Here is a 49,388-nt window from a genome sequence, read left to right on the forward strand (position 1 = left end):
TTTAATGTTACCAGAATTTTACCATAATCTTTTTACACGCCGAGGAAGCCCCATTATTTTTAATCGTAAAACGGGTAAAGTGTATATCAATGAAAGCTATTTTTTTAATTTTAAAGTGTTACGCAATCCGTTAACCTTTTTGCATCCCAATAAAAAACGCATAAAAGAATATGACTGGGCCCATTTACAAGGGGTGGTGGTGCATAACTTTTCACGCTACTCACTCAATACCACTATTTTAATGGTATGCAAGCCCCATAGCCATAAAACAATCGACCATATATTATTAGATCCATTACGTGTCGGCATAGGTAGTTATCTGGTTTGGGGTTGGGTTAATAATTTTATGTGCGCGAACAAATTAGCTGGCCTAAACGACGGCAAATACAAATGGGAACAAGAAACCCAATTTAAAGACCAAATTATTAAAGGACAAGGTTGGCCCGAATGGATGGTAGAAGCATTTAATGCTACATCATTAGAAGAGCTCGCCGAAATTAAACAACGGCACAATATAACGCAATAGCCCAAAAGCCGTTGCAGTTTGGCAAGCATGGGCAAAGTGGTATAGCAATCTAATTTTACCGGTATTGAAAAAATTGAAGTAAAAAAAAACGATTCTAACCAGCCAGGTAGTGATCTAACGCTGATAACCTGGGTAGCGGGCACCTTTGCTTATGATCTAATAAATAACTATCAAATCAATATCTGCCCTAATGCACAAGATGATGGCGAAATTCCGCTCATCATTAACCGAAGCAGGAAGAATAAATAAAAGGAGAATAAAATGCCATCAAAATACCGTCCACAAATTTTTGGTTGGTTTGGTGATCTAGATAAAGGCCCACGTTTAGTGCCCCTGCATGATCGTCGCTTAAGCTATGCCAATAATAACTACTGTGCCTTTATTCGTAAGATTCCTTCTGATCAGATTCTTTATTTGTGTTTATCTATATCATTAATTTTAATGTTTATGGTCTTAGTCTTTTTTAGTTTTGATTTTTTTTCAATATTACTAAAAAAATCTGAATTAAAGATTTTTTTTATAGTATTATTTGGCATGTTATTAAGTTCATTTGTTATCTATTCATATGCACTTCCAGAGTTCTATCAAAACGCTTTTTCCCATCGTGGTAGCCCCATTATATTTAACCGTAAAACGGGTAAAGTCTATGTTAACGAAAGTGACTTTTTTAACTTTAAAATATTACGCCATCCTGCAGTATTTTTACAACCGAAAAAACGCCGAATAAAAGAGTATGATTGGGATGATTTGCATGGTGTTATTATCCATAATATGTCGCGTAATGCTTTAAGCTCGACTGTGTTAATGGTGTGCCAACCCGGTACGCATCAAGTGATTGATCATATCATGCTAGATCCTGCCCGAGCAGGCGCTGGTAGTACATTTGTTTGGGGATGGATTAATAGTTTTATGGTGTATTATAAATCAGCCAATATTGATGATGGTGAATATAAGTCAGATCAAGAGGAGGAATTTAAAGCACATAGGATTGACGGCCAAGGCTGGCCCGAATGGATGGTAGAAGCGTTTAATGCTACATCATTAGAAGAGCTCGCTGAAATTAAACAACGGCATCATGTCAAACAATAAGTTTTAATAGCTTAGGCGGGGGCGGGTAATTTGATAAGTATGATAGCAACCGTAATGTAATAACAAGGCTGCCAGAGCCTGATTATAACAAAATTGACGAGCCAGACGAATTTACCTTAACCACATCGGCGAATTATCTTACTGATAAAACCACAACCAATAGCGATAAGCCAATTCAAAATGGGCTGACTATATCCGAAATTAACGCCAAGTTAACATTAAATATGTTGATTTCTAAAATCGTAGCAAGAGCCTTTGCAACGATCAATATTTTTGAAGTCTTAGGTGAGTTAAAAAGTGCTTTTGGTATGTGGGATATGGAGCACAAAGGTTATTTTTTAGCTAGATTGTTTGGTTTTTTATTTTTAGGTATTGGTACTGCTCTGCTATTAGTTAGAAATGAAATGCTATAGGTGCTTGGGTGTTGTTTTATTTCTATTGAGTTTATACTTAATAAAAGTGGCAAAAAATACGATAATTTTACTCTTATCGATCACTGGTTTGGTATGTTCGCACTTTTTAGCACCAAAAGTATGGGCATACCATTTTTAAATAAAAATTTTTTTGCGCCGGTTAAGGCTTAAAGCAGATAAATTATTCCAACTATGCCTATTTATAATTCCATTTAGAACCGTGTTCATCTATTCCCCCTACACATTTGGTTTACTAGGTAATATTGACTCATGCTAATTATGAATATCTTCATTAATTTTTATCACTTATAAGCTATATGCGATAAAAAAAGCGGAATAATTAGCATTTATGTAATCGTGCCGATGTTGTATATAAAATGATAATTTTTAATGTGATATCAATCACACTATTAGTGTTTAGCTTTTGAACAATCGTTTTTATTCGCTATATTAAAATTGCTTATTAAAAAGCATTGGATTGTTACCGATCTATAGCGGGCAAAACCTAAAGGGCAGTAATGGCTACCCTTTAGGTTTTTTTTGTTTTAAATCTAAAAGATTTTATTTATTCTTTAAAATAATGAGTAGAGAAAAATGAAATATTCAATAAAAACAGTATGTAAAGTAAAACCAAAACGAATTGTTTTAATGACGATGCTTTGTTTATGTTATTTACCAAATGCTATTGCTGCTACTCAAGATGAATTAGAAGCAAGAATTGCATTATTAGAACAAAAATTATTAGCACTTAGTCAAGAGTCTAATGATTTGAAAAAGCAAGTGATTGAGTCGAATAAACAGCTCGCTCAATTAAATAATCATCTTCAAAAACAACAAATTGTTATAAATAATCAGAAAAAATCGCTTAAAAATAGCCAAAAGGCAGTACTTACAAAGCAACAGCCACCTAGTAACCCAACACAAATAAGTAATAATCAAATTGTGCTAGTTAATACACCAAAAGCAGACACCGTGCTAGGTGAAAATCCACCAGAAAAGAGATCATTTACTTTAGCTGAATTTAAAGACTATATTAAAGATGAAATTGGTTTTTCTTATAATGGTTATTTTCGTGGTGGCTGGTCAACTTCAAGTAATGGTAAACCTAAGAATTATGCTGAAGGAGCATTAGGTCGATTTGGTAATGAATATGGCGGTTGGTATGATCTTGTCTTTAAGCAAAAAATCTATGATCAAGATGGAAGACGTGTTGATACTATTGTTATGATTGATGGAAACGTAGCGACAAATAAAGCTGCGGGGTTATTTAATACTCAAGATGACAATCTTATGCAATTTTCAGATATTTATTTAGAAACAAAAGGATTTGTACCAAGTTTTCCTGATGCAAAATTATGGGTTGGTAAGCACTCATTACCTTATAATGAAATTCAAATGCTTGATTGGAAAACCCAAAAAACACCCGCTGGTGGGGGGATTGGTGTTGAAAATCTTAAAGTCGGTATCGGCGCTTTTGATGTCGCTTTAGTAAGAGCAGATGTAAATGTAAAGAGCAAAAAAGGAGTAGCTAAAATAGATAGCAATGGCAATGAAATTATTCAACATAAAAAAGAAGAAGTTGATTTAAACGAACTAGAAATCCGCTATCGTGATATTCCATTATGGAAAGATGCAACGCTTGGGGTGAATGCTCGTTATTCAGCTCCAAATAAATCTAAAATCCAAGATAATGTATCTGTAAAAAATGCTTGGCTTGGTAGTTTTGTTTTGCGTCAAAATAAATTTTTTGGTGGATTTAATCAGTTTACATTGCAGACAGCAACCAATTCTGTTGCTTCACAGTTAGCAAATATTAATACGAATAATCCAGAATTTGCCAGTAATTCAGATAATGACTATATTGGTACGCATACAGGAGGTAAAGCTTATCGCTTTGTATCAGAAGGGGAAGCTTATCTAAGTAATGATATTATTGTGGCTCATGCTTTGGCGTTAACTTCAGGTAATGATGTTTACTCTTACGATCTTAACCGCCCACATACCGATTTTACAAGCTTTAAATCAGCTATAAGACCAGCTTATATCTGGGATACTTATAATCAAAGTGGTGTTGAGCTTGGTTATTTTCGACAAAAGAACAAAGTCAAAAATAAAACTTATGTTGAAGAAGGATACAAAACCACGCTTTATCATTCGTTCAAAGTTGGAAAAAGTATTTTATCTTCACGGCCCGATATCCGTTTTTATGTTTCTTATATAGAGGCATTACAAAATGATATCAGTAAGTTTGATTTTAATGGTAAAGATCATCAAATTAGTTTTGGTGTACAAACCGAAGTCTGGTTTTAATTGTAATTTTATAGATATGATATAAAACTTATCATCTGAACTTTATTATAGGTTTAGCTCAATACCGCTTATTTATATAGTTCAGATGAAAAGTTAACGGTTTACTGGTGTAGACCTACTGTAGACCTACGTTATTTTTAGCTAAAGCTGGTATATAAACATGAAATTTTGCAAGTGATGTTCGCGTGTGGCGATTTTTTTATGAAGAACCATAATGGGTTATTGGGGTTTTGTGAGGCAAGAATTCTTTAATCCAGTAGTCACTAAACGCCATGAGCTTTTGTGTTCGCTGAAAAATAAGCAATATCACTGAAAATCGATTAACTTAATATGGTTTTTCACCTAAATTGATTAAAGTATTTTGGCATATACAATATGCCTCTTTTATCTAAAATAAAGTGACTGGTTTAATACAGTTTAGCAATACAATCTTTGCTAATAATAGTATGCTATTATCGGTTTTAAAAAGTTTTTTTATTGCAAAGATTGGTAGTTAGCCTTTACTATTTTGGTAACTTTCAAGCCCTGACGTGCATAAAATTACCTAAACTTTCTTCTGGGCACAGAGTAGATGGCATATTGGCGTTTATACAACAATTAGGTTCAGTTGGGCTCAACTTGTCAATTGTTTGTGGTTGTGAGTTTTGTAATCGTTTACCAAAATAATATAGCTCTGCTAAGGTGCAGTACGAAAATAGACATCTATATTGCGATTGTTGAGGCGGTGATTCATATGGCTATGTGTCTTAAAGGGTATCTTTAATTCCTTATTTGGCGGTTAACAAAGCACAAAATACAACCAATTCCATTTCTGGGGATATTAACTTTATTTTAAGATTGATAACCACTTACAAATAAAATGATTATGCGAATTACCATTTATTTATGTTATTATGTAAATATTTATAGGTTATTGTTGTAAATATGATGAAAAAACATAATGTTATCACAATGCTTTCGCTTTTTGCGATTGCTTTTAATAGTTACGCTATAGACAAATATGTGACAGATGATGTTGATATTTATTTGCGGCGAGGCCCTGGTTCGCAGTATGCGTTTTCTAATGCAGTTAAAGCTGGAGAAAAGGTCATTGAACTAGAAAAAAGTGTAGATGGTAAATACAGTCGTATTCAACTTAATAATGGTAGTGTTGCTTGGATAGAAACGGCTAAACTAAACGAACAAGCTAGCTATAAAGAACGCTTTCCTGAGTTAGAAGCAAAATTTGCAGAATATAAAGATAAAGCCGATAACGCCGATGCGAACCAACAGAAATTGGTCAATGAATACATCCAAAAGTTGCAATCAGCGGAAAAAACAATTGAAACACTTCAAAGTAAAAATGAAGTTTTAGAACAACAGCTCAAAGAGCAGGGGACGCGAATTGAATCAATGCTGAATCAAGTGGATGATAAACGCCTTGATCTTATTGTAACTTGGTTCACCTATGGTGGTCTTGTAGCTGGTGGTGGCCTTATTTTAGGGCTTATATTACCAAGGATTATACCTAGTCGACGCAAAAAAGATCGTTGGATGCGATAGATGAGTGCAATCTATCTTGTTGGAGGTAGTGTGCGCGATAGTTTGTTGCATCTGCCTGTTGTTGATCATGACTGGGTTGTTGTCGGTGCTACGCCAGAGGAGCTTTTGGCATTAGGATATCAACAAGTCGGTAAAGATTTCCCGGTATTTTTGCACCCCAAAACAAAAGAAGAATACGCATTGGCTCGGACTGAGCGAAAATCCGGTAAAGGTTATACTGGATTTATTTGTGATTTTAGTAAAGAAATTACATTAGAACAAGATCTGATGCGCCGAGATTTAACCATTAACGCCATTGCCATGGATGAAAATGGCAATATTATCGATCCTTATCATGGTGTTGATGATATTAAACATAAAATCTTACGTCATGTCTCACCTGCTTTTCGAGAAGATCCGCTACGTATATTACGGGTTGCACGTTTTGCAGCGCGTTTTCATCAATTAGGCTTTACTGTTGCGCCACAAACCTTAGATTTAATGAAACAAATGGTATCAGCTGGTGAGGTGAGTTGTTTAACGCCAGAACGAGTATGGAAGGAAACAGAAAAAGCATTGTCAACTTCAAATCCTCAAATCTATTTTCAAGTACTTGAGCAATGTGGGGCGCTTACGTTGTTGTTTCCGTTATTATGCCTATCAGCTGATATTCTTGATGCGCTAAAGAAATCAACCCTACTAACTGACGATTTAACTATACGTTTTGCTGTATTGTGTGGGCTTTTGCCTAGTAAGTCTGTAGTTGAATCATTGTGCGCAAAAATCAAAGCCCCTAACAACTATACTAAAATTGCGATTATGACTCGCCAATATCGTGGCGATGTTGAAAGAGCGCAGACGCTCACTGCTGAGCAAATTGTTTCTTTGTTAAATAACATTGATGTATGGCGCAACCCTTCGCACCTTAATCAATTAATCATCGCAAGCCAAGCTTTTGCTAAAACAGCATCGTTTACACAAGCAAATTATTTAAAAGAAGCTTATAGCATCGCCAATGGTGTTAACGTGCAACACATTATTGCTGATGGTTATACTGGAAAACAAATCCATTGCGAGTTACAAAAAAGGCGGATTGAAGCGTTAATAAACTGGATTTGATTGTATCTTAATCAATTGCAACTTTTTTTCAAAATATCTTAAAAAAAGGGTTGACGATTTGCCGTAACACAAGCATAATGCGCCTCGCAATGTTGGTTACGACGTTGCGAATGAATGGCTACGTAGCTCAGCTGGTTAGAGCACATCACTCATAATGATGGGGTCACAGGTTCGAATCCCGTCGTAGCCACCATTAAGATTAGGTAATACTTTTACCGGAAGTATCCAGTGCGGGTGTGGCGAAATTGGTAGACGCACCAGATTTAGGTTCTGGCGCCGCAAGGTGTGTGAGTTCAAGTCTCTCCACCCGCACCATTTAATCTTAATGTTTATCCTTTAATTGGGGTATAGCCAAGCGGTAAGGCAGCGGGTTTTGATCCCGCCACGCCCAGGTTCGAATCCTGGTACCCCAGCCATTCCAGTATGCATATTTAAGATATCTTACTCTATAATCTGTTTTATATCCAGCATGCTGATTCCATTAATGCTATTGCATATAGATGGAACTGGTAGGTATGCTAGATTTATTCTAGTTCTCACTAACGTACATTGTGTACGATGTTTGTTTTCTATAGTGGGGTATAGCCAAGCGGTAAGGCAGCGGGTTTTGATCCCGCCACGCCCAGGTTCGAATCCTGGTACCCCAGCCATGCTTTGATCATTTTGATTGCAAAAGTGTATCTTTCGATTGAAATTCCTAATTGCTATCTATTTGTCTTTGCTAAATGAGATTGGCAGGATGTTATCTGTATGCTTAATTTGGGATATCTGACCGATTTTAGTTAAAAATTGATATTAATAATTAAGCAATTACCATGAAAGCTAATGTTTTAGATTAACGTTTTTGATGTGAAGCCCACATGAGCAAAAAACATTGCTCATGTAGAACTTATTTTAGAAAACTGTGACTTTATTTATATAGGCTTACAAACACCGTTTGCGCTGTGTTTGCAGGATTGGTTGATACTTCTTTTACGTAATAAAAATGGGCGCCATTAGCAATAGCATGTTTTTGTGCAGCCGAGCTAATTTCTGCAGTATTGTTAAATACACCATGGAAGCTAATTGTACTAAATGGGGTCATATGTTTAAACGCTTCACTACTGATTTCGTAAGCATCTTGACCTTGTATCGCATTTGTAGCGATATAATCTCTAATTGGTGCATCTTGTTTGTATAAATAAACTTCGATATCCTCTGCTTGACTGCTGCTGGCATTAGCCGACGAAATTGAATCGATATAAAACGCATAAGCATTTTTCTCAGCGGCTAATTTACTTGCTGCTTGGGTGATTTCGGATGTGTTATTGTAATTACCTTTAAATTTAACAATTTCAAATGGTAAATAGTAAAGTGCCTTTGAACGATTATAAGAAACTACACCATTATAGGTGGTTTCATCTTTTTGCACGGCAATAGGTGCATTAGATTGATAAATATTGGCATAAACAATAGCGCGATCTGATGAAGTGCCATTAGCTGGACTTTCGATGGCAGTAATGTGGTAATATTTAGCTCCCGCTTCGTCGGCTGCGCGTGAAATATCATTAGCTGCGTTATCGGCTTGTAAGTAACTGCCAGTCACTGAAATTTCTTTTAATGGCACTAGATGCCTACTTTCTTTGTCTGTCAAAGGTTCAGCAGCGTAAAGACTCGCAACGGGTAAAGATAATAGTACGGCTAAAGCAATAGAAGTTTTGGTAAAACGTTTCATGATTGAATCCTTCGTTTTGAATTATTAAAATAGAAAATCACTTTGTTAACGCTTATTTAATTTACAGATATATTAATATAGTGTTGCTTTGAGAATGTTCTAACTTGTGGAGCTCCAGAATGTTTTGTCCTTGTCTACTTGTAAAAAGTGTTAAGACATATAATAGTTGTTTTGGTTTGAATGAATTGTAAAACAACTATCTATAGTTATAAGATGTTCAGTGATAATCCTCAAGTTCTTTTCATTAAATAGAATAGCGCCTAGCACAAATTGCTTAAAATGAAATAAATTGTTAAAAAAAGTGTTAACTTTTTGTTGATTAAATCTGTGATTACTTTTGTAAAATTGTATTTACCCTATAGATTATTCACGAATTGTTTCGATGAAATGCATAAGAATTTGAGCGGTTAATCCCCAAATAACCCTATTACGATACTGATAAAAATAAACGGGATGCTCGGATCGTTTTTGCCAGTTTTGTGAACGGTTAGTAATGATATTAAAAGGGAAATCATCGGCAGGTTTATGCCCTACAAACATTGTTGCACTCATTGGGCGGTTATGAATAAACCACTCAACCGGAACGGTAAAGATTTGTTCTACTTCGTCATGGTTTAGTTGCAAATCATTTAGCGAGCTTATTGTGCCTACAAATGGGTAAATAATCATACCTAATGTTGCAATAAATTTAGGTAATTGCCCTAAAATCGTTATTTGATTGTAGGCTATACCTAATTCTTCAACAGTCTCACGCTTGGCGGTGTATTGGGGATTTGGGTCAGTCAATTCAACCCGACCACCAGGAAAACAGATATCGCCAGGTTGCCATTTTAGCTTTTCTGATCTGACCTGAAATAACAGATGCAATTGGTGATTAACCTCGACGATTGGTAACAATACCGCAGCTTTATTATCGACAAATTTAGTTGCCTGCTTTTTTTGGATTTGTTTAGTTATATTTTCAATTGTGATCATATTAATGTGTTTTGCTCTAAGATTAAATTTTAGCCCTATTTACCTTGCACTAATAACATGCTAGATTTACCTAATGCGTTAGTTTAATACGCGTGTTTTACCTAATTGAAGCTATGCAATATTATATCAATAACATAAAAAAAGAACTTGAAGAGCTTGCCAATCTAAAGCGTGAACGAGCTCTTGTTGGCATGCCTGATGAATTTCAACAAGTATTTTTGTTGCTTCCTGCTCTTTTTCACTATCATACGCCTGAATTACCCGGATATATGGAAGGTAATATACCTTCAGGGATTGCTTGTTATCAATTATCTACTGATACAAAAAAACTACTTAAACATAAATTTAATTTTGCTCCCACCAAAAATAAAACTAAAGTGACTCGAGCTCCTGCAATATCAGCTTTATATTCAATGGGCAGCACCTGTTCTATGGGGCAGTCGGTTCAATCGGATCTTGATATTTGGATATGTATTGAAAATAGTTTAACTGACCAACAAAAAGAATTCTTACAGTTAAAATGTCGTCTAATTGAAGACTGGGCTGCAACGTTGCAAGTTAAATTAACATTATTTGTCGTTGATGCCGATCGGTTTATTAATAAACATCATGAATGCTTAATGGGCGAAAATTGTGGTTCTGCACAGCACATTTTGTTGCTTGAGGAGTTTTACCGCTCCGCAAATTTATTAGCTGGCAAATTTTTGTTGTGGTTTGTGGTGCCCCATAACTTTACTGTGAATAACGTCATTTACTCCACTTATGAAGAATGTGTTAACGCCATGGTTGATCTTAATTTAATTGAACGAGATCAGTGGATTGATTTTGGCCCGTTAACAAATCTATCAGCTGAAGAGTATTTTGGTGCAAGTTTGTGGCAACTTTATAAAAGCATTGATTCACCTTTTAAAGCTGTGCTTAAAACTATGTTATTAGAAGCATATTCATGGATCTATCCCCAAAATAAGCCAGTTGCTTATCAAATGAGAGAATTTATTCAAAAGGGTGAAATACATAATGGAATGTATCTAGATTCGTATTACATGTTATTAGATAGAATCAGTAAATATCTTATTGAAATTAACGATTGGCAACGACTTGAGTTAATTCGCAACTGTTTTTATTTAAAAATAAATGAAAAGCTCTCTATTCCAATGAAATCACCTTCTTGGCGCCGTGCTATACTGAGTGACTTAGTTAAAAGCTGGGGATGGAATAAACAACAAATTGCAAAATTAGATGCTTGCCAAAAATGGAAAATAGGACAAGTTCGAGAAATGCACGAAATTTTGTTACACACCATGATGGCGGGTTATCGAAATTTACTTAATTTTGGTCGGCGTAATAATTTAGACTCACAGATTAGCCCTAAAGATTTGGCGATATTAACACGAAAGCTTTATGCTGCTTTTGAAGTACTGCCGGGCAAGATTACCACTTTAAAGCTTAATATATCGGATAATCTACAAGAAGAGGTATTAACATTTATTCATGTTGCTAAAGACCGCATTAATCGATCTGGGTGGTATGTTTACAATCAAAAACCTATGTTGAAATCAATTGTTGGTCATCAATATCTAGAATACAGCAAATATTTAGTAAAACTAGTAGGATGGTGTTACTTTAACGGCTTAATAGCTGATTCTACCTCTTTTTATTATCGCGATGGAGAAAATCGAAACAACACAAAAATTAATAAGTTGATTGAGGATCTAAAAAAATATTTTCCTATTGATGTACCTACAGCAACTGAAGATCAGTTATATGGACCATGTGAAATTCGTCATTTAGCCATTATTTTAAATTTAGAAGACGATCCAACAGTGAATATTGAATTAGACGATCAAGTAACTAATAGCGTGCTTAATTATGGTCAGCATGAGCTGAGCTTGGTGGGATCGATAGATCTTCTTTATCGTAATTCATGGAATGAAATTCGCGTACTTCATTTTAGTGGTACACTATCGGTGCTTGAAGCGATTAAGGCTTTGTTAAATCGTATGCACAAAGACGCTGACTTGCCCAGTTCAATCGAAATTTTTTGTTATAGTGAATACCTAAGCAATGAAATCAAGCAAGACATGAAAAAGCTAATGGATGAATGTATTGATTTACGCTTAACCACCACTGAAAACAACTCAACGCAAGTCAAACCATTAAGGGTTGGAGGAGCTTCTTGGTATCTGTTTTTTGAACGACTAGGTGTATCAAGCCATCAATTTGACAATGCAATTGATTTTTATGGCGCGGTATCAAATAATAAAATACAAGGTAGGCCACTGAATATTTTAGACGAAACTAACGAACTACCGAAAGAAATTGATAGCGTTGCTTATGCTGGGATTATTCAATTCTTCTTTGAAAATACCGATTCGGGCTTTGATCTTTTCATCTTAAATGAACATAATCAAGTTGAAATTTATCGTAACTGCAACGGTTCAAGAGATAATATGGTGAAAGATATCAACGAATTTTATGTTTTATCTGACGATCGTTTTACGTTTACCACCAGTAGCTCGGTTAATTTTAATCTACCTCAATTTTATCAAATCACTTATAATGAACGTGGTGAGCGAGAGATCGTTCCGCTTAATTAAAAAAATCGAAACCCGATCTTATTTGCAGTAATCGTTGTCAAAAAACTTCAGAAAAACTTATTTTTGAGTATATAAAGATTAAATATTTACAATTAATGAGTAAAATAATTAAATTTCTATTAAAATAGTGGGAACTTTTTTTCAATTTAAGAATCTAACTGTTTGTGTGCGCAAATTTGGGCCGAACGACAGTTATTAACACAATAAGGAATGGCCTTTAATGGGGGAGCAAGTAACAGACCAAGTACTAGTTGATCGCGTTCTTAAGGGAGACAAAAACGCTTTTAATTTACTTGTTGTTCGTTATCAAAACAAATTGGCTTATTTGGTTTCTCGTTATGTATTAGCGTCTGAAGTTCCTGATGTTGTGCAAGATACTTTTATAAAGGCATACCGTTCATTAAGCCTTTTTAAAGGTGAAAGTGTTTTTTACACATGGTTGTATCGAATTGCGGTTAATACGGCAAAGAATTACTTAGCGTCTCAAGGAAGGCGTCCTCCAGCATCAGATATTGATGCTAACGAGGCTGAAAGTTACGAAGGTGCAGATTCATTGAGAGATCTCGATAATCCTGAAAATTTAGCGCTTTCAGACGAAGTGAAAAAAACAGTATTTGCTGCGATAGAGGCATTACCCGACGATTTAAAAACGGCAATCATGTTGCGCGAAATTGACGGTTTAAGCTATGAAGAAATCGCTAAAATTATGGATACCCCTGTAGGGACAGTGCGGTCACGTATTTTTAGAGCACGCGATGCAATTGATGAAAAAATTAAACCATTACTTAGTTAACGGTTACAAACAAGTTAACAGTTACAAACAAATTGAAAGCATTAGTCATAAATTTAAGGTATTTACTATGCAAATAGAACAGAAAGAGCAACTTTCATTACTTATGGACGGTGAGTTTGACAATGATCATATTGTCGATGCTATATCATATGACGAAAGTTTGCAGTCATGCTGGCAGCGCTACCACCTGGTAAGAAATACAATGCGTGGCGAGTTGCATAGTAGCTTATTAACGCTAGATGTTTCTAAGCAAGTAGCTAAAGTAATTATGGCTGAAGATTTATATAACCAACCGACAAATCAACCTAGTGTTGAAGCCACTGCGCCACCAAAATCTGAAAATCTCATGTGGATTCACGTTAAAGACTTTTTTGCTAAAGCTAGCCAAGTTGGGCTTGCAGCGTGTGTAACCCTTGGCATTATTGTTGGTGTGCAATATCATCAAGGACAAGCAGATAGTGTTAACGCAAGCCCTATATTAAATACAGTACCAGTAGGGGTAAACCTTGCACCAGTGGGGGGAACTCACCAACAAAACGATCAGCAATTACTTGAAAAACGCCAATATGACAAAATTAGATTGCTTGTACAAGATTATGAATTACAAAAAAGATTAAATGCTCGTTAATTCGAAATGAAATCATTACATTATTTTGTTATATATTCTCTAAAACAGAGCAGAAATATTATATTTGCTCTGTTTTTTGTGTTTTTTTCAGCGTCTATTTTTGCTCAAGATACCGACGATGCCCTAATACGCTTAAATAGAATGAATCATGCTGTAAAAACGCAAGATTACCGAATTTACTTTTTATCTCAAGATAAAAACCAATATGTAAGCACATTTGAATATAGCCATTTGGGCGCTACTAAAAAAGAAGATATTAATGCGTGTTTGCGTTATCTTGAAGGTCCTGATAAAGAGATCATTTTACATAAAGGCGTCACCAGTTATTTTCAGCCTGATAGCCCATCATTTTCTATTACAAGCTCACGTATTTTGGAAGCTTTTCCTGATGTGATTTATAACAATTTCGATGCGCTTAAAGACATTTATGATTTTATTGAATTAGGTCAAACTAGAACTGCTAACCGAAGTGTACAGTTGGTAAAAGTTGTCGCTAAAGATAACGACCGTTATAGCTATGTGATTTGGATTGATGATGAAACCGATTTACCGATGAGAATTGATTTATTAGATCAAAATAATGATGTCATCAACCAACTAAAAGTGGTTCAACTTGAGAAAGATTTTGATAAGAATGAACTGGCAAACTACATCAACAGCCGAACTTATCCGATTTTATTATCGATTGAAAAGCAAAAAGATGTGCTTGGTCAATGGCGATTAGCTTGGTTGCCTAAAGGGTTTAAAGAAATAGCTGCCTATAATTTGAATTTTTATCGCTCTGATATTGCGACTAAATTGTACTCAGATGGTGTGTTTTCGTTTACGGTTAATGTATCTTCTGAGCAAGCTAAACAATCAAATCAAATCATCCAACAAGGCGGGCGGACTATTTATTCAACGAACTTTGGGCACAAAAATATTATCATCATTGGTAATTTGCCACAAACTACTGTTGAGCGTATTGCACAAAATATTATCCAGAAATAAAGACAAACTTCTCGATAACGCTATGCTTAGTAGTGATAAATGTGTAAAATGTTCCTCTTTCTGACTATGTAATTATTAGCAATGCTGGTAATAACCAAAAGGCACTTTAGATAGTTAACCGTTAATAACCAAGATACTAATTTATTAATATGAATAAAAATATCCGCAATTTTTCAATCATTGCCCATATTGACCATGGTAAATCAACGCTTTCAGACCGCATCATTCAAATTTGTGGCGGGCTTTCAGATCGAGAAATGGAAGCTCAAGTGCTCGATTCAATGGATCTTGAGCGTGAACGTGGCATTACGATTAAAGCACAGAGTGTAACACTTGATTATCATGCTAAAAATGGCGAAACCTATCAGCTTAATTTTATCGACACGCCAGGGCATGTTGATTTTTCGTATGAAGTATCTCGTTCGCTCGCTGCTTGTGAAGGTGCATTATTAGTTGTGGATGCAGGGCAAGGGGTAGAAGCACAAACACTAGCAAACTGCTATACCGCGTTAGATATGGATCTTGAAGTTGTCCCCGTTCTTAATAAAATCGATTTACCCGCAGCCGAACCAGAACGTGTTGCGGCTGAAATCGAAGATATTGTTGGCATTGATGCAAGTAATGCGGTTCGCTGTTCGGCTAAAACTGGTGTTGGTGTTATTGATGTACTTGAACAATTAGTTAGCGACATCCCCCCACCAGAAGGCGACTCAAATGCGCCATTACAAGCACTAATTATCGACTCATGGTTTGATAACTACTTAGGTGTAGTTTCACTAATTCGCATTAAAAATGGTGAGTTAAACAAAGGCGATAAGATCAAAGTAATGAGTACTGGCATGACTTATAACGTGGACAGGCTAGGTATTTTTACTCCAAAACAAGTAGACACACAGCGCCTCAATTGTGGTGAAGTAGGTTGGGTTGTTTGTGCTATCAAAGATATATTAGGCGCTCCAGTGGGTGATACTCTGACTTTGGCAAAAGCACCTGCACAAACCCCATTACCAGGTTTTAAAAAGGTCAAACCACAAGTTTACGCAGGGTTATTTCCAACCAGTTCTGACGATTACGAAGCTTTCCGTGATGCGCTTGGAAAATTGAGCCTAAACGATGCTTCACTATTTTATGAGCCAGAAAATTCAGGCGCTTTAGGATTTGGATTCCGTTGTGGTTTTCTTGGCTTACTACATATGGAAATCATTCAAGAGCGTTTAGAGCGTGAATACAACCTCGATCTTATCACTACCGCGCCAACGGTTGTTTATGAAGTGCTAACCACATCGAACGAAACAATTTATGTTGATAGCCCAGCTAAATTACCGGCAGTAAATAACATCCAAGAATTACGCGAACCGATTGCTGAATGTAACATATTAGTACCACAAACTTATTTAGGTAACGTAATTACATTATGTGTTGAAAAGCGCGGCGTACAAACCAATATGGTTTATCATGGCAATCAGGTTGCTTTAACGTATGAAATCCCAATGACTGAAGTTGTATTAGACTTTTTTGATAAGTTAAAATCGACATCGCGCGGGTATGCCTCATTAGATTACAGTTTTAAACGATTCCAAGCTGCCGACATGGTAAGATTGGATGTATTAATTAACGGTGAACGCGTTGATGCATTAGCTTTAATCACCCATAAAGATAATGCACCATATCGAGGGCGAGAATTAGTTGAAAAAATGAAAGATCTTATTCCCCGTCAACTATTTGATATCGCCATTCAAGCAGCTATTGGTAATCATGTTATAGCACGATCAACCGTAAAACAATTACGTAAAAACGTATTAGCCAAATGTTACGGTGGCGACGTAAGCCGTAAAAAGAAACTTCTACAGAAGCAAAAAGAAGGTAAAAAGCGAATGAAACAAGTAGGTAATGTGGAATTACCGCAAGAAGCATTTTTAGCGATTTTGCATGTAGGGAAAGATTAACCAATTAAAGACAAATCGATAAAAAGATTTATTTAAAGAGGGAAAAAAATGGCTGGAACATTTGCCATCATATTAACATTAGCGACACTTATTACAGGTATTTTTTGGTTTTTAGAAAAATTCAAATGGAAACCAGCAAGACAACGCAAAGTTGAAGAAATCCGCACACAAAGCGATGGTGAAGTCGATGGAAAAGTCCTTGCTCAAGTTGGCAAGCCTAAAGGCTGGGTTGAAAACTTATCATCATTTTTCCCAGTTTTGTTTGTGGTGTTTGTTATTCGCTCATTTATATATGAGCCGTTTCAAATTCCATCTGGCTCAATGATGCAAACGTTATTAATTGGCGATTTTATTGCTGTTGAAAAATATGCATACGGCATGCGTGATCCTATTACCAATACTGTTATCATCCCTACAGGAAAACCTAAACGTGGTGATGTGGCTGTATTTAAGCACCCTGATATTCCAAGCATGGATCTGATTAAACGGGTTGTTGGTATGCCTGGCGATAAAATCGTGTATCAGGTTAAAGAAAAGCAAGTTCTAATCTACCCGGCCTGCCAACCAACCGATATAAATTGCCAAGGCCAACAATTGCAACCACTTGATTTGCATTACAGCGAACCTAAGCCAAGCAATTGGAAAGAAGTTCACGAACAGTTGAAACCAAACCCTAGTTTTTATACTGTAGAACAATATGCTGATAAAGGTATTGTCGACTCTGAATCTATTGTGACATTGAATATGAAAATTCAACAAGAGACCTTAGGCGACAGAGCGCACGAAATCTTAATCACACAAGGTTCACAAGAAAACCCAAGATATTATTATCACCAAGATGGTCAACCTGATGCTACTTGGATCGTACCACCAGGTCATTATTTTATGATGGGCGACAATCGTGATAACAGCGGCGACAGTCGATATTTCGGTTTTGTGCCTGAAGCTAACTTTGTTGGTAAAGCTACAGCAATTTGGATCAGCTTTGAAAAACAACCAAACGAATGGCCTACGGGTATCCGCTTTAATCGTATTGGTGGCATACATTAATCATTATGAAAACATTTACTGAAATTCAACAATCTATCGGCTATCAGTTTCAGGATCTCTCTTTACTTGAATTAGCACTTACTCACCGAAGTGCTAATAAACTGCATAACGAACGTTTAGAGTTTTTAGGCGATTCTATTTTAAGTTTCGTCATTGCTGATGAACTCTATCACCGCTTTGTCAAACAAGATGAAGGTGATCTAAGCCAAATGCGAGCAACCTTGGTTTGTGGGCAAACACTTGCCGAAATTGGAAAAGATTTCAAGTTGGGCGATCACCTTATTTTGGGGCAAGGTGAATTAAAAAGTGGAGGATTTCGTCGCGAATCCATTATTTCTGACGCTGTCGAAGCTATTATTGGTGCCATTTACTTAGATAGCGACATCGACACAATACGCCCGTTAATCTTATCATGGTATCAAACTCGATTAAGCCAAATCCAACCTGGCATTAAACAAAAAGATGCCAAAACAAGATTACAAGAATATTTACAAGGAACTCATCGCCCTCGTCCGTGTTATTTAATTCTTGAAGTCACAGGTGATAATCATGAACAAGAGTTCTTAATTCAATGTAAAATTGACGACGATAGCCACGAGTATTTGGGGCGGGGCTTAAGTCGCCGAAAAGCAGAACAAGCTGCTGCACAAGAAGCTCTCAACCAATTAGGTATAAAATGATAGAAACAACACAACATTGCGGATTTGTCGCCATTGTGGGGCGGCCAAATGTAGGTAAATCAACACTATTAAATCAGTTGCTTGGACAAAAAGTATCGATTACATCACGTAAAGCGCAAACGACTCGCCACCGCATTATCGGCATCGACACACAAGATAACGATCAAATTATCTATATTGATACACCAGGACTTCATATTGAAGAAAAAAGGGCGATTAACCGCTTAATGAACCGAGCGGCAAGTAGCTCAATTGGTGATGTTGAGCTTGTTATTTTTGTGGTTGAAGGGACACATTGGAATGATGATGATGAAATGGTCGTTAACAAGTTAAAAGACTGCAAAAGCCCTATATTGCTAGTGATTAATAAAATTGACAACGTTAGTGACAAAACACAACTATTACCACATATACAAACGATCAGCCAAAAAGCAAATTTTATTGATGTTGTACCAATTAGCGCTGAAAAAGGCGAAGGTATTGATATTATAAAAGATATCGTCAAAAAACATTTGCCAGAAGGTGAACATCACTTTCCTGAAGATTACATAACTGACCGTTCACAACGCTTTATGGCATCAGAAATCATCCGTGAAAAGCTCATGCGCTTTTTAGGTGATGAATTACCTTATTCGGTAACGGTTGAGATTGAACAATTCAAAGTGGATGAACGCAACGGAATGTACCGAATTAACGGATTGATTTTAGTTGAACGCGATGGGCAAAAGAAAATGGTCATTGGTAATAAAGGCGAAAAAATCAAAAAAATAGGCATCGAAGCCCGCAAAGATATGCAATCCTTTTTTGACAACAAAGTCCATTTAGAACTTTGGGTAAAAGTTAAAGCAGGGTGGGCTGATGATGAGCGAGCTTTACGAAGCTTAGGTTATAGTGATGATTAAAAATTTTAAGTGATTTTTTGTAACAAATTAGGTATAAAGATACCTAACTTTCTTTAACCACCTAATAAAATTAAAGTTTTACTAGGTGGTTTTTATAGAAAAATACTTTCATTGTTTATAGTTGAAACAGGTTGTTTTGTCTTATTCAATGGCAGAGTATACCAGCAAAAACAAAATTGAATTTTATACTGAAACGCTATTCATTTTACAAAAATTATTGGATTTAACTTAAAAACACAAATAAAAACTTAAATAAAATCAATTGCTTTTCTGAATTCTTTTTAAGGAAAAAATATTCCTATTTTTAACCCGCCAATGGTTGTTAAAAGATATGATTCTGCAACCGCACGAGGGATACTGGGGGATTGCGCATAAAATCCTCTAGATCGGCGGTTATCATCAATCGTTTATTTTATTTACAAAAGTCAAAACGCCAAAAACCATAACAATCCTCCCAAAATAAGCTATTTGCCACTTAAAAAAGCAGTCAGAAAAGATATTGATTTTATTTGATTTTTTGTTTTGAGTGAAAAATAAGCATTTTTATCTAAGCCATGCGTATGGGTAGGGGGATTTTACACAATATTCCCAATTTAGGCGTTATCATCAATCGTTTATCTTATCTACAAAAAATAAAAAACAACACACCTAAAACCAGTTCAATTAAGAAACAGTAAAAATTTTATTTTTATATTGCAACGTGAGTTTACCTATAAGTTTTGCGATTAAAGCAAAATATTATCATTTATTGTTTCGATATTTTTTAATAACTTAATGCTAAACATCTATTGCTAATTTATATATAATGCTTTAACAATTTAAATTTTAGATATCAATTTCGGAGCCTCTTATGCAGCAGTTTCGTCCTATCCGCCGTGCTTTACTTAGTGTGTCCGACAAAACGGGTATTTTAGCATTTGCTAAAGCTTTATCAGAACGAAATGTGGAACTGCTTTCAACTGGGGGAACAGCAAAATTATTAATCAAAAACCAAATACCCGTAATCGAAGTTTCTGACTATACAGAATTTCCAGAAATGATGGATGGACGAGTTAAAACGCTACATCCCAAAATACATGGAGCAATTTTAGGACGTAGAGGTATTGATGATAAAGTTATGCAGCAACACCAGATCGAACCTATCGATATGGTGGTTGTTAATCTTTACCCATTTGCACAAACCATTGCTAATCCGCATTGCACATTGGACGATGCTGTTGAAAATATTGATATTGGTGGACCGACAATGGTTCGATCTGCCGCAAAAAATCATAAAGATGTCGCCATTGTAGTTGATAGTTGCGATTATACCAATATTATCAATATGATGGATGAGAATCACAATTCCCTTTCTTTTGAATATCGTTTTAATCTTGCTATTAAAGCTTTTGAGCATACAGCAAAATATGATGGTATGATTGCCAACTATTTTGGGAAATTAGTGCCACCTTATATGGGGCAAACAAATGAGCCAGCGGGCGAGTTTCCTAGAACGTTAAATTTACAATTCATTAAAAAACAAAATATGCGGTACGGCGAAAACGCCCACCAGCAAGCGGCTTTTTATGTTGAAGAAAATGTTAAAGAAGCATCAATTGCAACAGCAAGACAACTGCAAGGTAAAGCACTTTCTTATAATAATATTGCGGATACCGATGCTGCGCTTGAATGTGTGAAGTCGTTTGATGAACCTGCTTGTGTGATTGTAAAACATGCCAATCCTTGTGGTGTAGCAGTCAGTGATAATATTTTGCACGCTTATGAAAACGCTTTTAAAACCGATCCAACATCGGCTTTTGGTGGCATTATTGCTTTTAATCGCCAACTTGATGCTAAAACTGCAAAAGCCATTGCCGATAAACAATTTGTAGAAGTCATTATTGCACCATCCGTTACTCAAGAAGCACTTGCAATTATCCAAGCTAAAAAAAATGTACGCGTACTTGAATGTGGTGAGTGGACAACATCATCGCCTGCTAGTTTAGATTTTAAACGTGTTAATGGTGGGCTTTTAGTTCAAGAACGTGATTTAGGCACAATAGACGAACATCAATTAACGGTTGTCACTAAGCGTAAACCAACAAAAAAAGAGCTTTCAGATGCACTATTTTGCTGGAAAGTGGCTAAATTTGTTAAATCCAATGCCATTGTTTATGCAAAAGATAAAATGACAATAGGTATTGGCGCAGGTCAAATGAGCCGCGTTTATTCAGCCAAAATTGCTGGAATTAAAGCGCAAGATGAGAATCTAAATGTTGCTGGTTGTGTTGTGGCTTCCGATGCCTTTTTCCCATTCAGGGATGGAGTCGACGCTGCGGCTGCCGCAGGTGTAACTTGTGTAATTCAACCAGGTGGCTCTATTCGTGATGACGAAGTCATACAAGCGGCAGATGAACACAATATTGCGATGATGTTTACTCATATGCGCCATTTTAGACATTAATTGTTAGTAAAATGAGTGGGCATTAACTCACTCAAAATAAATTACTACACTGGGTTTTGTAAAACATAAAAATTTACAATCCTTTTTTCAGATTTTAGTATTCAAAGGATCTTTTATGAAAGTTTTAGTCATAGGTAATGGTGGGCGTGAACACGCACTTGCTTGGAAAGTCGCACAATCACCATTAGTATCAAAAGTCTTTGTCGCTCCTGGCAATGCAGGTACTGCACTTGAACCTAGTTTAGAAAATATTAATATTAAAGCAACTGATGTTGGCGGTTTGCTCAATTTTGCGCAACAAGAACAAATTGATTTAACAATTGTTGGTCCTGAAGCGCCACTCGTTATTGGTGTTGTTGATAGTTTTCAAAAAGCAGGATTAAAAATATTTGGTCCATCAAAGTCTGCTGCGCAATTAGAAGGATCTAAAGCATTCACCAAAGATTTTTTAGCTCGACATAATATTCCAACAGCCGAATATCAAAACTTTACAGAAGTTGACCCCGCTATTGCTTATATACGTCAGAAAGGTGCTCCAATTGTGATTAAAGCCGATGGGCTTGCTGCGGGTAAAGGTGTTATTGTAGCAATGACACTCAAAGAGGCCGAAGATGCCGTGTGCGATATGTTAGCGGGTAATGCCTTTGGGGATGCTGGCCATCGAGTGGTTATTGAAGAGTTTCTAGAGGGCGAAGAGGCGAGCTTTATTGTCATGGTTGATGGCAAAAATGTTGAGCCAATGGCAACAAGCCAAGATCATAAACGTGTTGGCGATGGCGATACGGGCTTAAATACTGGTGGTATGGGCGCTTATTCCCCAGCGCCAGTGGTTACTGATGCCGTTTTTCAACGAATTATGGATGAAATTATTTACCCAACCGTTAATGGCATGGCACAAGAAGGGAATGTCTATGTTGGCTTTTTATATGCTGGTTTAATGATTGATAAAGAAGGCAATCCAAAAGTTATTGAGTTTAATTGCCGATTAGGCGATCCTGAAACACAACCCATTATGATGCGATTGCAGTCAGATCTAGTGAAACTTTGTTTAGCGGCCATTGATGGTAAGCTTGATACCGTCAAATCCAAATGGGATTCAAGATCAGCCTTAGGTGTAGTGCTAGCTGCAGGCGGTTATCCGGGCGAATATAATACGCAAGATGTGATTCTTGGACTCCCCACAAAGGCAACCAATAATTGCAAAATTTTCCATGCAGGAACCAGTTTAGAAAAAGGTCGAGTATATACCAATGGTGGGCGAGTTCTGTGTGTTACTGCCTTGGGTAATAGCGTACTTGAAGCGCAGCAACGAGCGTATGAGCAAATAAAAGATATTTACTGGCATGGCTGTTTTTATCGTAAAGACATTGGTTATCGTGCGATTGAGCGAGAACAACGCAGTCATAAACCATAATTTTTTAAAGTTACGTCATTATAACTTTTAATGACGTTGTAATAGGTATAAACGAAAAATTATCACAACAGTTATCAGTTTTTTATTCAATTTTTTTTTAATCAGAAAACGATATTTAATAGTAAGCTTAATTTTATATAGATTATATTGATAAATTTTAGCGATTAAATTTGTTTAGTAGAAAAAGGAAAAAGGGATGAATAAATTATTAGCCATATTGGGCGATGATACGACAACTGGTGGTAAAGTGATTTCTGCATCAAATAGTGGTTTTTCTCAAGGTCAAAGTATCGCATGCTTAGGCGATTACGCAAGTTGTCCTAAATGTACAAAAGGATATGGTTCCATTATTGAAGGAACATATGATTGTATTGTAGATGGTAAACCGGCTGCCTATGATGGTTGCATTGTCGCTTGTGGATGCCCAATAGGAAATAATCGAATTATCGCCACTAAAAGCTTTGCTTATGTGAATATTGCAAGCTCTTCATCAGCAAAAAGCGCAAGTTTTAAAATACCTACCTCTCCAGAAACCTCATTACCTATCTTTCAAAATCTGATGTATACGCAAAGTGACTCATCACTTGAAATGAGTGACGACACATCAAAAATTCGATTGGACGCCAAACGCTTAATGGACTGCGCCCACGAAGTATGCGAAAAACACCTTTATTACAGCGAAATAAAACAAGCTTTTATTGATGATGTAGATCACTTTGCTATGAATATCGTTGATAAAGTAGAAAATGGTGAGATGAGTTATGAGGAGGGTTCGAAAAAAATAGAGGATGAAGAAAAAAGTTTTTGGGAACAAAGTGCTATATGGGTTAAAAACGGTTTATCTATTTTCGGTGGTGTGGGAATGATTACAGGTGGGTTTGCACTTTGTGCTGTTGGTTTTCCTGCATGTATCATTGGAGCTTTAATGGTAGGACATGGTGTCAATGGAATATATGAAGGAACTGCTGGCATTGTTAATGGTGTTATGAACGAAATTGATGACGGCAATAGAAGTATGGACGTTGATGGACCTTTAAGAAGTGGGTATCAATATGCAGCCAAGGCTTTAGGTTTTGATCCTTCAATTGGCGATATAGCTTATGATAGTTTAGATTTAACGATGTCAGTAGGAAATCTCTTTAAATTAGTGCCGAAAAAATTTAATAAATTGAGTGATCCGACATTTAAACTCTTTAGGTATGGTCGCAATGATTTAGAAAGTGCTTATAAACAAATGAATAAAAAATTATTAGCTCTGGAAGCAATAATTGATATAAATGCTTTATATGATTTATCTAAAAAATCAATAAACGCTTTTATACTTAATAAAGATAGCAAACAAGTAAGTATGGTTGTTAAAGAGCCTGAAACAATTATTAATGCTGGACAAATTGTTGAGAACTGTTCATTGATAATCACAATAGGTAATGACGATGCACCCGATTATTATAGCTGTGAAAGCAGTGATGGTTCAACATATCGAAAAGATAGAGAGGGTAATATTATAAAATAAGGTCGATGTGCATGAGTATTTTAGTCTGTATAAGTTATTATTTTTTATCTATCGTTGGATTCTTTATTCGGTATTATTTTTCGGGATATATTGCAACGGACTATGCTAATAATAAAACGTTAAATCGTAAACGACGTTGGGCTATTTTGTTTTATTTTTTTATTATTTTATTTAGCCAGTTAATGATGAGGGAGCTTGGAGAAGGTATTTTCTCTCATGTTATTTTTTTCTGGTTGGCTGGTTTTATTTATCTTTTTTCTGTTTTTTCTGGCGGTTTTCTCGTCTGTCCTCCTCGCTATAAAAAAAAGAAAAAATGGAAATAATAAAATTATGGTTATATTAGTTTATTGTTTATTTCCATTCATAATTAGCATTTATCATATTAATGACACGTCAACACATGATAGAAAATAATAAAAACTATATTGTTTATTTTGAAACATTGATGTAACTGAAACAAAATCAGATGGATATATGATCCAGTTAGATAATAATCTCTAATTCAACAAAACAGGTATTTTGAATAGAGAATAGAGAATAGAGGAAAGAGTTGCGACAAGGCTAGGTATAAGCATCATTATACTGAAATAACCTAAATAATTTTTTCACACAACCTTTTAATATTTATTATTATTTTAATTAACATAGTAAGTTACTTTATAGTTACAAGCTGTAAATATTAGACTAGCACTAATTAATCATCAATTTGATATAATAAAATTTGCTGATGATAGAAAACAATCATTAATACTTGGCGAATTGTTCATTGATAATCACAATAGGTAATGATAATGCACCCGATTATTATAGCTGTGAAAGCCGTGATGGTTCAACATATCGAAAAGATAGAGATGGTAATATTATAAAATAAGGTCGATGTGCATGAGTATTTTAGTCTGTATAAGTTATTATTTTTTATCTATCGTTGGATTCTTTATTCGGTACTATTTTTCGGGATATATTGCAACGGACTATGCTAATGATAAAACGTTAAATCGTAAACGACGTTGGGCTATTTTGTTTTATTGTTTTATGGCTTTATTTAGCAGGTTTATGATTGATAAGCCTGGAGAAGGTATTTTTTCTCATATTATTTTTTTATGGTGGGATCTTTTAATTCTTATTTTTTATATTTATTTCATCGATTTTCTTGTTCGACCGAAACGCTATAAAAAAAGGAAAAAATGGAAATAACAAAATTATGGTTATATTAGTTTATTGTTTATTTCTATTCATAATTAGCATTTATCATCTTAATGACACGTCAAAACATGATAGAAAATAATAAAAGCTATATTGTTTGATTTGAATAAACAGAATAAGCAAAATAAATGTAAGAAAACGAATTAATGTTAAATAGATAAAATTATTTTTTATCTATTGTTCATATTGAAATATTGATGTAACTAAAACAAAAACAGATGGATATATAATCCAGTTAGATAATATCTCTAATTCAACAAAACAGGTATGACCCTTGCTAAAAAATGGACAAATGTCACTTCTATGATATAACTTACAATCACAAGAGAACACATTATGGCACTAAAAATTTAGTGCAGAATGCAAACAACAAGCGGTCGATTATGCTTTATCTAATACCCATCTTTCATTAGCTGAAATCACAAGCCAGTTAGAAATAGGCAAATCAACACTGAATAAATGGGGTAGGCAGCTTAGCCCTAACAAAACCAGTAAACGTGAACTAACTAGTGAGTAGTAAAAAATTATTACGCTAGAATAGGAAAACAAAGCACTAAAAAAGACCAATTAAATTCTAAAAAGTCGCATGTGTATTTCATCAACAACCCAAGTTGGTGAAGTACCAATATATGAAGCAATATTTATTATCGTATCGGGTATCGCCAGTTAGTCGTCAGTTGAACGTGAGGGTATCAGATTATTATGCTTGGCTAAAATGCGAGCTTAAATTAATGGGAGTTGTTTGATAATATCAAAGCGCTTTATTGGCAGCATAAAGCCCGTTTAGGTGCAACAAGCTTAGTACATGATATCAGCGTCAACGGCTATGATATATCAGAAAGAAAGGTTAGCTAGGTATGATAAAAATTAGTCAGAAAAGCCATTGATTTTATTGAAGTTTTTATTTTATAAAATGATGAAAAATAATAACATGACTCCTTTTGTTACAAGCCTATTTCATGATTGCTGTCCAATGCATTAAATCGTTGATTGTACCTTTAGATAATGATTAATTTGCTCGAAAAGTAATTGGACAGCAAACAAGTTCGCATATTGATAGGCATTTAGTTTGTAACACACTTAAAATGTCTTATTTTGTCGTCAATTTCTTAAAGGGATATTACTACCTAGTGCTTGATAAAGCCAATATTGCCGTGTGAATTTTAAGCGGTTAGTGTTACAACATAGGTTGAGATAAAGTATGAGCTGAGCTGGCAATTGTTGGGATAATGCTGTTGCTGAAAGTTTTTTCCATACGTTTAAAAAATAACATGATTCATGATGTGGATGACAAAATACGAGGTAAGCCAATAAAGCACTATTTGAATATATTGAGATCTACTACATTCAAGTTTGCCGACATTCAGCTCATGGTTGGATATCGCCTAAGCAATATAAAAAGCCGTATTACTTTAATAACGCCTCTATAGAGGCAAGTATTGTCTAAGATTTTGGTGAGGATCAAATTTCGTTTTCTTTTGATTATCTGTTTAACGAAGCGGTTCTGGTAGGCGGCGTGTCAGGGGACGCAATTTTTCTCTGTCATCCCATAAACCAGGGAATACTTCAAACTTCAGATCATCACGGTTAATACCTGTATCAAAATAGCGACAGAGGCGGTCTCGTAAATCTACATCACCCCACATATTAGTCAGTTCATATTGTTCAATAAGCTTTCTATCTTGTGAAAGCGTTAAATCTTCTTTGATAATTGGTGCTCTAGTTGTACTTAAAATGCCATTAGCATCAGGAACAAGATCTATTAATTTTCCTCCTAAAAAATGAAAATTAAATCTATCACCTTTGTAATGATCTCCATCCAAAATAGTATAGGCATCAATCCAATATCTTTCATTAGGCTTTGAACTGGGTATTACTGTAGTGGATTTTATTTTCCCTTGAATTAACGACTTATTAATCACATTCCCAACAAAAACGCTGAACAAGGGTTCTATTTTATTTAAATCTAAATTCTGCCATGCACCATCTGAATTGAATATATCATAAAAGCGCATTTCAGGGCTGGTTAGCATCTGTCCAATTGTGTATAAATTATCACGTAATTGGATATTGACTAGATCATTTTTCTTCCAAACAACACGTTTAGCCATAATTAGCATCGACCTCTTTTTTTAGGAACAGGCTTTCGATCCCGCTAATAGGTTGGCGCATCATCGTATAGCAGAATTTCCCAGTATCTTTGATGGCAATAGCTTCAATTCTGTTGGTGCAATCATCACAGTAATTGGTCTATCCCTGTTTGTTGTGTTTTTTGCCTACTAGCAGATCGAGGGAAAATGATTAATTCATTAATCGTAAACACCAATCTCTTCCGCTTTGGCAATTAACTCATCTTGCAATGAACCTTGTATTTCATCTCCATCATACTCAAGCATGAAATCACCACTAATATTAGGAGGAAAACATGAACCATCGATGGTGCCAAAAATCGTAGACATTGTATCTATCATTACTATACGCAGAAAATTAAAAATCTTTTCTTGGTCTTTATCTGATAGCTTTGTGATAATACTTCTTGCTCTTGCATAAGGATCATTATCGTTTGTGGATTTACTCGGATCACTTAAATGAATTTTATAATATTCAAGTGTATCATCCAAAAGCATAGATAAAAGTGAGGTAACTACTAATTCATCTTTTCCTATTTTATTCATTTAACAACCTCCTTTTCCATTAGGTTTTACTGTATTCATTTCTGGATATATTTCTTTATTTTTGGCGATTAATTTCTGAAAAGCACTATTGGGTATTTGTGGGTAAACTCTTTTTAGCTAACGTATATCTCTAACTAATAGTGCAAATAATACCGAAATTTGCCCAATTTGACGAGACCCAAATTTAGACATTAATATCCCGGATATAGGCATCATAAATAATGCGCCAAGACCAAAAGTAAGAATAAAATAACCAATTACTTCGTCCGTGACATTAAAACGTGGTGCAAATTATGCAATTTGAATCGCCCAAGCGCCAGTTATAAATCCATTGTAAAATAATACAGTAACAGCACATCTTGCTTTTGATTCTATTTTTATTTCCTTTATCAATTCTCTATAAAAACTTCATGATCGCGATCCAACGAGATACTGTAATCGCCATTATCTTGTTTATTTACTTTAACTTCCAAAAAATTAGCTATTGCAGTTTTAGCACCATGCTTGATAAGTATTGTTTCTCCGATACCTACGCAATATGCACCGGCTTCAACAGCAGAGGTAACGCCACTAATTGAGTCCTCAAATACCAGTGTTTTATTGGGAGGTAGCATTAAACGTTTCGCACCTAAAATATACGGATCAGGGAATGGTTTACCACGAGACACATCATCACGCTCTACAATCACGGAAATACAGTCTTTAATCTGAAGCATATCCATGATCCTGTCAATTTTTTCTCGCCAGCCACTCGTCACTATTCCTACTCTTATTTTTGCAGCGGACAAAGCTAATATTAACTGCACAACGCCGGGAATAGGATCATAGTCAGCAGTATTTTCAGCATGAATAATATAGGCCTGTACTTTTTTTTGGTCATCTACTGGAAGGTGGCCAAAAAGCGCTTTTATTGTGTGCGGTCCTGGTTGGCCGTGAATATGATTTACAATATCACTATCAGTAACTTTGACTCCGTATAAAGCGCCGGCTTCAATCCAGGCTCTTTCAATAACAGTATTGGAGTCGATAAGTACACCATCCATATCAAATAAAACACCGGAAATTTTTTCTATTGCATTACTCATAATTTTTTATCCTTTTGAGTTTAAAATAGATGCAGCAACAACTATTTGCCCTAATGAAATTCCACCATCATTAGTTGGTACTAATTTATGGCTGTATGGTTTTAAATCAATTTTTTCTAAATGATCTAATGTTCATTTTTAGCTCCATTAACTGCGTTCCAGCAAATCATCTTGCTTCTCTAGAAGAGCTAAAATTTCAGAAGATGAAGCTACTGTCGCGCAATAATTTGCTAGCCATTCTAAAGCACGATTGGTATCATCTATGGAAGGAGCAAAAACGCCATCACTTGGAACCCATACATTGTACCCTCTAAAATAAGCATCAGCTGCCGTTGTTTGAACACAAACATGAGTTTGCAAGCGCCTGTAACAATCACTGAATTAACACCAAGTTTTTTTAGAATACCATCAAGGTCATTGTTGTAAAAACCAGTATCTCGTCCTTTTACTACAACAATATCTGAAGGATGACTTATTGTCTTCAATATCTGATTTTCTGGTCTTCCGGCTAAAGCTGGAAGACCACCTTCTCGATTTTTATATCTTTTTTGCACTGCTGGATCATTGGGATCATTAATCAACTGTAAATGTATAACTTGATGATTTAGATTCCTGATACCGTTTAAAAATTCATTAAATTTAGTAAGTTTTTCTTCCAGTTCTTCAGGTGATTTTGATATTTTGTAGGTAAATTCATATTGCAAATCATTAGTTAACATAGCTACTTTGGGCATGACGTCTATCTCCATGTAAAATTGAACTTTCTTAAATATAAGCATTTGAGGAAGTTGTGTATAATGAAAAAAAAATCAGTCATTGATAAACATTTGGAATGGATATGAATATCGACATCCGACTGCTTAAAGCATTTATAACACTGGCTGAAACTAAAAGTTACCGCCTCGCAGCTGAAGCTTTGTTTATAACTCAACCTGCATTGACAAAACAAATTCAAGCTTTAGAAAGAATTATTGAAATGAAACTTTTTATTAGAGGTCGTAATGGAGCAAAATTAACATATATTGGAGAAAAAATATTTCTCGAAGCGCAAATACTTTTAAAGTATTACAATCATTTTTTGATCACAGCCAGTAATATTAAGAAGAATGCACATAACTATATATTAATTGGATTTGGTATTTCTTCATTCCAAAATGTACCTAAGTGGATTCATGCCTTTTCGGATAAATATCCTGAATATGAAGTTATTACCAGACAAATTCCATCTAGTACTCAAATTAAGATGTTGACGCAAGGTGAATTGGATATTGCCTTTGTTCGAATGCCGGTACACGATTCTCTAAATTCAATAATTCTATCTAAGGAACGGATCGTTCTTGCTGTGCCGGATGACGTTGAAGTTAATGCCTCTAATCTTAATTATGTAATTGAAACACACTCTTTATTGCACATAAAGCCAAACTTAGCACCTTGTTTGGCTGAACAAACTAAAATGATGCTTGACCATATGAATATATTTTCAAATCCCGTATCAGCCACCAGTGACCTTTCATCTCTTTTAGCGTTAATTGCAGGTAAAAATGGGGTTGCCTTTGTTCCGGCAAGTGTCCGTCATTTTTTACCGAAAGGCGTTAAACTCATTATCCCTGAATTTGAACAACCAGGGTGGGATATTGCTATGGTATGGAACCCAAAGATTCGTAATGAAAAAAGAGATCTGTTTTTAGAAATGGTTAAAACAATTGTAACTACCCCCTAAAATAGTGCAGCAAAAAAGTAGAAAATTCTCTATGATAAAAGTAAAAGGGGGGGAATTATGTTGGGGTTTTGGTTTCTTTATCCTTGTTTTTTTGATAATCATTCAGTTAAATAAAAAAGGGTAATTCCGTTTTCTTTTGATTATCTGCTTAACGAAGTGGTTCTGGTAGGCGGCGTGTCAGGGGACGCAATTTTTCTCTGTCATCCCATAAATCAGGGAATACTTCAAATTTCAGATCATCACGGTTAATACCTGTATCAAAATAGCGACAGAGGCGGTCTCGTAAATCTACATCACCCCACATATTAGTCAGCTCATATTGTTCAATAAGCTTTCTATCTTGTGGAAGCGTTAAATCTTCTTTGATAATTGGTGCTCTAGTTGTACTTAAAATGCCATCGGCATCAGGAACAAGGTCTATTAGTTTTCCTCCTAAAAAATGAAAATTAAATCTATCACCTTTGTAGTGCCCATAATCTAAAATTGTATAGGGTTTAATCCAATATCTTTCGTTAGGCTTTGAGCTGGGTATTACTGTAGTGGATTTTATTTTCCCTTGAATTAACGACTTATTAATCACATTCCCAACAAAAACGCTGAACAAGGGTTCTATTTTATTTAAATCTAAATTCTGCCATGCACCATCTGAATTGAAAATATCATAAAAGCGCATTTCAGGGCTGGTTAGCATCTGTCCAATTGTGTATAAATTATCACGTAATTGGATATTGACTAGATCATTTTTCTTCCAAACAACACGTTTAGCCATAATTAGCATCGACCTCTTTTTTTAGGAACACGCTTTCGATCCTGCTAATAGGTTGGCGCATCATTGTATAGCAGGATTTCTCAGTATCTTTGATGGCAATCGTTTCAATTCTGTTTGGTGCAATCATCACGGTAATCGGTCTATCTCTGTTTGTTGTGTTTTTTTGTCTACCGTAGGTTGGGGTGTCGTAAAAAAAATTTTTACTTTTAATGATTAATTCATTAATCATAGACACCAATCTCTTCTGCTTTGGCAATTAACTCATCTTGCAATGAACCTTGTATTTCATCTCCATCATACTCAAGAATGAAATCACCACTAATATTAGGAGGAAAACGTGAACCATCTATGGTGCCAAAAATTGTTGACATTGTATCTATCATTACTATACGCAGAAAATTAAAAATCTTTTCTTGGTCTTTATCTGATAGCTTTGCGATAATACTCCTTGCTCTTGCATAAGGATCATCGCTGTTTATAGGTTCACTTGAATTACTTAAATTATTTTTATAATATTCAAGTCGTTCATTTAAGAGCTCATCTAAAATTGAGTTGACGATTAATTCATCTTTTCCTATTTTATTCATTTAACAACCTCTTTTTCCATTAGGTTTTAGTTTTCACATTTCTGGAAACATTTCTTTATTTTTGGCGATTAATTTCTGAAAAGCATTATTGGGTATTTGTGGGTAACCCTTTCTTAGTTCACGTATACCTCTAGCTAATAATTCTCTAGCATGACTAAATGGTTTTTCTGTTCTAGAGTTAATTTTACTACGTGCAACAATTTCAACTTCATCTGTAAGGAACTTATGTCCAACTTTGGGAACTAAAATAGCAGGGATAATACCCTTTTACAAGATTTTGCCTAATCGCTTTTTGCCTTACATGGTGAGCATTCAGTCCTAAATGATCGGCTCAAGTCAAAGCATTAGGCGCATACTGGACAGATTAAACCCACCAGCAGCTCAATCGGGTCTGGCTGAGTAAATCTTCCTGTATCTGGATGATAGTACCTGAAAGTATTGTAATGTAAACTGGTTACTTGTTTAAATTATAACCTTGATAGTATGAATTATATTGTATCGATACCTGTACTATTTTTGTATCATTATTCTTCATAACTAATAGCTAATTTTCTACAATATAAGTAGCAAAATAGGTAGCAAAGAAATAAAAGCGATGAAAATTTAGATTTACGATCTTTTCTACATTGATTAATTACTCTAATAATGAGAAAACATGATGAAATTCTTCGTTTTTTATCAAATCCTGTATTGTTTTATTTATTACTTTGTCATTTAAACTCTCAACAATAATCATATCTGATGCCCAAAAATATAAGCCATTACAACACTCTTTTGTCTCTTTATACTTATTCAAAATAGAAATTATATTTTCGATAGTGAAAAATGTTGCAGCATACCGCTTTCCATTGTCTAAAAAAACTTCAACATCAACATTATCATTGACCTGATTAAGATCCCGATCATAGTTTAAAATTTTAATATTCATAATACTTAAGTTCCTTTACCAAATACTTTTAAAACTTCATTGATAACTATTTGCTCATTAGCCTTATTAGATTTACTAATATTTCAATTATACTATCATTTATTTCTCTGAAATAAACACGTGCCCATATCGAACTCTAGTTTCAGAAAATCCATGACCTATGGGTTTTGGTGCGACAGTCTGATTTTTTTATTCTTTAAAAGAAGTTTTTTTGTTAAATGAACGATACTTGATTGATGCGATTTTCCTATAATCTCAGCTTTTTAAAAAAGTTTATTACTTTCTTTTATTCACGAATGAATTTTGAAACAACTCAATTTCCACGGATCAACTCAATCCAATAGGCGCATACTGATAAAGATTAATACTGCCAGCTAAACCTACCAGATTCGGCTGAGTAAATCTATCTATATCCGGATCATAGTACCTGAAAGTATTGTAATGCAGTGTAAATACCCCAAACTTAGCACACAACTCGCGTAGAAAATTAGGCAGCCTGTTTTAACGTTTTATATTAGATCGGTGTCATATTATTTAATGCCTCATGCGATTGAAACTATTCCCTAAAAAACTATTCCCTAAAGTAGTACTGTTTGGCTACCACTGATTTACCACACTCTGACACACCATTAATACAAAGACGTGTTTACTTTTTTAGCTAGAGTAAATTCTTTATTTCTATTATGGGTAACCTGTACAAGTTAATACTCTTTTACAATTTAAAAAAGTTTTTTTGTGATCTGGATCGGGTTTTAATTTTTAACTAGAAAGTTGTTTATTGGTTAAACGTTATTTTAATAAATTGATTTCGATCACAAAAATAAATTTCTTTGTTTGATTTTATTTTCGAAAGTAATTAATCTTTCATTATAGTTTTGTTTTCGAAAGTTAAACTGAAAACTTAGTGGATAAAACAATAATGGAGATCAAATATGAATAAATGTCAGCTTCTTTTCGAAGACAACCTTACATTTGATAATCAATTAGCAGCATTAACTTATATTAGTGAGCAATTACAACAAAAGAATCTTGTTAAACAAAGTCACTTAAAAGCATTACTTGAAAGGGAAGCGTTATTTCCAACAGGGATAGCTTTTGATAATTATGCTGTTGCCATCCCTCATTGTGAAGCAGAGCATGCTAACTCTCCAGCTATTTTTATTCTTCGTACCCAGCTACCAGTTGAATTTAACCGGGCTGATGATGATAGTACCGTTGATGTGTCATTGATTATTTCACTTGTTGTCACTTCGCCAAAAGATCAAATTGAACTATTAAAAGCACTTTTCTCAAATTTACAAAATAAAGAATTTTATCAATTTTTATTAAACGCTCCACAAAATGAAATAGTGGTTCGTTTTAATAACGTGATATTTAATCAATAAGTTTGGAGGCATTATGAAAAAGAAGATTATTGTTGCATGTGGTGGTGCTGTTGCAACATCAACTTTGGCGGCAGAAGAGATAAAAGAATTATGTAACGAAAATAACATTCAACTAGATCTTATTCAATGCCGTATTAATGAAATTAATACCTTTATCGATGATGTTGATTTGATTTGTACTACGGCCAAAATGGATCAAGATTTTGGTGATATTCCAATTGTGCACGGTATGCCTTTTGTCTCTGGTGTAGGTATTGATCAACTAAAAGAAAAAATATTACTTATTTTAAAGGGGTAAATCTATGTTTACTGAAATTATGCAGTATATTTTGGATCTTGGTCCATCGGTAATGTTACCCATTGTAATAATTCTTTTTTCTTTGGTATTAAGAATGAAAGTGGGTGATGCCTTAAAAGCGGGTATTCATATAGGTATTGGTTTTGTTGGTATCGGCTTAGTTGTCGGATTGCTAACTAGCTCGGTTGGGCCAGCCGCTAAAGCGATGGCTGAACGATTTGATATTAGTTTAAATGTTATTGATGTAGGATGGCCAGGTGCAGCGCCAATGACTTGGGCATCACAAATCGCTTTAGTTGCCATTCCTATCGCAATTGCAGTAAATATTGTTATGTTAATTTTAAAATTAACTCGAGTCGTTAATGTGGACATTTGGAATATATGGCACATGACATTTTCTGGTGCACTTGTTTATATTGCTACAGGCTCTTATTGGCTTGGTATTCTTGGCGTTATCGTTCATGCCATTATTGCTTATAAACTTGGTGATTGGTTTGCTAAAGATACCAAAGATTTTTTTGAACTTGATGGTATTGCAGTCCCTCATGGCACATCGGCTTATTGTGGTCCAATTGCGGTTTTTGTTGACGCATTCATTGAAAAGATTCCAGGCGTTAATAAGATTAATTTTAATGCGGTGGATATACAAAAACGGTTTGGTGCATTTGGTGAGCCAGTGACAGTAGGCTTATTTATGGGAATTATTTTAGGATTACTAGCAGGATATGGCGTAAAAGAAATATTGCAGTTAGCTATTCAAACTGCGGCGGTAATGTTATTAATGCCTCGAGTGATTAAACCTATTATGGATGGTTTAACGCCAATATCTAAACAAGCCCGTAAACATTTACAATCAAAATTTGGTGGGCAAGATTTTTTAATTGGTTTGGATCCCGCACTGCTATTAGGCCACTCAACCGTAGTATCGGCTAGCTTAATTTTTATTCCTTTAAGTATTTTCATTGCCATTATTTTGCCGGGTAACGAAGTTTTACCATTTGGTGATTTGGCAACAATTGGATTTTTTATCGCGATGGGAGTTGCTGTTCATCAAGGTAATTTATTTAGAATTATTGTGTCAGGCTCAATCATTATTGCTATCACACTCTGGATTTCCACACAAATGATTCCATTGACAACTCAACTAGCCATTAATGCTGGCACTGTTACTGCAGATAATGGGGTTTCGGTCGCCGCAATGGATCAAGGTGGCTCGCCGATTACTTACATTATGGTTCAGTTGGTTAATTTGAAACAACCTATTGGGCTAGCAGTTATTGGAATATTTTATTTATTTTGCTTATTTTTGACATGGAAACGTGCAAAAAACAAATTATTGTCCAAAGTTCAATAAATAGCTTAAACAGATAAATTCAAATAAAAATTATCAAGATAAGTAAAATGATTTCACTAAAAAGCTAGTAAAAGCTACACCTCAATATAATTTTATTGCCAATAAAGGAAAATAATATGAAAGCGGTTGTTGTTAATGAAGAGGGAGCCTTATTAATACAAAATATTGAAATCCCCAAAATAACGTCTTCAGAACAAATTTTAGTAAAAGTTGCTTATTGTGGCTTATGTGGTTCAGATATTCCACGAATATTTCATCATGGCGCTCATTTTTATCCAATTACGCTTGGGCATGAATTCAGTGGCACAATTGTAGAAATAGGAAGTGGTGTAACCGAGTTTGAAGTTGGTGATTTAATCTCTTGCGTGCCATTATTACCCTGTTTTAAATGTGATGAATGCCAAAAGCATTACTACTCACTTTGTAAAAATTATACTTTTGTTGGCTCAAGGATAACAGGCGGTTTTGCTGAATATGTTGTATTAGATAAGAAAAACGCATTCAAATTACCGAAAGGAATCAGTCTGCTTGAGGGCGCTTTTTTTGAACCAATGACGGTTGGAATGCATGCATTATTATTGGCAAAGGGATGCCAAGGAAAAAATGTCGTGATTGTTGGCGGCGGAACCATAGGGCTACTTGCTATGCAATGTGCAAAAGCAATGGGCGCGAAATCAATAGCCGTGTTAGATATCAATGATGAACGGCTCAATCTTGCAAAACAATTAGGTGCAGATGCTATTTATAATTCTAAAGACCTTACTACCGAAGAAATTCATCAGGCTTTATCTGCATCTCGCTTTGATCAAATTGTATTAGAAACAGCTGGTTCCCCGATTACGGTCAGATTGGCTATTGAAATTGCAGGCCCAAGAGCAAAGGTTGGTTTGATTGGTACACTTCATAATGATATTACTCTTTCAGAAAAAACATTTGGGCTTATTTTACGGAAAGAATTACAAATGTTAGGTAGTTGGATGAATTATTCTGCTCCATGGCCAGGGAAAGAATGGGAGCTAGTTAGCCAGTATTTTATAGATGGAAAAATCAAACTTAATGAACTTATTGCGAGTGTTGGTGATTTTGAGTCATTTATTAGACAAATTAGCGCTTTAAATGGACGTTCTATGAATGGCAAAATTTTATTAAATTGCATTTAGTTATTTGATTTAGTCAGTTATTAAAAATGAAAACTTATTTTTTGATTTTGTTTGTTATACACTGCTAAAAAATTTTCGAAAAAGGAAATATTATGAATGCAAGTGAAAGACGTCAACAAATAGTAGAGCTCCTTAATATAAAAGGAACTGTGTTAGTTTGTGATTTATCAGAACAATTTAATGTTTCAGAAGTAACAACTAGAACTGATCTTAGATTGTTAGAAAAACAAGGAGAACTAACACGCTTTCATGGTGGTGCAACCAAAATCATTAATAACAGTGATACAAGATCATTTAAAGAGCTGCAATTAGAAGAACGTTATCAGCGGTTTATAGAAGCTAAAAAGCGTATTGCAATTGAAGCGGTTAAATATGTTAAAGAGGGTGATACCATTATTTTAGATAGTGGTAGTACCACCATGTTGATAGCTGAAGAGCTTGTGAAATTGAAGCATATTACGGTTATTACCAATAGTCTTACCTCAGCATTTATCTTATCCGACAATAGTGACATTATGTTATTTATGTGTGGTGGTACGCTTAGGCACAAGACTCGTTCTTTTCATGGAAAAATTGCTGAGCAATCGTTGGATGGCATTTCTGCTGATATTTTATTTGTTGGTGCGGATGGAATTGATGCAAAAAGAGGAATAACAACCTTTAATGAAGGTTACACTATTAGTAGTATTATGGCTTATGCGGCCAAAAATGTGGTTGCTGTTTTGGATTCATCAAAATTTGGGCGCAATGGTATAAACGTGGTGTTACCACTTAGCCAACTTAATACAATCATTACGGACAATGAGGTTGACGATAGCTGTAAGCATGAATTTGAGGCAAAGGGTATTAGTTTTATAGCGGTTTAATATTTGTGTTTACAATAGTGTACTTTCTTTAAAATATACTTAACCTATCATAAAACCAAAGACGATTGCTTATTTAGGTTTGATAAAAGAAACGCGTGATTTTTTTCTTTTTAGTAAAGTCGGTTTAATGATTTCGGGTATTTAAGTTTGTTATTTCTCCCAACGTTATTAATGCGTAGGTGAGAATATGATATTAACAATTACGATGAACCCTTCAGTGGATATATCGTACCCATTAAATAAATTGGTTATTAATGATATTAATCGAGTTGCAGAGGTAAAAAAAACCGCAGGAGGGAAAGGACTTAACGTTACTCGTGGCATAAAATATTCAGGAATTCCTGTTCTTGCATCAGGTATTCTTGGTGGAACAACAGGGGAATATATTCAAAAGCAATTAGATAACGATAATATTAATTATAACTTTTATGTTACCCAACACGAGTCAAGAAACTGTATTGCAATTTTACATGAAGGATATCAAACGGAAATCTTAGAATCAGGGCCGGTATTAGATAACCACGATGTCGATATTTTTTTGAGACACTATCAAAAATTACTAAGTCAATCGACGGTTATCACGATTTCAGGGTCATTACCACAAGGTTTTCCCGTCGATTTTTATACCCAATTAACTGAAAAAGCGAATAAGCATCAAATTCCTGTTTTGCTTGATTGCTCAGGTAAGACGTTAATTGCTGTATTGAAATCAAAAGATAAACCTTACTTAATTAAACCAAATAAAGATGAGCTAAAACAAATTATTCAAATGGATATTGATGAAAATGATACAAGCTCATTAATAAAAGCCCTGCACCATCCATTACTTAATGACATTCCTTTTGTTATTTTGTCACTAGGCCAAAACGGCGCTTTTGCTCGCTGCCACAATCAATATTACCAAGTTTCAATTCCTAAAATAACTGTGGTTAACCCAGTTGGATCTGGTGATGTCACATTAGCCGGACTTGCTGCCAGTATTCATGAAAATGAAACTGTAGAGGTTATGCTTAAACGTGCAATGACGATGGGAATGCTAAATACAATGGAACCGCAAACCGGCTTTGTCAATATGGCTAACTATGACCATTATTACCGTCAAGTTAATGTTATACATATCATTGAAAAATAAATAGATTATTTAAGGAGTAAATTATGTATCTTATTTCAAGTCAAGAAATGTTAAAAAAGGCTCAACGTGAATGTTATGCAGTACCTGCATTTAATATACACAATCTTGAAACAATTCAAGTTGTAATTGACACAGCTAAAGAGATGCAATCACCGGTGATACTTGCTGCAACACCTGGAACTTATAGTTATGCAGGAATAAACTATTTAATTAGCATTTGTAAAACGGCGGCAAGCATTAATCATTTTCCTTTTGCTTTACATTTAGATCATCATGAAGATATCAATGATATTCAAACCAAAATAGAGGCGGGAATTCGATCTATTATGATTGATGCCTCTCATTATCCATTTGAAGAAAATATTGATATTGTTAGCAAAATGGTTGCTTTTAGCCACAAATACAATGCGAGTGTTGAAGCAGAATTGGGTCGATTAGGCGGGCAAGAAGACGATCTTATTGTTGATGCTAAAGACAGTGCTTTTACTGATCCCGATGCGGCCAAAGAGTATGTTGAGAGAACAAAGATTGATTCTTTAGCGGTCGCCATTGGTTCTGCTCATGGCTTATATAAAGGAGAACCTAAACTGGATTTTGATCGTTTAGCAAAAATTCGTGATAAAGTCGATATTCCATTGGTTTTACATGGCGCTTCTGGCATACCTGAGCAGATGGTGAAACAGTCAATTTCATTAGGAATTTGTAAAGTTAATGTAGCAACAGAATTAAAAATTGCTTTTTCAGATGCTTTAAAACAAGATTTTAAACAACATCCTGATGCCAATGATCCAAGGCATTACATGCAACCAGCAAAAACCGCAATGAAAAAAATTGTCGCAGATAAAATCCGCATTTGTGGTAGCGAAGGCAAATTATAGTATGAAATCTAAAATAATTATTTTTTGATTTAGGTAGCCTTTTTATAAATTCATAACCAGTAGTTGATACTGCTGGTTAAAATTTATCAACCAATAATAATTTATAAAAAAACTTAAAAAATAATATAGAAATTGATAAAGGTAATATTCTTATGTGTTGATTATATTCATAATAAGCAATAAAGACGTGCTTATTATGAATAGTACTAATTAATTAGTGATATTACTCATCACGTGTTTAAATGTTGAAAAAGAGCAGAACCCCATTGCATTCGTTGGGCAATTTGTCATAGTCAACGTGACTTTTTGTGGTGGATTATTACGATTTAATGGTGATAAATCACGAATTTGTTTAGTTGATTGATAAAAATACTCAATTTTCATCAATTTCTCACCACTGCGATTATCACGCCATTTTTGGAATACAATTTTACCGCCAATCGGCGTTGTTTCAAATTGGTTCGGTAAGTGATAAGGCTGGATTTGCATCGCTGAAAATAACGAAGCAACGTTTGAATCATGTCCGACTAAAAGAGTAAATTTGGTTGTTTCTTTATTATCATTATCAGAAAAAGCCGAATTAATATAATTAACTAAATTTGCCGCAACATGTTTTGCAATAACTGGCGAACCGAATAGCACGGTATTATAGCTTTCTTTAATGGTCACAAGTTGTTTAAATTGTTGTTCGTCTTTTATTTTACCCCAAGCAACGTTGTTTAACGGTGCTCCTTCATAATATTGTAAAATAAAGGCATCGGCAATTGATGTACCTACACGCAGTGGACCAGTGATACCTGGTTCTTTACCTTTTTCTATTATCAATTCTGTTGGTGAGGAAAAAAAATCACATTGTTTATCAGTAATGCAATTTTTTGATTTTTGGTAATCAATTATATTTGCCATATCTTGATATATGCTTTTTAGATTTTTGTTTAAACCAGTAATACCATTTATATCCGCGTTCTTATTAATTGAAGTAATAGCAGCTTGTTTAAATTCAATGCTATCATCTTTAATTACAGGAAAAAACAATGGATCCATTTTACCTAATTCTTCTTTATGTATGATTGGCAAAATACAACCAGGAAAGGCACCAACGGTAAAATATTGTCCTGTAGCAATAGTTCTTTGTAGGCTATTAGTATAAATATAGACATCTTTTTCGCTAGGACAGCTGTCAGCAGGTAGCAGTTTATTATCAGTTAACCATTCACTAAAATAATGACCAAAATAGTTTTCTAATATGCCGCCACGGATTGTTAAATAACTGGCAGGGGTATCCCATTGTGGCCATTGATTGGGGGTGATTTTACCAAGAGTACTCGTTGGGCTGGCTAACGGAGCACGTAAACCATGGCGACTAAAAACAACCACTTGTTCTAAAGTGTAGTCATCATGATTATCTATTGCATACGTTGGAAATGATAAAATACATGCAAAACTTAACATTGCATTTAATATTGTTTTTTTCATATGAGTTCCTTTTATGTTCCTTATTGCATTACTTATTACATCATTTAGTAAGTAATTTTTAAAAATTTATTTTATGCCATTTTACTTAATATGACACAAAATCATTATCTATCTGATAAATATTGTTCCTTGAATTTTTTTGATTTGTAAACGACATTTCCATTAACAATGGTAGCAATTAAATCATTCTCGTTATCAAGTAATACCAAGTTAGCGCGTTTATTTGGGGTAACACTGCCTAACTCGTGATCCATTCCTAATGCTTTGGCTGGGTAATAGCTACCATGCAACCAAGCCGATTCAAAACAAATATTAGTAAACTTAGCTAAGTTATGCACAGCGCGATCTAACGTTAAAACACTACCTGATAAACCACCGGCTTCGGTTTGCACTACATTATCATGCTTATTTACTAATAATTTTCCTAAATGGTAATCACCATTAGGCATTCCTGTTGCTCGCATTGCGTCAGTGATAAGCAATAGATTTTCACCACAACAATGGTGGGCGATAGCAACCGCGGCGGGATGAACATGATATCCATCTACGATTATTTCTGTTTGGCAATTATTCATGGACAAAGCAGCCCCAACAACACCCGGTTGGCGATGATTTAATCCAGACATACCGTTATAACAATGAACTACACCACTAGCCCCTGCTAAGAGTGCCAATTTAGTTGTTTGATAGTCTGCATTAGTATGCCCAAGCATAACACGAACTTTTTGGGCGCATAGCCATTTTATTATTGATAGTGACTCAGGATATTCAGGCGATAAAGCAATGCTTTTTAAGGTTCCTTCTGATAGTTTTAACCATTTTTTTATTAATGTGAGTTCGGGGTTGTGTAATAACTCCTCTGGATGAGCTCCTTTGTGGATCGCTGTAAAAAAGGGACCTTCTAAATATGAGCCTAATAAGGTTGCGCCATCTACTCCTTGTTTTATACTGTTTTTAACTTGTATTAATGCGGCTTCAATTTTTTCATGGCTTTCAGTTACGGTTGTTGCTAAAAAAGCACCAACACCATGTTTAGCTAAAAAACAGCTCATTGTATTTAATGAGTTGTGCGTCGCATCCATGGTATCTGCTCCCATGACCCCATGGATATGGGTATCAATGAGCGCAGGCAATACTTTAATATCGGTTGAGCACGGCTTATCACTTACATTAATATCACTAATTTTATCACCTTCAATGCGGATGACCGTATTTTCTAGCCAGCCTGTTGAAGTTAATAGTCGTTTGGCATAAATTGTTTTATATCCCATCGGCAAACTCCTTATTGATAGATGACTTTTTTTGCTGTTCATACCATAGACTACTGATACTATTTTTAGCGTTTTTGATGGTTTCTAAACGCAAAGTTTGTATATCTAATACATCTCGTTGTAATAAAATTTCAAGTAAAAGTGGCATATTAATGCCACTAATTACTTCAATATGCTTAAATTGAAAACTTAGCATTGCAGAGACTTTAAACGGTGTACCTCCAACGATATCCGTCAAAAAAATAACACCGTCACCTTTATTACACTGTTCTAATGATGTGGCTAATTGTTGTTCAAATGATTCACTACTCATACCATCAGGAAAATCAATCGCATCAAATTGTGCTTGTGTTCCCACAATTTGGGTTGCCGCTTGGTAAAGGCCAGTAGCAAAGCTACCGTGGCCTGTTAAAATTACTCCGACCATTATGTTTCCTCTATAAAAAGTCTACTAATTTGCCCAAAACGCCAATTACAACGGTTAAACCAATTAATTTAACTGGGGAAAAATTACGTCGCATGAAGAAATAAACAATGAGCGTAAATCCTAGTGGTAATAAGTTAGGCATTAATTTATCAAAAACATCAGCTTGTAAAGCGATGTGCGTTTGACCTATATGGATTTCTAGTGGCGTTGTTAAATGTACATACGAGGCAATTAGCGCGCCAATGACAGTCATTCCGACAATGGATGCTGCATGTGAAATCCGCTTTGTATGGGTTTTTAATAAAGGTAATGCGCTGGTACCTGCACGATAACCGTAATGAGCCAGTCCAAAACGTAAACCGAAGTGGGCAATATTAAATAATAATAAAAAGATAATAGGACCAAACAAACTGCCATCTAGAGCTAATGATGCGCCAATACCTGCGCATATTGGTAATAAAGTTAACCAAAATAATGCATCACCAATGCCGCCTAATGGCCCCATTAAAGCAACCTTAACACTTCGGATCGTTGAAATATTTTCCTTCCCTCTTTCCATCGCTAACACTAAGCCGGATAAAAAGGTCGCATCAAAAGGGTGTAGGTTGATGAATTCCATATGCATGTGCATAGAGTTTTTCAAATCATCCTTATTTTTATGAATCTTACATAAGGCTGGTAAAATAGTAAAAAGCCAACCGCCAGCTTGCATTCGTTCATAGTTAAATGAAGCCTGTAGTGCAAGTGATCGAAATGCCATACGATTAATATCACTTTTAGTTAAAGTGACATCTTGACTTTGGTCATAATAAGTATCGGCTGTTGTTTTACTGGTGGCTAATGCTTGTTCCATTCGTTTTTCAGCTTTTGCTGCCATTTTAGTTTCATCATCATCATTAAATCCCATCTTCCACCTCCATTGAATCCACTGAACTTGTTGGTTTATCTTTGTCGCTGTTATCTCGGTTATAATTAAAGAAATCAATCATCGCGATAGCTAATGCGCCCAATGCAATTGCTAAAATTGGGAGTTTAAGGTAAGTAACACCAAGAAAACCAAGAATAAAATAAGCAACATAAGTTTTCTTAATCATGATTTTCATTAACATGGCAAAGCCAATAGCAGGCATCATACCACCAGCAACACTAAGTCCATCAAGCAACCATTGAGGTGATTTTTTTACTAGCGCCGTTGCTGTATCTGCCCCCAAATAAATAGGTAAAAATGCAACAATAAAATAAAAACAAAATAAAATAACCATACCCAAATAGTTAATCCATTCAATACCTCTGAAATTGAGCTGATCAATAAAACGATCGCACTTATGCATCATAGGTGAATAGATCGTAAATAAAATAGTGATACAGCCTTGTACTGCGATGGCAAAAGGCACAGCAATACCAATAGCAATTTTAGGATCAGCGTGAGTTAAAATAGCAAATGTTGTGCCAATTATTCCTCCAATAACTACATTTGGCGGTTGAGCACCGGCTAAAGGCACCATTCCCATCCATACAAGTTCTAGTGAACCACCAACAAACAACCCTGTTTTTACATCACCTAAAATTAGCCCAACTAAAGGGCCAATTACCACCGGCCGGTGCAGGTGAGTGAGTCCATCAAATAGATCTACACCAGCTATACCTGCCAGAATGCCAATCAATAATGCATCCATTAACATACCGCATCCCTCATTAAGATAAATTGAGTAAATCTGTGATTTTTTCGCCGACTTCGTCAGGTACGCGACGAATTTCACAAGTGACACCTAATTGATTAAGCTCTTTAAACGCCGCAATATCACTGTCATCAACGGATACGGTTTTATGTATTTGCTTTTTACCTTCTGAAAAATGCATATTGCCTACATTGACAAATTTAATTGGTACACCACCTTTTACTAAAGTTAAAACATCTTGTGGAGTTTTACATACAATAAAAATTTTTTGGTGAGTAGCGGCTCTGCCAATAACATCAATGGTTTTTTGAAGGGTAAAATAACGCGTTTGAATTCCTTCAGAAATAACCATATCCATTAAATTTTGTTGTACAGGATCTTGTGCTGCATTGTCATTGGCGACTAATAATAAATTAGATCCAAGTGCATTAACCCAAGTTACGCCAACTTGACCATGGACTAAACGATTATCAATACGTGTCATAAGAATATTGGGTGTACTCATATTCATTGCTCCTTTTTGAGTTTATTAATTTTGAATAACTATCTATTTAAACTTTATTAAAAGGGTAAATAGTCACACCTTTTACCACTCTATTGACTTCTCCTGTTGGACAAGGGTTATCTGGAGTTAATCCACAGCTTAATGATTTCTCAAAAGCAAGCATTTGGGCAAAAATAAGGTAAGGGAAGATAAGCCAGCAATCATCAAGATCGCAGTCAACTGATAATATATTTTGATTATTACATTCTTGACCACTTAACGCTAATACATCGGTGGCAATATGATCATTTGCAAGCTCATTAAATAGATCGGTGTCGTACTTATGTATATACGTATCATTAGAGAAAAAGCAAACAACTAAACTTTGCTTATCTACCATAAATTTAGGTCCGTGACGTAATCCTAATATTGAATCAAATCGACTGGCTATTTTACCTGCGGTGAGTTCTAAGATCTTTAATGCTGATTCTTGAGCGATACCAGTAAAACAACCGCTGCCAACGTAAACAACACGGCGATGTGATTTTGTGGCTAATTGCTTGGTAAGTGTTTGCCAATTTGTTAATTTTTCTTCACTAATATTTGCAATTTTGGTTACCGCATCATGGGCTTTTTTCTCATCAAAATTGCCGAAAATTAATAACGTTGCTAGCATCATACTGCTAATACTTGATGTCATGGCAAAACCTAAATCATTTGTCCCTTCAGGCATAATTAATTCAAAAATACGGCTTTTATTATTGGCTTTAGAGGCATACTCGGTTAACGTGCTATTTGGGTTGCAGGTCAAAAATAGATGATAACAATCGGGAACTAATTGATCGGCAAGTTTAACCGCCGCAACGCTTTCAGGACTATTCCCTGAACGAGCGAACGATACCACCAAGGTTTTTTTATTTGTCCGAAAATATTGTAGCGGTGTTGCCACAATTTCAGTTGTGCCATAGGCAAAAACATTGCGATGAATACATTCTCGAAGCCAAGGGGCAAGAGCCACACCACCAAAAGCCGATGATCCTGCTCCTGTCAAAATGATGTCTAAATCAGGATCATTAAGTAATGGTTGTAGAAATTGTTGTAATTCAACTTGTTTTTGCGTAACTAATTTAAGCACTTCACGCCAAATCTGTGGTTGTTGATAAATTTCTTTAGCCGTATGTTGTGCATTACGTTGTTCTAACCAGTCTAATGAATAATTTAAATATTTTTGCATAATATATTCCCTTTTTATTAAATAATTGTATTGTTAAGACAATAATCATTTATGAATGAGCAATAATGACGTTAATACCTAATTCATCTAATTGATTTAAATAATCTTGTTTTATATTTGAATCAGTGATTAATGTATTAATAAGATTAATTTTTTCTATCATACAGAAACTTTTACGACCAAATTTTGTAGAATCGGTGATAGCAATAATCTGCTCAGATACTTGGCACATTATTCGATTAATTGAGGCTTCGCCAAAATTGGGAGTGGTGATCCCTGCGTTTAGATCAAAACCATCTACACCTAAAAAGAGCTTATCAAAGTGATACATCTTCAATTGTTGTTCAACGGTTGGCCCTGAAATGGAATACGCTTTTTTTCTAATATTCCCGCCAGCAACAATGACCTCAATTTCGGTATTCTTTGATAATTCATAAGCTATGTTAATGGCATTTGTAAATACAATAAGATTTTTCTTTTGGAGCAAATATGGAACCATGGACGCGGTAGTCGATCCTGAATCAAGAATAATATGATCGCCGTTATTGACCAGCTTAGCGGCTTTTTGGGCAATTTTATTTTTTATGTCTGAATTAATACGACTTTTATCAAGTAGTGGTTTATCAAGGGCAAAAGCTTTATTGATCATTGCCCCACCATATGAACGAAACGCGCATCCTTTTTTTTCTAAGTATCGCAAATCATTACGGATGGTGACGGTTGAAACTTTGAACAATTTACTCAAATTATTTACTAATACGGTATTTTCTTTCTCAAGCAAATGTATGATCTTTTCTCTGCGTTGTAATGTATTGATTATTTCTTGGCTCATGATAGACCATTCTTTTTATTACGTTATTTTATGAAATTTAATCATAAGGAATAGAATGAAAATGTTAGGTGGGTCACAAAAATAATTTAATAAAAAAAAGTAAAAAACCCTTTTTATTTGAAGCGAAACGAAAGGAAAGTGGAATATCGCTTATAGTATGAAATGAGTAACAATCCGGTTAATTACGTAATTATCAGAGAATTCATAATTAAAAAAAGAAAAGCCTGGAAAAAATTAAAAAAAATTAAATTTCATTTAGTGGTGTGATTAAGATCACAAATTTCATAATTTGAGACCCTATCCTACATTTTGTGTTTTTGCCGGTTAAAGATGATAGGGAATTCTGTCACCAAATTCTATAATAAACCGACTCATTGCACTTTTCTAGTTTTGGGTTGGCATTGTCCATTTTTCTGATGCTTGTTCGAATCACCTTTTTCACCGAATCATCCGTCGGAAAAACCTTGCGCTTCTTGATAGCATGGCGAATGACGCTGTTCAGTGATTCTATTGTATTGGTGGTATAAATTGCCTTACCAATATCTTTCGGATAGGCAAAAAAGGTGGCTAGATTATCCCAATGGCAGCGCCATGATTGAACCTAGCCCAAAAAATAGCCAAATACCACCCCTATAATATAACTAACAATCATAGGAGAACACATTATGATCAAAAAATTTAGCACAGAGTTCAAAAAACAGTTGGTTGATTATGCATTATCTAATGCGCATCTTTATCAGAAATCGCTAACTTTTCCGCCATTTATAGAAAGTTGAATTACTCATGCCATATTTACGGATAATACCTCACGCTTAAAGGACATATTACACTTTCTACTTTCCCTTGGCTGTTTGAATGAGCTTACTATTTATATAAGGATTTTATATAAACATTATTCCTCCTATTTATTGGCGCAAAAATACAATCATTTTTGTAAAAAATATTCAGGAATCTATACCGTTTCAGCATGAAATCATTTTAAATTTAATGGGTTAATAAATTAGTTTTCACAAAGCATCGAATGGCTTAAATCCCTTATTTAGCTAAAACGTTAAACGGTTATCACTTACTGGTTTAACTAATATAACCCATTAATATTCAGCACTATTTATTTAACAATTGAAAAAAAAGATTAAATTTTACACTAAAACAGTGTATGCTTTTTGGCTGAATTGTCTGTTTTTTGCACTCAGTCATACTGAGTATACGATTAAATAATAACTAAAATAAAAATAAACGGAATAAATTATGAGGAATAATAGGAGAGCAAAACATGTCGAATGAACTTAATCGCCTTTTGGATCAACTCGGTGGCGAGTTTA

Annotated in this window: 46 protein-coding genes, 4 tRNA genes and 3 pseudogenes; 31 read left to right on the top strand and 22 right to left on the bottom strand. The window is 34.9% G+C overall.

Translation table 11 applies throughout. The annotated features are described in order from the left end of the window. The 10 genes from A9G45_RS14420 to A9G45_RS06510 all read left to right on the top strand — a co-directional run. Positions 1 to 526, top strand: a 526-nt coding sequence (locus A9G45_RS14420; RefSeq protein ID WP_218057052.1) for a DUF6708 domain-containing protein, incomplete at its 5' end; no start/stop codon positions are given. A 261-nt stretch (positions 527 to 787) separates the two neighbouring features. Then, positions 788 to 1,615 carry a DUF6708 domain-containing protein gene (locus tag A9G45_RS06470; protein ID WP_065566313.1) on the top strand — a complete coding sequence of 276 codons (828 nt, stop codon included), beginning with the start codon at positions 788 to 790 and terminating at the stop codon, positions 1,613 to 1,615. A 224-nt stretch (positions 1,616 to 1,839) separates the two neighbouring features. Then, a complete protein-coding gene (locus tag A9G45_RS06475; protein ID WP_065566312.1) occupies positions 1,840 to 2,028 on the top strand; it encodes a hypothetical protein in 189 nt (62 codons plus the stop codon). 594 nt (positions 2,029 to 2,622) lie between these two features. Beyond that, entirely contained in the window at positions 2,623 to 4,338 is a 1,716-nt protein-coding gene (locus A9G45_RS06480; protein ID WP_081297844.1) for a carbohydrate porin, read from the top strand. 924 nt (positions 4,339 to 5,262) lie between these two features. Continuing rightward, positions 5,263 to 5,880: a TIGR04211 family SH3 domain-containing protein gene (locus A9G45_RS06485; RefSeq protein WP_065566311.1), complete on the top strand. Its 618-nt coding sequence runs from the start codon at positions 5,263 to 5,265 to the stop codon at positions 5,878 to 5,880. Continuing rightward, positions 5,881 to 6,978, top strand: a complete 1,098-nt coding sequence (locus A9G45_RS06490) for a multifunctional CCA addition/repair protein (RefSeq protein WP_065566310.1) — start codon at positions 5,881 to 5,883, stop codon at positions 6,976 to 6,978. Positions 6,979 to 7,094: 116 nt separating this feature from the next. Next, positions 7,095 to 7,171, top strand: a tRNA-Met gene (locus tag A9G45_RS06495). 37 nt (positions 7,172 to 7,208) lie between these two features. Beyond that, positions 7,209 to 7,293 (top strand) — tRNA-Leu (locus A9G45_RS06500). Between the two features lie 26 nt (positions 7,294 to 7,319). Then, a tRNA-Gln gene (locus tag A9G45_RS06505) sits at positions 7,320 to 7,394 on the top strand. Positions 7,395 to 7,553: 159 nt separating this feature from the next. Continuing rightward, positions 7,554 to 7,628: transfer RNA gene (locus A9G45_RS06510), tRNA-Gln, on the top strand. A gap of 260 nt (positions 7,629 to 7,888) precedes the next feature. Here the strand turns inward: A9G45_RS06510 and A9G45_RS06515 are convergent. Further along, entirely contained in the window at positions 7,889 to 8,692 is an 804-nt protein-coding gene (locus tag A9G45_RS06515; protein ID WP_065566309.1) for a YdgH/BhsA/McbA-like domain containing protein, read from the bottom strand. Positions 8,693 to 9,055: 363 nt separating this feature from the next. After that, positions 9,056 to 9,667, bottom strand: a complete 612-nt coding sequence (locus tag A9G45_RS06520; protein ID WP_065566308.1) for an NUDIX hydrolase — start codon at positions 9,665 to 9,667, stop codon at positions 9,056 to 9,058. Between the two features lie 113 nt (positions 9,668 to 9,780). On the opposite strand from A9G45_RS06520, the gene A9G45_RS06525 reads away from it, so the two are divergent. The 13 genes from A9G45_RS06525 to A9G45_RS06585 all read left to right on the top strand — a co-directional run bounded on the left by A9G45_RS06525 (position 9,781) and on the right by A9G45_RS06585 (position 25,817). Continuing rightward, positions 9,781 to 12,264, top strand: a complete 2,484-nt coding sequence (locus A9G45_RS06525) for a class I adenylate cyclase (protein WP_065572383.1) — start codon at positions 9,781 to 9,783, stop codon at positions 12,262 to 12,264. Between the two features lie 220 nt (positions 12,265 to 12,484). Continuing rightward, a complete protein-coding gene (gene rpoE / locus A9G45_RS06530) occupies positions 12,485 to 13,057 on the top strand; it encodes an RNA polymerase sigma factor RpoE (protein WP_065566482.1) in 573 nt (190 codons plus the stop codon). Between the two features lie 67 nt (positions 13,058 to 13,124). Then, positions 13,125 to 13,685, top strand: a complete 561-nt coding sequence (locus A9G45_RS06535) for an RseA family anti-sigma factor (protein ID WP_176700715.1) — start codon at positions 13,125 to 13,127, stop codon at positions 13,683 to 13,685. 6 nt (positions 13,686 to 13,691) lie between these two features. Beyond that, positions 13,692 to 14,675 carry a MucB/RseB C-terminal domain-containing protein gene (locus tag A9G45_RS06540; protein WP_081297845.1) on the top strand — a complete coding sequence of 328 codons (984 nt, stop codon included), beginning with the start codon at positions 13,692 to 13,694 and terminating at the stop codon, positions 14,673 to 14,675. A gap of 149 nt (positions 14,676 to 14,824) precedes the next feature. Further along, on the top strand, positions 14,825 to 16,621 hold the full coding sequence (lepA, locus tag A9G45_RS06545) for a translation elongation factor 4 (protein WP_065566485.1): 1,797 nt from the start codon (positions 14,825 to 14,827) through the stop codon (positions 16,619 to 16,621). A gap of 48 nt (positions 16,622 to 16,669) precedes the next feature. Then, positions 16,670 to 17,671, top strand: coding sequence for a signal peptidase I (gene lepB / locus A9G45_RS06550; protein WP_065566486.1), 1,002 nt, complete (start codon positions 16,670 to 16,672; stop codon positions 17,669 to 17,671). A 2-nt stretch (positions 17,672 to 17,673) separates the two neighbouring features. Beyond that, positions 17,674 to 18,351: a ribonuclease III gene (gene rnc / locus A9G45_RS06555; protein ID WP_442903006.1), complete on the top strand. Its 678-nt coding sequence runs from the start codon at positions 17,674 to 17,676 to the stop codon at positions 18,349 to 18,351. Further along, on the top strand, positions 18,348 to 19,253 hold the full coding sequence (era, locus tag A9G45_RS06560; RefSeq protein WP_065566488.1) for a GTPase Era: 906 nt from the start codon (positions 18,348 to 18,350) through the stop codon (positions 19,251 to 19,253). Before rnc ends, era begins: the two co-directional genes overlap by 4 nt. An 850-nt stretch (positions 19,254 to 20,103) precedes the next feature. Next, complete coding sequence (gene purH, locus A9G45_RS06565) at positions 20,104 to 21,696, top strand: bifunctional phosphoribosylaminoimidazolecarboxamide formyltransferase/IMP cyclohydrolase (protein WP_065566489.1); 1,593 nt, start codon at positions 20,104 to 20,106, stop codon at positions 21,694 to 21,696. Positions 21,697 to 21,811: 115 nt separating this feature from the next. Further along, positions 21,812 to 23,110, top strand: coding sequence for a phosphoribosylamine--glycine ligase (gene purD / locus A9G45_RS06570; RefSeq protein WP_065566490.1), 1,299 nt, complete (start codon positions 21,812 to 21,814; stop codon positions 23,108 to 23,110). 196 nt (positions 23,111 to 23,306) lie between these two features. Further along, positions 23,307 to 24,623, top strand: coding sequence for a DUF4225 domain-containing protein (locus A9G45_RS06575; protein WP_065566491.1), 1,317 nt, complete (start codon positions 23,307 to 23,309; stop codon positions 24,621 to 24,623). Between the two features lie 11 nt (positions 24,624 to 24,634). Beyond that, complete coding sequence (locus tag A9G45_RS06580) at positions 24,635 to 24,946, top strand: hypothetical protein (protein ID WP_065566492.1); 312 nt, start codon at positions 24,635 to 24,637, stop codon at positions 24,944 to 24,946. Between the two features lie 559 nt (positions 24,947 to 25,505). Continuing rightward, positions 25,506 to 25,817 carry a hypothetical protein gene (locus A9G45_RS06585; protein ID WP_065566317.1) on the top strand — a complete coding sequence of 104 codons (312 nt, stop codon included), beginning with the start codon at positions 25,506 to 25,508 and terminating at the stop codon, positions 25,815 to 25,817. 1,499 nt (positions 25,818 to 27,316) lie between these two features. Here the strand turns inward: A9G45_RS06585 and A9G45_RS06590 are convergent. From A9G45_RS06590 to A9G45_RS06605, 5 genes are all read right to left on the bottom strand, one after another. Further along, the gene (locus A9G45_RS06590; RefSeq protein ID WP_065566324.1) at positions 27,317 to 27,937 is read right to left on the bottom strand and encodes a hypothetical protein; all 621 of its coding nucleotides are present in this window, start codon (positions 27,935 to 27,937) and stop codon (positions 27,317 to 27,319) included. A gap of 198 nt (positions 27,938 to 28,135) precedes the next feature. Next, on the bottom strand, positions 28,136 to 28,501 hold the full coding sequence (locus tag A9G45_RS06595) for a hypothetical protein (RefSeq protein WP_065566318.1): 366 nt from the start codon (positions 28,499 to 28,501) through the stop codon (positions 28,136 to 28,138). Between the two features lie 389 nt (positions 28,502 to 28,890). Next, positions 28,891 to 29,586, bottom strand: a complete 696-nt coding sequence (locus tag A9G45_RS06600; protein ID WP_065566319.1) for an HAD family hydrolase — start codon at positions 29,584 to 29,586, stop codon at positions 28,891 to 28,893. A 147-nt stretch (positions 29,587 to 29,733) separates the two neighbouring features. Beyond that, entirely contained in the window at positions 29,734 to 29,946 is a 213-nt protein-coding gene (locus A9G45_RS14970) for an isochorismatase family protein (RefSeq protein ID WP_218057053.1), read from the bottom strand. Next, complete coding sequence (locus tag A9G45_RS06605; protein ID WP_218057054.1) at positions 29,847 to 30,320, bottom strand: isochorismatase family protein; 474 nt, start codon at positions 30,318 to 30,320, stop codon at positions 29,847 to 29,849. The genes A9G45_RS14970 and A9G45_RS06605 overlap by 100 nt, the downstream gene beginning before the upstream one ends. A 104-nt stretch (positions 30,321 to 30,424) precedes the next feature. Between A9G45_RS06605 and A9G45_RS06610 the strand changes: the two genes are divergently transcribed. Next, positions 30,425 to 31,306 carry a LysR family transcriptional regulator gene (locus A9G45_RS06610; protein ID WP_065566320.1) on the top strand — a complete coding sequence of 294 codons (882 nt, stop codon included), beginning with the start codon at positions 30,425 to 30,427 and terminating at the stop codon, positions 31,304 to 31,306. Between the two features lie 148 nt (positions 31,307 to 31,454). Here A9G45_RS06610 and A9G45_RS06615 read toward each other — a convergent pair whose 3' ends face one another. From A9G45_RS06615 to A9G45_RS14980, 6 genes and pseudogenes are all read right to left on the bottom strand, one after another. Beyond that, positions 31,455 to 32,075, bottom strand: a complete 621-nt coding sequence (locus A9G45_RS06615) for a hypothetical protein (protein ID WP_065566325.1) — start codon at positions 32,073 to 32,075, stop codon at positions 31,455 to 31,457. Beyond that, positions 32,068 to 32,304 (bottom strand): hypothetical protein, encoded by a 237-nt coding sequence (locus A9G45_RS06620; protein WP_065566321.1) that lies wholly within the window; start codon positions 32,302 to 32,304, stop codon positions 32,068 to 32,070. Before A9G45_RS06620 ends, A9G45_RS06615 begins: the two co-directional genes overlap by 8 nt. After that, a complete protein-coding gene (locus A9G45_RS06625; RefSeq protein WP_065566322.1) occupies positions 32,297 to 32,662 on the bottom strand; it encodes a hypothetical protein in 366 nt (121 codons plus the stop codon). Before A9G45_RS06625 ends, A9G45_RS06620 begins: the two co-directional genes overlap by 8 nt. A 344-nt stretch (positions 32,663 to 33,006) precedes the next feature. Next, positions 33,007 to 33,084, bottom strand: a pseudogene (locus A9G45_RS14975) (hypothetical protein); the annotation flags it as partial. 212 nt (positions 33,085 to 33,296) lie between these two features. Further along, positions 33,297 to 33,590 (bottom strand): hypothetical protein, encoded by a 294-nt coding sequence (locus A9G45_RS06630; protein ID WP_065566323.1) that lies wholly within the window; start codon positions 33,588 to 33,590, stop codon positions 33,297 to 33,299. 342 nt (positions 33,591 to 33,932) lie between these two features. Next, a pseudogene (locus tag A9G45_RS14980) lies at positions 33,933 to 34,037 on the bottom strand (RHS repeat-associated core domain-containing protein); the annotation flags it as partial. 485 nt (positions 34,038 to 34,522) lie between these two features. Here A9G45_RS14980 and gatA point away from each other — a divergent pair. The 7 genes from gatA to A9G45_RS06665 all read left to right on the top strand — a co-directional run bounded on the left by gatA (position 34,523) and on the right by A9G45_RS06665 (position 40,663). Continuing rightward, positions 34,523 to 34,975, top strand: a complete 453-nt coding sequence (gene gatA / locus A9G45_RS06635; RefSeq protein ID WP_065567837.1) for a PTS galactitol transporter subunit IIA — start codon at positions 34,523 to 34,525, stop codon at positions 34,973 to 34,975. A gap of 13 nt (positions 34,976 to 34,988) precedes the next feature. Beyond that, positions 34,989 to 35,273 carry a PTS galactitol transporter subunit IIB gene (gene gatB / locus A9G45_RS06640; protein ID WP_065567836.1) on the top strand — a complete coding sequence of 95 codons (285 nt, stop codon included), beginning with the start codon at positions 34,989 to 34,991 and terminating at the stop codon, positions 35,271 to 35,273. 4 nt (positions 35,274 to 35,277) lie between these two features. Beyond that, positions 35,278 to 36,627, top strand: a complete 1,350-nt coding sequence (locus A9G45_RS06645) for a PTS galactitol transporter subunit IIC (RefSeq protein WP_065567835.1) — start codon at positions 35,278 to 35,280, stop codon at positions 36,625 to 36,627. A gap of 116 nt (positions 36,628 to 36,743) precedes the next feature. Beyond that, positions 36,744 to 37,787: an alcohol dehydrogenase catalytic domain-containing protein gene (locus tag A9G45_RS06650; protein WP_065567834.1), complete on the top strand. Its 1,044-nt coding sequence runs from the start codon at positions 36,744 to 36,746 to the stop codon at positions 37,785 to 37,787. A 92-nt stretch (positions 37,788 to 37,879) separates the two neighbouring features. After that, positions 37,880 to 38,653, top strand: a complete 774-nt coding sequence (locus A9G45_RS06655; RefSeq protein WP_065567833.1) for a DeoR/GlpR family DNA-binding transcription regulator — start codon at positions 37,880 to 37,882, stop codon at positions 38,651 to 38,653. A 187-nt stretch (positions 38,654 to 38,840) separates the two neighbouring features. Then, entirely contained in the window at positions 38,841 to 39,785 is a 945-nt protein-coding gene (gene lacC / locus A9G45_RS06660) for a tagatose-6-phosphate kinase (RefSeq protein WP_065567832.1), read from the top strand. Positions 39,786 to 39,808: 23 nt separating this feature from the next. Next, positions 39,809 to 40,663, top strand: a complete 855-nt coding sequence (locus A9G45_RS06665; protein ID WP_065567831.1) for a tagatose bisphosphate family class II aldolase — start codon at positions 39,809 to 39,811, stop codon at positions 40,661 to 40,663. 210 nt (positions 40,664 to 40,873) lie between these two features. On the opposite strand, the gene agp is transcribed toward A9G45_RS06665, so the two are convergent. From agp to A9G45_RS13805, 9 genes and pseudogenes are all read right to left on the bottom strand, one after another. Then, a complete protein-coding gene (gene agp, locus A9G45_RS06670; RefSeq protein ID WP_081297847.1) occupies positions 40,874 to 42,139 on the bottom strand; it encodes a bifunctional glucose-1-phosphatase/inositol phosphatase in 1,266 nt (421 codons plus the stop codon). Positions 42,140 to 42,243: 104 nt separating this feature from the next. After that, positions 42,244 to 43,410: an N-acetylglucosamine-6-phosphate deacetylase gene (nagA, locus tag A9G45_RS06675; RefSeq protein ID WP_065567830.1), complete on the bottom strand. Its 1,167-nt coding sequence runs from the start codon at positions 43,408 to 43,410 to the stop codon at positions 42,244 to 42,246. Next, entirely contained in the window at positions 43,400 to 43,837 is a 438-nt protein-coding gene (gene agaF / locus A9G45_RS06680; RefSeq protein ID WP_065567829.1) for a PTS galactosamine/N-acetylgalactosamine transporter subunit IIA, read from the bottom strand. The genes nagA and agaF overlap by 11 nt, the downstream gene beginning before the upstream one ends. A 10-nt stretch (positions 43,838 to 43,847) precedes the next feature. Next, positions 43,848 to 44,744, bottom strand: coding sequence for a PTS system mannose/fructose/sorbose family transporter subunit IID (locus A9G45_RS06685; RefSeq protein WP_065567828.1), 897 nt, complete (start codon positions 44,742 to 44,744; stop codon positions 43,848 to 43,850). After that, complete coding sequence (gene agaW / locus A9G45_RS06690; RefSeq protein WP_065567827.1) at positions 44,734 to 45,519, bottom strand: PTS N-acetylgalactosamine transporter subunit IIC; 786 nt, start codon at positions 45,517 to 45,519, stop codon at positions 44,734 to 44,736. Before agaW ends, A9G45_RS06685 begins: the two co-directional genes overlap by 11 nt. Before the next feature lie 13 nt (positions 45,520 to 45,532). After that, positions 45,533 to 46,021, bottom strand: coding sequence for a PTS N-acetylgalactosamine transporter subunit IIB (agaV, locus tag A9G45_RS06695; protein WP_065567826.1), 489 nt, complete (start codon positions 46,019 to 46,021; stop codon positions 45,533 to 45,535). 46 nt (positions 46,022 to 46,067) lie between these two features. Then, on the bottom strand, positions 46,068 to 47,234 hold the full coding sequence (locus A9G45_RS06700; RefSeq protein ID WP_065567825.1) for an SIS domain-containing protein: 1,167 nt from the start codon (positions 47,232 to 47,234) through the stop codon (positions 46,068 to 46,070). 49 nt (positions 47,235 to 47,283) lie between these two features. After that, on the bottom strand, positions 47,284 to 48,066 hold the full coding sequence (gene agaR / locus A9G45_RS06705) for a transcriptional repressor AgaR (protein WP_065567824.1): 783 nt from the start codon (positions 48,064 to 48,066) through the stop codon (positions 47,284 to 47,286). A gap of 384 nt (positions 48,067 to 48,450) precedes the next feature. Further along, positions 48,451 to 48,664: pseudogene (locus tag A9G45_RS13805) on the bottom strand (transposase); the annotation flags it as partial. Positions 48,665 to 49,388 lie beyond the last annotated feature (724 nt).

This window comes from Gilliamella sp. HK2 (genome assembly GCF_001690265.1).
Lineage (GTDB): Bacteria > Pseudomonadota > Gammaproteobacteria > Enterobacterales > Orbaceae > Gilliamella > Gilliamella apicola_C.

What these genes read in the sequence shown, in the direction of transcription:
- A9G45_RS06470 (WP_065566313.1), top strand. Translation starts at nt 788, where the DNA reads ATGCCATCAAAATACCGTCCACAAATTTTTGGTTGGTTTGGTGATCTA.
- A9G45_RS06490 (WP_065566310.1), top strand. Translation starts at nt 5,881, where the DNA reads ATGAGTGCAATCTATCTTGTTGGAGGTAGTGTGCGCGATAGTTTGTTG.
- A9G45_RS06585 (WP_065566317.1), top strand. Translation starts at nt 25,506, where the DNA reads ATGAGTATTTTAGTCTGTATAAGTTATTATTTTTTATCTATCGTTGGA.
- A9G45_RS06650 (WP_065567834.1), top strand. Translation starts at nt 36,744, where the DNA reads ATGAAAGCGGTTGTTGTTAATGAAGAGGGAGCCTTATTAATACAAAAT.
- agaV (WP_065567826.1), bottom strand. Translation starts at nt 46,021, where the DNA reads ATGAGTACACCCAATATTCTTATGACACGTATTGATAATCGTTTAGTC.
- A9G45_RS06580 (WP_065566492.1), top strand. Translation starts at nt 24,635, where the DNA reads ATGAGTATTTTAGTCTGTATAAGTTATTATTTTTTATCTATCGTTGGA.
- lacC (WP_065567832.1), top strand. Translation starts at nt 38,841, where the DNA reads ATGATATTAACAATTACGATGAACCCTTCAGTGGATATATCGTACCCA.
- era (WP_065566488.1), top strand. Translation starts at nt 18,348, where the DNA reads ATGATAGAAACAACACAACATTGCGGATTTGTCGCCATTGTGGGGCGG.
- A9G45_RS06540 (WP_081297845.1), top strand. Translation starts at nt 13,692, where the DNA reads ATGAAATCATTACATTATTTTGTTATATATTCTCTAAAACAGAGCAGA.
- agaR (WP_065567824.1), bottom strand. Translation starts at nt 48,066, where the DNA reads ATGAGCCAAGAAATAATCAATACATTACAACGCAGAGAAAAGATCATA.
- A9G45_RS06595 (WP_065566318.1), bottom strand. Translation starts at nt 28,501, where the DNA reads ATGAATAAAATAGGAAAAGATGAATTAGTAGTTACCTCACTTTTATCT.
- agp (WP_081297847.1), bottom strand. Translation starts at nt 42,139, where the DNA reads ATGAAAAAAACAATATTAAATGCAATGTTAAGTTTTGCATGTATTTTA.
- A9G45_RS06655 (WP_065567833.1), top strand. Translation starts at nt 37,880, where the DNA reads ATGAATGCAAGTGAAAGACGTCAACAAATAGTAGAGCTCCTTAATATA.
- A9G45_RS06645 (WP_065567835.1), top strand. Translation starts at nt 35,278, where the DNA reads ATGTTTACTGAAATTATGCAGTATATTTTGGATCTTGGTCCATCGGTA.
- purD (WP_065566490.1), top strand. Translation starts at nt 21,812, where the DNA reads ATGAAAGTTTTAGTCATAGGTAATGGTGGGCGTGAACACGCACTTGCT.
- agaF (WP_065567829.1), bottom strand. Translation starts at nt 43,837, where the DNA reads ATGGTCGGAGTAATTTTAACAGGCCACGGTAGCTTTGCTACTGGCCTT.
- A9G45_RS06590 (WP_065566324.1), bottom strand. Translation starts at nt 27,937, where the DNA reads ATGGCTAAACGTGTTGTTTGGAAGAAAAATGATCTAGTCAATATCCAA.
- A9G45_RS06485 (WP_065566311.1), top strand. Translation starts at nt 5,263, where the DNA reads ATGATGAAAAAACATAATGTTATCACAATGCTTTCGCTTTTTGCGATT.
- rpoE (WP_065566482.1), top strand. Translation starts at nt 12,485, where the DNA reads ATGGGGGAGCAAGTAACAGACCAAGTACTAGTTGATCGCGTTCTTAAG.
- A9G45_RS06600 (WP_065566319.1), bottom strand. Translation starts at nt 29,586, where the DNA reads ATGAGTAATGCAATAGAAAAAATTTCCGGTGTTTTATTTGATATGGAT.
- nagA (WP_065567830.1), bottom strand. Translation starts at nt 43,410, where the DNA reads ATGGGATATAAAACAATTTATGCCAAACGACTATTAACTTCAACAGGC.
- agaW (WP_065567827.1), bottom strand. Translation starts at nt 45,519, where the DNA reads ATGTTAATGGATGCATTATTGATTGGCATTCTGGCAGGTATAGCTGGT.
- A9G45_RS06475 (WP_065566312.1), top strand. Translation starts at nt 1,840, where the DNA reads ATGTTGATTTCTAAAATCGTAGCAAGAGCCTTTGCAACGATCAATATT.
- lepB (WP_065566486.1), top strand. Translation starts at nt 16,670, where the DNA reads ATGGCTGGAACATTTGCCATCATATTAACATTAGCGACACTTATTACA.
- gatB (WP_065567836.1), top strand. Translation starts at nt 34,989, where the DNA reads ATGAAAAAGAAGATTATTGTTGCATGTGGTGGTGCTGTTGCAACATCA.
- A9G45_RS06525 (WP_065572383.1), top strand. Translation starts at nt 9,781, where the DNA reads ATGCAATATTATATCAATAACATAAAAAAAGAACTTGAAGAGCTTGCC.
- A9G45_RS06665 (WP_065567831.1), top strand. Translation starts at nt 39,809, where the DNA reads ATGTATCTTATTTCAAGTCAAGAAATGTTAAAAAAGGCTCAACGTGAA.
- gatA (WP_065567837.1), top strand. Translation starts at nt 34,523, where the DNA reads ATGAATAAATGTCAGCTTCTTTTCGAAGACAACCTTACATTTGATAAT.
- A9G45_RS06620 (WP_065566321.1), bottom strand. Translation starts at nt 32,304, where the DNA reads ATGATTAATGAATTAATCATTAAAAGTAAAAATTTTTTTTACGACACC.
- A9G45_RS06515 (WP_065566309.1), bottom strand. Translation starts at nt 8,692, where the DNA reads ATGAAACGTTTTACCAAAACTTCTATTGCTTTAGCCGTACTATTATCT.
- A9G45_RS06605 (WP_218057054.1), bottom strand. Translation starts at nt 30,320, where the DNA reads ATGCCCAAAGTAGCTATGTTAACTAATGATTTGCAATATGAATTTACC.
- A9G45_RS06685 (WP_065567828.1), bottom strand. Translation starts at nt 44,744, where the DNA reads ATGGGATTTAATGATGATGATGAAACTAAAATGGCAGCAAAAGCTGAA.
- A9G45_RS06520 (WP_065566308.1), bottom strand. Translation starts at nt 9,667, where the DNA reads ATGATCACAATTGAAAATATAACTAAACAAATCCAAAAAAAGCAGGCA.
- purH (WP_065566489.1), top strand. Translation starts at nt 20,104, where the DNA reads ATGCAGCAGTTTCGTCCTATCCGCCGTGCTTTACTTAGTGTGTCCGAC.
- A9G45_RS06575 (WP_065566491.1), top strand. Translation starts at nt 23,307, where the DNA reads ATGAATAAATTATTAGCCATATTGGGCGATGATACGACAACTGGTGGT.
- A9G45_RS06610 (WP_065566320.1), top strand. Translation starts at nt 30,425, where the DNA reads ATGAATATCGACATCCGACTGCTTAAAGCATTTATAACACTGGCTGAA.
- A9G45_RS06615 (WP_065566325.1), bottom strand. Translation starts at nt 32,075, where the DNA reads ATGGCTAAACGTGTTGTTTGGAAGAAAAATGATCTAGTCAATATCCAA.
- A9G45_RS06625 (WP_065566322.1), bottom strand. Translation starts at nt 32,662, where the DNA reads ATGAATAAAATAGGAAAAGATGAATTAATCGTCAACTCAATTTTAGAT.
- A9G45_RS06480 (WP_081297844.1), top strand. Translation starts at nt 2,623, where the DNA reads ATGAAATATTCAATAAAAACAGTATGTAAAGTAAAACCAAAACGAATT.
- lepA (WP_065566485.1), top strand. Translation starts at nt 14,825, where the DNA reads ATGAATAAAAATATCCGCAATTTTTCAATCATTGCCCATATTGACCAT.
- A9G45_RS06535 (WP_176700715.1), top strand. Translation starts at nt 13,125, where the DNA reads ATGCAAATAGAACAGAAAGAGCAACTTTCATTACTTATGGACGGTGAG.
- A9G45_RS06630 (WP_065566323.1), bottom strand. Translation starts at nt 33,590, where the DNA reads ATGAATATTAAAATTTTAAACTATGATCGGGATCTTAATCAGGTCAAT.
- A9G45_RS06700 (WP_065567825.1), bottom strand. Translation starts at nt 47,234, where the DNA reads ATGCAAAAATATTTAAATTATTCATTAGACTGGTTAGAACAACGTAAT.